Origin of the sequence: Zooshikella harenae (assembly GCF_018837975.1) — a bacterium.
Classification (GTDB): domain Bacteria; phylum Pseudomonadota; class Gammaproteobacteria; order Pseudomonadales; family Zooshikellaceae; genus Zooshikella; species Zooshikella harenae.
Window position 1 is genome coordinate 173,015 of the sequence record NZ_JAGSOY010000001.1, and the last position, 56,673, is coordinate 229,687.

Genomic DNA, 56,673 nt, shown 5'->3' on the forward strand with positions numbered 1-56,673 from the left:
AACATCCTCAGCGGTAGACTGCCATGCCATAGCAACCACTTGATAAGGCTCATCGATTAACAGCTGCTCAATAGCATTTAAAGCCGCCATACGCACACCACCGTCTTTATCGTTCAGTAACCACTGAAGATGAGAGAGAGCATGCTGATCCTTAAGTAAGGACAAGGCATAGCACACATCCAATCTAGTGGGCTGCGCCTCATGATTAACCAACTGTAATAATATAGGCAATGCACAGGGATGCTGCTGATGTGCTAAACACCGAGCGGCTAATAAAACAATGTCGGTATATTGAGAGACCGTAGCAGGCAGTAAGATGTCTATATCATGCTGTGTGAGCAAAGGTGCATTTTTAAACTGTTTTTCAAGAGGCTTATGATTATTTTGACCATGAAGCGAAAAGTCATTTATATCAGTTAATTGCCGTGCAATATATTCATCTGCTTGATGTAAAAAGGCAGCAAGTGCTTTACGGCTGAGCACCATGACCCAAAATGCCGTGTGTCGAACATTATTATCCTGATCATTTAAGCACTGTCTTAAGGCAATATTGACGGCAGCGTTCATTAATTGCTGCTGTTGATAACAACGAATAAGCGCTGCGCGTCGAATATCAGAAAAATGTGTATTTAATGCATGTAAATAAATTTCAACTTTTTCATTGTTCACTTGCTCAAGGCTGTGCAAAGCATAATGCCGTATTCGATTATTATTGTGATTTAATGCTTCCATTAAAACACTTTTTGACTGCCCCTCTTCATTGGCATTAACCCATTCCATTAATAATGTTAATGCTGCAAAACCAATATTTTCATGCTCTGTATGCAATGCCTTTTGAGCTAAACGAATATCACCACGCTGCGTAATAGCCTGCAGTGCAGTAAATGCCTTGAGCCGAACATCATCATCACTATGATTAAGCTGTTTTGTCCATAAACTCAAACAACTAGGGTGTTGAGCTTCGGTGAGATATTTTGCGGCTAAGCGTCTAAGCGTAACATCCCGTTCTCGATCAACGACACCTGCTAACAACGTGAGTGATTGCTGATCAACATGTTTAGCCAATTGTTCAATGCCTTGCTGCCGATGCTTAATATCATTTGCAGAAAGATTAAATTTTGCTTCAGCGATAGCATTTTTAATTACTTTTTGAGACTGCCCAAAACGTTGCTCTGCAGTTAGCGCTAGCAACTGAATGGAATGATCTTCACCTGCAATAGCCAGCCAATCCTGTTGTGAATCTTGCACATACGCAAGCCCTACAGGCACTGGAATTTTGCCTGTATAAGTGACTGGTTGGCCTTTTGTCATTGGCCAACTTTTTAGTGTTTTATCACTAGCTGCTGTAAACAATCGACTTTCAGCAATTAGTAATTGTTTAATCGCTTGCTTATGCATTGCGCTTTGCCCTCGATCAAGTAGCGCAACTTCATCATGCCCCGTATGAATATCAATGCAATAAAAAGTTTTATCTTGACCACAGCTGTATAAACGACCATCTGCATCACTAAAAGCCAATGCAGTAACAGCCTGTTTATGCACTTCCTGCTGAAGGTACAACTGCCAACCATTTTTTTCAGTAAAAGCATAAATGGTGAGTAAGCCTTGTGTACTACCAGCCGCTATGTATTTACCTGTTTTATCAACGGCTAGTTTGGCTCCTGGCTCCATAAGTGTAAGCTGTTGCTGCAACTCACCATTTTGTGTACTAAGCAACCAAATATACTGTTGCTGCAAAATGGCTAACTGTTGCTGTACGACAGCAATCGCATCAATATCTATTGATTCGGCTGGTGAGAACGGTATGAGTGTCAACGCATCTTCTGTTAACCTTTTCTTCCATAATTGATGCTGGCTATCAACTAACCATAAGTTGTCATCCTCAATAACAATATGCTTAGCACCGCATTCTAACGAATTATGTCTAAACTGTTGTGTTTTTAGGTTGTAGCAATATAACCCTGTAGCGTGTCCTTCAGCATGCTCAGTCACCCAATACAATTGATTGCCATGACCTAACAGAGCACGAATAGCACCTCGATAGGGTAAATAAAGCGTCTGGCTCATAACTTCTTCCTGCTCTTTTTTAATTAGGCAAACTGCGTTGGATGTGCGCGACGAATACGTGTCAAAGCAACTAAACACGCTTCTCGTTCCATTTTACTTAAAGAGCGACTAAAGCCTTGTAGTAATGACCAAATTGCCTGAGCAAACTGCAAATCACGCTCTGCAAACTCTTGAATGGTCGCAATTAACGCACATTTACTTTTTATGGAGGAAAACGTTGTAGAAAAGGTCTCTTTATTTTTACTCATACGGGTAGGAGGAATGGTAAATAACTCACTACAGACTAATTGCTGCCAGTTTCTTAGTGAAATATTAACTGAGTTAATATCATTCATTTTTCGGTAGTGAAGCCACAGCTGATGTATTGCAAAATAACGCAGTTGTCGATCTGGGCTATCCAACAGTAATAAAAGTACATCTGCAGACAACTGACCGAGTTGTTGCAAAGCATAAAGGCCTAGTGTTCGTGCTGCTTTATGGTTTGATTCACATAACACTAACCAATCTGCAACTGTATACCGAGTTAGGTCTAAGTGGCAGGCCTTTAGCCTTTCGGGTTGATGTACAATGCTTGCTTGAATAAATACATTTACATCATGATAGTTCTGCTCAAGTAATTGAGCTAAGCGCTTAGTGCTTGGTAACCATGCCTGCCACTCATGCTCTACAAACCGTAAAGCAAAAGCGCGTAATTTGCGGTCATTGTGTTTAAGTAAAGGGAAAAAGCGCTGTAATGATAAAAACTCAGCAGGTATTTCTGCACCAGGGTCAACAGGACGATCTGTTTCAACTAAACAAAGCTGTTGGTGGTGACGAATTAAATAATGGCGGGCAAACTCAGCTAAGTTCTGCTGCTCCACTTTAGCTTCGGTAGCCCATTGCCATAATCTTTCACATCCGTTCATTATGTCTTCAGATGAAGACTCAACTTCCTGTCCCGACGTCTTTTTCAAAAATGCAGTTTCAGAAATAATTGCAATATCCGCACCCTGAGCTTGTAGTTGCTCAGCTTTAACCTGCTTGCTACCTTTCTTTCCATTACCATACAACGGTGAGCCTTCATCACCAATGACTAAGTAATTTAATTTTCCATTGACTGTGCTAGCAACTGCACCTCCTAGCTTTTTAACAAGTGCTTGTGCTTCACTCCTTGTCATCGTTGCCAACTTACCCGTAAATAAAAAACGCTGACCTTCAAAACTCACTAACTCAGCAGTTTGTGTCGACGAAGTTGATTCTGTCTCAGATTCGCTAATGACTTGAGATGATGTATTACTGGCAAAGTCAGCAGGTAAGAAATTAAGTGTAAGAACATCAACAGCAAAAGAATGATACGCAGTGTTAGATGATGCGGCTAAAGTCAGTAACCAATCTAAACCCAGTGTTTTAGCAGAGAACTGTCGTACATCTTTAAGCCAATAGCGGACCTCTTCTGCCAGATCTTCGGCAAAGTGAGTCACTGCAGGCCACTTTTTACCTTGGGTTAATAGCTGTGTTCGCCACTCAGCTTGCTGCCAATCTGGTTCATAAACCAGTGATTGACAAAATACAGCGCCAAACTTTTCTGCCTGTAGTTTACCTTCATTAACCCAGTCAATAACTGTTTCACTGGCTAAAGGATGGAGTAACAGTTGTTGTAAATGGCCTTGCGCCAAACTAGATAGATCAAAGTTTTTAATATTTGACAGGGCAAAGTCAGCAACGTAAGCACCTAATGGCTGCTCTTCATCAGTATTGATGAGTAACAAATCCAGGAAAAAGTCCAGAGTAATTTCAGATAAACTGAAATTATCAACCAAATAGCTAACGGCAAAATTAAAGGCTTCGTAATTATTCGCAAGCAGCAACTGCTTTAACCATGTTAAATTAATTTCTTTACGCGTATATAATTTTTTTATTTGCGCTGCTGCAAACTCGTGAGCATGCTTATCAACCAGCAATACTCCCCATGTTGAGAGTGGTACGCTTTTACGAAGATTAAACTGTTGAACAGAAGTCTCAGCAAACACTCTGGTATTCTTGTACTGTGACTGTAAAAGTTCAAGAAATTGATCACACGTTATTGCTTTGTTGTGAACCTGAAAAATGTCGATTGCAAACTGCCGAGCATCTGCAACTTGAGAGTTTAATAATCCCCACAACAAATCAAATAAGCCTAGTTGTAATAACGATTTTTGCTCATAAACAGGCGCATGATGTATTAACCAAATGACAAACTTATCAATTTCTTTACTTTGACCTGTTGGCAAACTCTTCAACCACTGACAAGGCAGTGATCGTAAGCCTGTTAAAAAGTATTTCTGTAATAGCTCAACTGTAAATCGTCTTACCAATTCAGCATTCGCTAATGACAATATTTTAATGAGGGGCTTTAAGTGTAACTGCCAAGCATCAGGAAATGCACAATGTTTAATGACATTTTGTCGATCGCGAATATAACGAAAATGAGTGCGAGAATACTTTTTACTACCATGATACAAAATATGGTTAGCAACCCACGTTGCAGTCCATGATGTATCATCGCGATAATGAATTAATACTTGCCCAGCGACTACTGGATAAAGTGATGGCCAACGCTTACCTATAATTCGTAAGGTACGCCATGCTCGGCGAGTAAGATACGTCAGCGTTTCAAGTCTCACCTCATGCTGAGATGGATTTGCCAGTGCCATATCAATTCGAGCAGCTAACAATCCATAGACTTCATAATCCTGCTCAGACTCAGCTAACTTAAAAATGAGTTTAATCGCACGCCAACAACCATAAACAAACGGTAGTTCTGTTAAAACCTGTAAAAGTATTTGCCGATCTACTACACACTTACTTTTCCACAGAGGTAATACCAACTTAAATATCAATAAGCGTCCATGAGTCTCAGGTAATTTGGTCGCTTGTTGAAAAAAACTTTCTCGCAAGTGTTGCTGTTGCTCTAGTGTTAGCTGCAAATAAGCTGGAGAACGCAAATACTGAACAAACTGCTCAACAGTCATTAACTCAGTTTGTTGTTCCTCACTTGGAAACTGCTCTATACCCTGCTGTTGATCTATATACTGACTAAGAAATGTAGAAAACTGGGGATCTTTTGAATGGAGGGCTTGTTGAAGTGTGCTTAACGATAATAATGCTGACAAGGTAACACCTTTATAATACTACTGGCTTGTCCATTTTAGTTTTTATCACTTACTTATATCCAACACGACATAACTGATACATACACTTTGTTAACTTATTACTTCAGCATGCTCAACTCGTACATCATTCTTAAATGGGAATATCTGGTTTCATTAAATTTATTATTACCGAACTAACGTCGCAATTTCTTATACCCAAAGCTGAGGGCAGTTATTTAGCAGAACTAAAGCTCTCACAAAAAATATGTGAGAATAGTAAACAGTTAATCATCATGTGGGGATAAAATTAAACCTAACAACTCGACTTATGTATATATCTTCTAAAAACAAGACACTATAAGTTAAGTTGTTAGGTTTTGCTTGCTGTGTGTCTACTTCATGACTTGGGACATGGAAGGCTCACTGGATCGCGCCACTATATACCGTTATGGTAACTAGCGAAACCGCGATTGCGTGGTTGGCTCAGGTCGCTGGTTACCATAACGGTATATAGTGGCAAAGCGAGCCTGAAATAGCCTTCCTTGTGTACAGTGCATAGTAATAAGCAAGAACGGCGCATCACCGCTCCGGTGTTTCCACCAAGCTAGACCATGACCAGCAAGTACATTATTTATATACCAGTTTAAGGTAGGGACTGCAACTGTTGTAAGACAAGTTGTAAATGATTTGGCGTAAATAATAAAAATAAACAGAAATACATCACTTGCTACTGTGTTTAAGGAAATGCTGGCAACCCCAGTAGCAAATCAAGCATGAAAATTAAATCAAGTACATACATATCTACTGTTGGATAACACGACAAATTTCGTTAACAACAGTGCGAGGGATTTTGTTATCTGTGGTAATAATATAGTCGGACACTTCTCTATATAATGGATCACGAATTTTCATTAAATTCGCTAACACAGCTTGAGGGTTCTCATTTTGTAGCAGTGGACGTCGTTTATCTCGAAATGTTCGTGCTAGTTGTTGCTCAACACTCGTATACAAGTAAATAACTGCACCTGTACTCTGTAATAACATACGACGATTTTTTTCCCGTAAAACAGCGCCACCACCAGTCGCTAAAACTATTCCATTCTGTTGAGTAAGTTCTTCTAACATCGCTGATTCTCGATCACGAAAACCTTCTTCCCCTTCTACATCAAAAATCCAGGGAATATCAGCACCTGTCCGTGCTTCTATTTCACGATCAGAGTCTTTGAACTCAACATCCAGGGCTTTAGAAAGCAAACGCCCGATGGTGCTTTTACCAGCACCCATCGGGCCAACCAAAAAGATACTCGTTTTAATCATGGCCTATACATGTCAATTAGCGTTTTGTTAGCGCATTATCAACAATTCTAGGCGTAATGAAAATCAGTAGTTCATTCTTTTTACGTCCATCAGTTGTTCGTTTAAACAATCTTCCAATAGCGGGTAAATCTCCTAAAAAGGGTACTTTACTCTCTATTAATTCATTTTCTTCTTCAAAAACACCACCTAGCACCAAGGTTTCACCATCAGGTACAAGTACTGTGGTATCTACTTCATTAGTATCAATAGCCAGTTCACCATTAAACTCAGTCTCTCCCACATCGTCTTTTTTAACATTAACTTTAAGCGTTATATGGCCATCGGGTGTAATTTGTGGTGTTACCTCTAATGACAACACTGCTTTTTTGAAAGACGTTGATGTTGCACCACTTGAACTTGCTTCTTGATAAGGTACTTCCTGGCCTGTTTCAATCCTAGCCATTTGCTTATCTTGCGTTAATATTTTTGGTTGAGAAATCAGCTCAGACCTATTTTCACTCTCCAGAGCATTTAACTCTAGGTTTAATATTGCACTGTTTGACACAAAACCAATGTTAAACGTGCTTGTTGGAGAACCAAGAGGCAAACTAACTAGACCTGCATTACCTGGTGTTGTTGAACCAGTAGTATTTTGGTCATCGTTACCACCTAATCGCCATTTACCATTTTTCTTTATCTTACCACCAGTCCATTGAACCCCTAAGTCGCTGGACATATCAACTTCAGCACTAACAATACGAGCCTCTATCATCACCTGCTTAACTGGAATGTCAATTTTAGTGAGCAAATCCCTTAGCTCATCAAGTTTGGATCGAGTGTCTTTTATTAACAGGCTATTAGTGCGATTAACAACCTGCACTGTACCTCTCTCAGAAAGTAACTGAACCCCTCCCTCTCCAGAAGAGCCTTGTAAAATACCTGCAATTTCACTTGCATCAGCATAGTTAATTTGCACTAACTCAGTATATGTAGGAGCAAGCTCTTCTATTTGTTGATTATTTTCCAGCTCTTGTTTTTCGCGTGCAGCAATTTCTTCTGCAGGGGCAACCATTAACACATTACCCACTTGCCGTTTGTCCAATCCTTTTGCCTTCAAAACAAGGTCAAGTGCTTGATCCCAAGGAACATTTTGCAGACGAAGTGTAATATCACCTGTAACCGTATCACTCGCGACTAAGTTTAAGTCAGTAAAATCAGCAATTAATTGCAATACTGATCGAACATCAATGTTTTGGAAATTAAGGGATAATTTCTCACCCGTATAAAGCGCCCGATCTCGTTTTAATTGCTCAACTTCTTTAGCCGTTAATGATTTTACACTGATAGTCAGTGTGTTATCTGTTTGATAAGCCAAGTAATCATATTCGCCTTCTGGCTCAATCGTGATAACAGCATTACCACGCTCGACAGTGGCATCAATGTAGTGAACTGGTGTTGCAAAATCAACTACATCTAGACGATTACGTAAATTTGTTGGAATTTGCGTTTCAGGAAACTCTAAACGAATCCGCCCGCCTTGTTCATTCATATCCAAGGGCACATTAGGATTCGATAATTGAATAACGATATTTCCCTCACCTTCTGCACCACGCTCAAAGTCAATACTACTAATAGCCTTGACATTTCTATTATATAATTTTTTTCGAGTTTGTTTATTGTTAACCGCTGGCGGAGTTTGTGTATATCTTGTTGTAGCACGCTGAGAAGTCTGCTGTGCTGCAGCTAGATCCTGCCCATCAGTACCAATTAAAATATATAAATTATTACCATCAATCCTAGTCGCATATTTAGCCGGCTGGTTTAAATTAACAACAAGGCGTGTTTTATCTTTTGTCTCTAAGACAGTAATACTTTTTGTATTACCAAAACCAATTTCATTGAATTTCTTCGCCAGGCCACTTTGTGCGCCTGGTAAATCAATAGAAATTCGCGCAGGGCGTTCAACTGTGTACCCTTTTGGCGTTGGCACTGCACCATCAAATTGCAGTTTTAGTTCAACTTTCTCCCCCGGAAGAGAGGCTACGTCCAGATCTGTAATGACTGATGCCAACGCCTGCCAGGAGTTGAAAGCCAAAACAGTGGCTATTGCCAAACCAGCTTTTCTTAAGCGTATGGTGTTCATACTTACCCACCAATGTTATTGAATACCACGATTATCACTGAGTCTTGAATAACCTTAACCAGAGCAGCTCAACATTAATAAATAAGCGAACTCATTCCGCTATCGCCAACATATTTATAAAAAATACGCATTAATGTTTCCAAGCTAATCCTTAAAGGCGGGCGATTCCCTGCCTTACACATTACTGTGTAAAGTTAGCGCAGCCAGCACTGGAGTAGTGAATTGAATAAAACAGACTTCCCCCGAAGATGTGCTTTAATGGCCTACCCTTCATTTAATGCAATTGTTCTAGGGCGTTCTACCCACTTATCTTTACCACTTGGGACAATTTCCGTCACTTTTATTTCAGTTTCTGTAATTGAAATAATTTTACCGTGATTTCGTCCTAAGTAATCTCCCTCTTTGACTCGATGGACACCTCCCCCTCCTCGAACCAAAGCCCAAAAACCATCATCGTTACTGATGCTACCAACCATCTGGAATGTTTCTATACCATAATTTTCCAAATACTGTTTTGGACGATTAAAATCCGGTTTAACCGACGACTCCTGTTGTTCTTTCTTTTCTGACACCTGAATAGGTGCTATAAAAGGACTTCGTAGCCCCGATGCACTATAAGTGAATGCTTCATACGGTTTAACGATTGGAATAGGTGGTATATTTCCTTTTGGTCGAGCTCTCACTTCATCCATAAATGATTGTAAATCTTCATACTCCCTACTCGTACAACCAGCCAGTAACACAGCACTGCTCAATAACGCTACCAGGGAAACTTTAGTGTAACCGCTCATATCCAGCCCCTAGTTTCCTTCAGTCTTCTCGTTATAACGATAAGTCTTAGCAATAATACTCATCGTCAGTATTTCAGCATTATTTTGCTGTGGCTTAATATCAAAATTATGTAACGTTACAATTCTTGATAAGCTTGCGACAGAACTTACAAAGTTACCTAAATCGTGATAATTACCCTGAACTCTTATTTGAATTGGGAGTTCGATATAAAATTCTTTTGTAATTTCTGGCAGCAGATCAATCGAATTAAAGTATAGACCACTTCTTAAACCTGCACGACTAATGTCTTCTAAAAGCCCAGGCACTTCTGTATCTGTAGGAAGCTGTTTAACCAAATCACCTAATGTACGCTCCATTTCAACCATCTGAGTTTTATAAGCATCAAGGTTTGCAGCCTGGAATGCTTTAATTCTGAATTGTTCTTTTAACTGGTCTTCTTCTTTTTGAACCGTTTCGTATCGATCATTTAATTCTTCTAAATGAAATTTATAGCCTAAAAATAATACAGCGCCAAAAAGAATAATCGCCACAACGATTTTTATAGGCGCCGGCCATGATCCAACATTCTCAAGATCTAACTCATTTATATTTTTAAAGGAATCAGCAACACTCATGGTTACTTCTCCTTATCTTTTTTATCAGCTTCAGGCGTTGTCTTTAACACCGCCATGACGAAGTTGTTCATAGACTTATTCGCAGAATTTCTTTTCACTGATGTTAAATTAGGCTCTTTAAACCATTTAGAGCTATCAAACTGTCGCATCAGCGTTGAAACACGGTTATTAGATTCAGCGACCCCGGTAATCGAGAGTTTATTACTTGCAAGTACTAAGTGATTAAAATACACACCATCGGGAATAACACGTACAAGCTCATCAAATATCCTAACAATAATGGGGCGGTCTCCTTGCAAGCGTTTGATAACATTCATCCGCTCAAGTAATTGCTCTCGCCTCTTTTTTAATTCTTTTATCTCGTCGATCTTTAAATCCAAAGCAGCAATTTCTTTTTTCAGAAACTCATTTCGTCCCTGCTGGTTAGCAATTGCCCCATTGATCTGCCGGTCTCCTAAAAAAACCAGTCCCGCAGCTATGGCAACTGTTACCCCTAAGGCTGTCAAAAAGTGTTTTTTCCGTTCTTCTCTTCGCTTTTCCCGCCATGGAAGAAGGTTTATTTTTGCCATCAGTCAAAACTCCTCATGGCCAAACCACAGGCAATCATCATTGCTGGCGCATCGTTGCTTAAAGCCGTCGCATTGACTCGACTGGCAACAGCCATATCGGCAAATGGATTAGCGATCATTGTTGAGTCACCAATTTTTTCCTGAACCAACTTATCCAGGTCACTCAAACACGATGTGCCTCCAGCAAGAACAATATAATCAACATCGTTAAACTGGCTAGATGAGTAGAAGAATTGCAATGACCGGGAAACCTGTTGAACAACAGCTTCTTTGAAAGGAATCAACACCTCTGACTCATAGTCATCAGGTAAACCACCTTGTTTTTTTGCCAGCCCTGCATCCTCAAAAGAGAGTCCATAACGTCGCTGTATTTCTTCAGTCAGCTGTCGACCACCAAACAACTGCTCTCGAGTATAGATGGTTTTCCCTTCATTAAGCACACTCAACGTCGTCATTGTGGCGCCTATATCCACAATGGCCACAGTTTGACGCTCATCATCCAGATTTAATTGCTTGGCAATTTGCTCAAATGCCCGTTCCATAGCATAAGCTTCAACATCCACGACTCTCGCTGCCAACCCAGCATGTTCAAGCACAGCTTCACGCATCTCCACATTTTCCCGCCGACACGCTGCTAATAGCACGTCGACCATCTCAGAGTTTCGCTGTGATACACCTTGAACTTCAAAGTCAATGGCTACTTCATCAAGTGGATAAGGTATATACTGATCAGCCTCTACCGATATCTGATTTTCCATTTCATCTTCAGAAAGCGAGGCATCCATTTCGATGTGTTTGGTAATGACTGCAGAGCCTGCAACCGCTACCGAAGCGTCCTTACAGCTACTGCGCGACTTTTTGAGTGCTTTGGCGATAGCCTCACCAACAGCATCAACTTCATTGATGTTTTTTTCAACAACCGAGTTCTCGGGTAAAGGCTCAACACCATACGCCTCTACTTTGAAACGGTTACCACTTCGACTTAACTCCAACAACTTGACAGATGTGGAGCTAATGTCTACCCCCAAAACGGGTTTTGATTTCTTATTGAGGAACCCTAACACGGATAATTCCCTATCAAGACGGCCACTTACAGTAAAAAGCTCATTATTTACATTAAATACCAGACTTTACATTCGCGCAATTATGTGAAATGCAAAAAAAGTCCTTATAATCGATACTAAAACAATGCAAAATTGATTAACCACTTCGCTAACTCCTTAATATGTCTAGAAAAAAACGAGGAATACTGTGACACTGATCAGATTTTTTATTTGGACCACTTTTCTCTTAATATGTGGCACATTCCTCATTTTGGCAGGTGTATACCTATACCTTAGCCCAGCATTGCCATCTGTTGAAAGTTTACGTGACATTAATTTGCAAACCCCATTACGGATATACTCAAGCGATAACAAACTCATTGGTGAGTTTGGTGAGCAAAGGCGCGCACCTATTGCCTTCGAAGACACCCCAAAACAAATGATCAATGCGTTTGTCGCTGCAGAGGACAACCGCTTCTTTTCTCACAACGGCGTTGATCCCAAAGGTCTGGGTCGAGCAGTTGCTCAGCTCCTAAAAAGCGGTGCCATACAATCTGGCGGTAGTACCATCACCATGCAGGTTGCCCGTAACTTTTTCCTCAGCAGAGAACGGGTCTTCTCCCGTAAGTTCAATGAAATTCTACTTGCCTTACAAATCGAAAAGGAACTCTCCAAAGGCGACATCATTGAGCTCTACATGAATAAAATCTACCTGGGTAACCGAGCTTACGGTATTGCTGCTGCCGCAAAGGTTTATTATGGCAAACCCATTGATCAACTCAGTTTAGCTCAATTTGCAATGATTGCAGGATTACCTAAGGCACCTTCGGCATATAACCCCATAGTAAACCCTGAACGCGCTTTAGAACGCCGCAACTGGATTTTAGGACGCATGCATTTCCTCAGTTTTATAAGTCAAGATGAGTATGATGCTGCAGTCGCAGAGCCTATCACTGCGAGTTATCATGGCCTTAAAATTGAACTAAAAGCCCCCTACTTGGCAGAAATGGTTCGCCAAGACATGGTCGAGCGCTTTGGTTCTCATGCTTATACTGATGGCTACACGGTTTACACGACTGTATCCAGTAAACTACAAAATTCTGCTCAGGAAGCTATACACCTAGGTTTATTAGAATATGAGCAACGCCATGGCTATAGAGGCCCAGAAAAACAACTGCCACCCACAGAATACGATGAAGAGGCATGGCAAAAAGAGCTGAAACAAACGTCTACTGTCGGTAATCTAGAGCCTGCCATTGTAACGCATGTTGGTTCTGATTCGATTGATGTAATGATGAAACACGGGCCTGCCAGTGTTAGTTGGGAAGGTCTGAAATGGGCTCGTCGTTATCGCAATGTCAATTCTCTAGGCTCTCAGCCAAAATCTCCTGCAGAGGTTGTGAATGTTGGTGATCTAATCAGGTTATTTAAACCAAGTGGGAAAGATATTTACGAGCTTGGTCATATTCCTAAGGTACAAGGTGCTTTAGTCTCTCTAAACCCCACTGATGGAGCAGTTATAGCCGTTGTCGGTGGATTTGATTATAGCCACAGTAAGTTTAACCGTGCAGCACAAGCTGCTCGTCAAGTAGGCTCTAACTTCAAACCCTTTATTTACAGTGCCGGCTTAGAGAATGGCTTCACTGCTGCAACAACCATCAATGATGCACCTATTGTTATGCCTGATGCTAACCTGAAGGTGTGGCGTCCAGAAAATGCGGGAGGTAAGTTTTTTGGTCCAACTCGATTACGCAAAGCACTTTATTTATCTCGCAATCTTGTGTCTATCCGCCTCTTACAAGCTATGGGTGTTGATAAAGCCATTAACTATGTGACACGTTTTGGCTTTGATGAGAAAAAGCTAGTGCCCAACCTATCTCTGGCCTTAGGTGCTGCTGAATTCACGCCTATGGAGCTTGCCACAGGTTATGCCGCTTTAGCGAATGGTGGCTACCAGGTTAAGCCATACTTTATAAGTCGCATTGACCACCTGGACGAAACTGTGTACCAAGCTACGCCTTATAAAGTCTGTAAAACGTGCCCACCATCACCTGACCCATCAAAAGTAGCGGATGAAGCAGAACTACTTTTGACTGATGATGATGGTTCCAGCTTTTATCCTGCTCAGCAAGTTATGGACCCACGAGTTAACTACATTATGTATACCATCCTGCAGGATGTTATAAAACATGGCACAGGACGCCGAGCACTGGCATTAAAACGCAGTGATCTTGGTGGAAAAACAGGCACCACAAATGACCAGAAAGATGCCTGGTTTTCTGGGTTTAATGCCGATATCGCAACCTCTGTTTGGGTTGGTTTTGATCAACCAAAAACCCTTGGGAGAAGAGAGTATGGCGGTACAGCGGCATTACCCGTATGGATTCGTTTTATGACTGAAGCACTCGCTGATAAACCAGAACATCCCCTACCACAGCCTGATGGCTTAGTACGTGTTCGTATTGATCCAGAAACAGGCATGGCTGTTGCCGCAGGAACACCAGGGGCAATGTTTGAAATTTTCTTAAAAGAAAATGCACCCGAATATGATCCATCAGTCGCAATGCCAAGTATCAATGATGATGCCCTTAAAACAGAGGAGATTTTCTAGCAAGGAAAGCCCATAAAGCATTTATCAATAGTGTAACTCAAAAGAAAAAAGGCACCGATCTGGCGCCTTTTTTTAATGACTCACTTTTTGAGTCCATATACACTGGCTACATTAACTGGAACTATTTAATATCCCCAATTGCCAGCAGAGGATAATGTTTCGGGTAAGGAAGTTTGGCCACACCACTATCAACAGCCGCTTTGGCTACAGCAGCTGATACCACATTGAGTAGTCTTATATCCATTGGTTTTGGGATAATATATTCTCGTCCGAAGCTGAGTGGCTTACCACCATAAGCGTTAACAACATCTTCAGGAACAGGCTCTTTAGCAAGATTTTTTAACGCGTGGACTGCAGCCAGCTTCATTTCTTCATTGATGGCAGTAGCTCTAACATCTAGAGCCCCACGGAAAATAAATGGAAAACCTAATACGTTATTGACCTGATTAGGATAGTCAGAACGACCTGTTGCCATAATGACATCATCACGAACAGATAAAGCAAGCTCTGGTTTAATTTCTGGATCAGGGTTTGAGCAAGCAAATACAATTGGGTTAGGTGCCATTTTCTTCAACTGCTCAGGAGATAGCAGATTCGGCCCAGATAGTCCTAAAAAGACATCAGCAGCATCGATAGCCTCATCTAACGTACGTTTTGAGGTTTCATTTGCAAAGGCAGCTTTATACTGGTTTAAGTCAGTTCGACCACTATGGATCACCCCTTTACGGTCAAGCATATAAATATTTTCAGGCTTCATGCCACAAGAAATAAGTAGCTTAGAGCAGGCAATAGCCGCTGCACCAGCCCCTAAACAGACCATGGAAACATCACTGATTGACTTACCTGCTAGCTCCAGCGCATTCAACATGCCTGCAGCAGTAACAATGGCAGTTCCATGCTGGTCATCATGAAATACAGGAATTGAACAAAGTTCGATCAGCTCACGTTCAATATCAAAACACTCTGGCGCTTTAATATCTTCTAAATTAATTCCGCCAAAACTAATAGCAATGCGCTTTACTGTGTCGATAAATGCTTGTGGGCTTTCAGAGTCAACTTCAATATCGATGGAGTTTATACCTGCAAAGCGCTTAAACAATAAGCTTTTTCCTTCCATAACAGGTTTGCTAGGTAAAGCGCCTAAGTTACCTAAACCTAAAATTGCTGAGCCATTACTAATGACTGCAACTAAGTTACCTTTACCTGTGTATTTATAAGCATTTTCGGGATCTTTGGCGATTTCACGAACCGGTTCTGCAACACCAGGACTGTATGCAAGCGCTAAATGTCGTGCAGTTTCAGCAGGTTTAGTCAACTCAATACTGATTTTTCCTGGTATAGGATTGGCGTGATACTCCAGTGCAGCGTTTCTTAAGTCCTCGGACATGGCGTTGTTTTCCAATTATTTGTTGTTAAATTAAAAGGCTTAAAGAAAAGGCATTTCTCCCTTAAGCAGGCAATGTTGCATAAACATTTACAAAATTTAATAGTCAGTTTTACGTAATCATGTGTCAACGTGTTACCCAATTTGAGTATTAATTCTGCTACTTAGAAAGTGCTTGTTTTATTTAATAACCTTTAACCATTGGCCTACTTTCGGTTCCCCTTTAGGATACATATCATTGATTAAACGTAGTTGAAGCTCAGCATGTTCCCTCAAAGAACTTCTCTTTGCTAACTCAGAAAATGTAATACCTGGCTTTACTTTAATAAGCGTAAGCTTGTTCCCTTCTGCTCGTTGATAGTCTTGTAGGGGTAACAGTTGAAAGCTCTTAATGATCTGCAAGAATTCAACATCATAGCTTGCAAATGCCGAACTCTGTTTCACCTGCCCTTGTAAAATAAATACTTTTCCCTGATGAAACAAAATCGCCAAACGTATATAGCTTCCACCCAACTTAGGCTGGATAACTGCCGTGTAACCAATAGTATTACCTATACGAATTGACTCCCCTCCTCGTAATCGATAACGCTGACCAGCCAATGATTTTAAGTAAGCATCAGGTCTGAAGCCATTTTTTATTGGGCCTTGCTCCATAACGAAAACGGCCTCTTTTTCAATAGGGTGAGCAACTAAGCGAGCATGCGTATTAATAATTTTCCAGTGCCGGGGAAAGCGTAACTTAAAGTTCATCGGTTTATGTAAAAATTGATTATTTACTGTTACACCACTGTTGACGCTTTCGCCAAAAGCCAAACCATTTATTTTCTGTAGGTACCGATCAGAAAACACATATCCTTGAGATTGAGTTGATACACTTGTCACTACTTCATGTAGCCGAGTGTCATTCTCAGGGTGTGTTGAAAAAATACCATGATAGGTACTTACCTCCCTGCCCTCAGCTTCAGCCTTTTTCTTAGCCCACATTTCATGGTGTTTTAGTATTTTCACCACATTAATCATGGCTTGTGGGTTATAACCCGCTTTAGCAAGGTAAGAAGCTCCCAAACCATCAGCTTCAAGTTCATGCTCCCGACCATACCCTCTTACCACCGCGGTACCCAAAATATTGGTTAAATCACCTGCAACCCCTATGCCTGTATAGGCTGCAACCACTTGACCAAACACATTACTGGCAGTACTCATACCATGTTGCTGAACACTATGTCTTGCTGTGACATGTGCAACTTCATGAGCTAGCACTGCAGCCAATTCGGCCTCAGAATTTAAATAAGCTAGTAATCCACGATAGACATAGATATAACCACCAGGCAAGGCAAATGCATTGACTTCTGGAGAGTCAATTACCTTAAATTGGTAAGGTAATGAAGGGCGATGGCTAACACGAGCCACCTTAAGTCCAACCTCTTGGACATAGCGTTGTAACTTTTGAGTATCAAGTATGGCAAGCTGCTTACGAATCTGTTGGTTATTTTTGCGTCCAACCTTCTGCTCATCTTGCTCACTCATTAATACAAAATCATAGTCACCCGTTGCAGGGTTAACTGCACAACCTGAAAAACAAAAACAGCTCCCTACCAGAAGAACCAAGATCAAATTCTTACAAGGATAGGATGAAGAAATGATACGTTTCATGAGTATTTACAATTTTATGCATGTTGCCAGACATTAGCACAATAAGACTAGTGTACACTTATTGAGGATTTTTTTAGCTGAATCACTGCGGGATGCCTCACAGCCATCAACCAACGAGCATAGTGCTTTGGCAGTTTACGCCCTTTTTTTCGCCGATCAATTAACCAGCCACGCACTTCTATTGTTGTATTCGCTAACTTTTTGACCCATTCCACACTGAAAAAAGGTTGATCTTTCTGCTGAATTTTTAACGCCACATTATTATCAGCCAGAATTACCCACCAATTATTTCGGGTAATAATGACACGTGTTACAGGGCCGTATATAAGATGAAAGCCAGATTGACGAATACGATCTGCACTTATTGGTGACTGATCCCGCCAAATATTTTGTTTCTTATTTCGAGCTTGTTGCTCAGCCGCCATAAAGCAAGACAACAACTCAATATTTGGTGGAATAGCAATGTAAAAGCCTAGCCCTTTGAACAATAAATGCTCAGAAAGCAGCTCTCCTTGTTGATTAACAACATAAGCCAACCTTCTTCCATAATGATCATGTTGCTGTTTTCCTGTTATCAAAACAAGGTGTTTTGAGTATTCCGCTAACCAGTGTTTGGCTTCTTTTTTTGCCATTAGCGCATAAGGTTCTGGGGGTTGGCCATCATAGCCTATCTCGGGCGTATTAATACCTATCAAACGGATTTTTTGTTTATCCGCATAGAGGGTATCACCATCAATTACCACAGGATTATGGAGTAGCTGTTGTTTTCCTTTGGGTTTATTACAGCTGGGCTGCGTTGTTGATTGATAAGAAACTGTAGTAGAGAGGAAACTTGATGGAGGAAGAGTTGAAGCAAACGTAGAGGATAGATAAAAAACCGTTAAAACAAAAAAGGCGCTAATAATCAGCGCCTTCTCAGAGAATCTCTGCGCGTTGGTATTATGCTTTACGTGTAGTGCGCATACCAAAACGTTGCTTAAAGCGTTCAACACGACCACCAGTATCAAGAATCTTTTGTTTACCAGTGTAGAACGGGTGGCAAGCAGAGCATACTTCAATGCTAAAATCTTTGCAGACAGTGGACTTAGTCTTGATTACATTGCCACAGCTACAAGTGATGTCAACTGTCTCATAATTTGGATGAATTTCTGCTTTCATGACGTTTCCTCTTGTATCATGTGCCGCTACCCGAACCCTTTACATACACACTTTGTCAGGCACCGCACTTACTGTAAATAATATATTTAGCACTTAAAGCATGCTAGGGTAGTAACGCAAGTGTACACTACCACCTAAATAAAACTGACCGGGCATCTTACCAGAAAGTATAGTAATGGCAACCTCCAGCAATCGCTGGTCATTATTTATCCTATAGTGGATTCCTACTGCAAAATCTATGATGCTACGCTTAAGCAGAAATTGCCGGTTATGATGTGCTATTTTGAGCAGCCTTATTAAACCTTTACTAAATCGCATCACTATGGGCAACTACGCCAAGTCAGAACCAACACATTACCTTCAGGTTGCCTTGCCAACCCCATTACGCAGAGTATTTGACTACCTTCCTCCCAAATCAGGTATTGACTTTTTAAGGCCAGGCATTCGACTCAAAGTCCCCTTTGGCCCCCGAAAACTTATTGGCATTCTTATAGCTATTACAGCAAAGACAGATATACCGCTAGCCAACCTAAAGCGCGTAGAGCAAGTTCTTGATGAGCAGCCAATAATTCCTAAAGACATACTGGAGCTTTGTCGGTGGGTCGCCCACTACTATCACTATAGCCTTGGAGAAACTCTCGGTACTGCCACCCCCACGGCGTTACGACAAGGTAGACCTGTTGCTCAGCAGACTCGAAAACTATGGCGTCTTACCTATCCCAACGCAGAAGCTCCAAGCCATATAGCACGTAATGCTAAGCTACAACTGGCTGCCTGGCAGTTGTTAAAACAACACCTAAAAGGTTTACATGAGCCCATGCTAAAAAGCTTGGGAGTCAGTAATCAGACGCTTTCAGCTTTGGAAAAAAAAGGGGAAGCAGAATGCATTTATGAAAATCTGCCTACGCTTCATACCATGCCACAAAGCATACTGCATGAGGCACCCTTAACGCTCAATCCCGAGCAGGCACATGTTGTCCAGCAGATACTGCAAACCGCACAACAGTTTCAGGTCTTCTTACTACAAGGAATTACAGGTAGTGGAAAAACAGAGGTCTATTTACAACTGATCGAGCAAACGCTAAAAGCCGGTAGACAAGCGCTGGTACTCATCCCTGAAATAGGCTTAACCCCACAAACATTACACCGCTTTGAGCAGCGATTTGCTGTTCCCATCGCCGTTATTCATTCAGGGTTAAACGACAATGAGCGTTACCTTGCCTGGCAAAAAGCAGTTGATTATCGAGTCGGGATTATTATTGGTACACGTTCAGCCGTATTCACTCCCCTCGCCAAGCCTGGTTTAATCATCATTGATGAAGAACACGATGCATCCTATAAACAACAAGACAGCTTACGCTACTCGGCCCGAGATATCGCTATTTATCGGGCTAGACAAGCCAACATTCCTATTGTACTGGGCAGTGCCACACCATCCCTAGAGTCTGTGCATAATGCTCAGACCCACCGCTACCGACATTTACATTTAAGTCAACGAGCAGGCCAAGCTAAACCTCCTAGCATCGAGCTGCTTAATATTCGAGGGGAAACCTTACAGGCTGGCTTATCTCCAGCCCTCCAACAGAAAATAACGCAACACCTGGAAAAAGGTCAGCAAGTACTCATTTTTATTAACCGTCGAGGCTATGCACCGACTCTTCTTTGTCATGAGTGTGGCTGGGTTGCAGATTGCCCTGACTGCGATGCCCACCTAACCATTCACCGTCAACCACCCCATTTACACTGTCACCACTGTGACTATCAGCAGTCTATTCCTGTACGCTGTGGGCACTGTAATACAGCAAGCCTATTTCCAGTTGGGGCAGGTACAGAGCGTATTGAAGACTTTCTGCTTAGTCAGTTTGACCCTATCCCCATTATTCGCATCGACCGTGATAGCACACGTGGTAAAACGCGCTTACAAGAACTTTTTAGCGATATACACCAAGGCAAACCGGCCATTCTTGTCGGCACTCAAATGTTGGCAAAAGGCCACCATTTTCCTAAAGTGACGCTAGTTGCCATTCTGGATGCTGACTCAGGACTGTTCAGTACCGACTTTCGTGGCTTAGAAAGATTGGGACAACTCGTTACTCAAGTGGCAGGTAGAGCGGGTAGAGGAAAGTTAGCTGGAGAGGTAATCATACAAACCCATCACCCTGAAAGCCCAGTATTGAACAGATTGGTAACAGAAGGGTATGAGGTATTTGCCAAAACACTGTTAGCCGAACGAGAAAAACTTAGCTTGCCTCCCTATAGCTATTTAGGGCTATTTAGAGTGGAATGTAAAAACCAAGAAGAGGGTGAGCGGCTATTACTTCAACTGCGAGAATTGATAAGCCAGTTTCTGCAATACAATAACCTGAATGGCCCCCTTGGTGTTACATTACTTGGACCTCTTCCAGCGCCGATGGAAAAACGACAAAGTTGGTATCGATGGCAGCTGCTCATCAGTAGTCCTTCTCGACAACCACTCCACACAGCGATTACATTTGCCATCCATCAACTAGAAGGTGGAACTCAAGCAATGATTAAACTTGCACGTAAAGTACGCTGGTCTGTGGATATTGACCCTCAAGACATGATGTAAACAACACACTTAAGAAACACAATAAAAAAGGGCTTAAAAAAGCCCTTTTTTACACACAGAATAAAACAATAAAATCTTACATCTGCTCCACAGTATCAATACCCAATACATCAAGCCCTGCTTTAAGAGTATTAGCCACCAGTGCACAAAACAATAAACGGCTCTGTTTAGTTGCTTCTTCCACACCGGCCTTATTAACTGGACAAGCTTCATAAAAGGTCATAAATGTACCCGCCACATCATATAAATAACCACACAACAGGTGTGGCTGGCCTTCAGCGACCATGACATCAAGGGTTTCATGAAACTGCATCAGTTTCATAGCCAAAGTACGCTCTTCAGGAGCTGTTACCATCAACTCACCCGATAACTCTTCTGGTTGCACGCCAGCTTTCCGAAAGATACTTTTCACACGAGTATAAGCATACAAGATATAAGGCGCTGTATTTCCATCAAACGCCAGCATATTGTCCCAGTTGAAAATGTAATCGCTGGTACGGTTCTTAGAAAGGTCAGCATACTTAATCGCACCCATGGCAACAGCACGAATAACGTCTACTTTTTGCTCCTCATCTAAATTAGGGCTTTTCTGTGCTATCAATGTAGCCGCACGGTCTTCGGCTTCATCTAATAACTCGGCAAGTTTCACAACCCCACCTGCTCTGGTTTTGAAGGGCTTACCATCATCCCCCAACATCATGCCAAATGCATGGTGCTCTAGTGAGCAGCGAGGCGTAGAAAATCCAGCTTTTTTACAAATTGAAAAGACCTGTTCAAAATGCTGCGCTTGTCGTGCATCAACATAATACAGCACACGATCAGCATGTAGTGTATGACAACGATAACGAATAGCGGCTAAATCTGTTGTTGAATATAAAAAGCCACCATCTTTCTTCTGAATAATGACCCCCATTGGCTCGCCGTCTTTGGTTTTAAACTCATCCAAAAAAACAACCTTAGCGCCCTGGTCATCAGTCAGTAAGCCCTTTTCATCAAGTAACTTAATAACATTAGGCAAGTCATCGTTATAGGCACTTTCAGCCATAACATTATCACGTGTCAGCGATACATTGAGTCGATGGTAAATTTCTTCACTGTGATTCAATGAAATATCAATGAACTTTTCCCATAATTTTTTGCAGTGCTCATCACCACTTTGTAGCTTAACCACGTACTCACGAGCCACTTCAGCAAATTCTGAGTCTTCATCAAAAGACTTTTTAGCGTCTCGATAAAAGGTTTCCAGATCAGACAGTTCCATAGAAACAGCGTCTGGGTTTTCTGCCGCTAACCGCTCCATATAGGCTATTAACATCCCAAACTGGGTACCCCAGTCACCCACGTGGTTTTGACGAACAACTTTATGGCCCAAGAATTCAAAGGCTCTAGTTACAGAATCGCCAATGATTGTGCTACGCAAATGACCTACATGCATTTCTTTTGCTAAGTTAGGCGATGAGTAGTCAATCACAATTGTCTTTGATTTATCCGCTTTAGGCACCCCAACTCTAGGATCTGTTATCCACTGTTGAAGTTGCTGTTGCATCCATTCAGGCTTTAAAAAGATATTAATAAAGCCAGGGCCTGCGATTTCTATCTTTTCAGCTACATCAGCCAAACTGAGTTGTCGAATTACATTTTCAGCCAGCTCACGAGGATTCTTGCCAAGCTTTTTCGCAGCACCCATTACTCCATTAGCCTGATAGTCACCGAAGTTAGCTCGCGCGCTGGTTCGTACCATTGCTTGAGTTCCTTCTGGCGCCCCAGCGGCAACTAACGCCCGGCTAACTTCGGATTCTAAAAACTGGCGAATGTTCATCAGATTTCCTTTGTTTGCTGTTACCAGATGCATAAGCAAAAAGCCCGATTAGCAATGCTAATCGGGCTTGTGTTACATTCTACGAGCACAGACCGACAGGCTTGCTATCATAACTGCAGTAATGAAAAGCCTCGTCGGAATGGTAATAATGCAGATGTCCCCCAATAAAGCGTTATGGGCGTAACACCTCCATAAAAATTCTGTACAGTCTTACCTAAAATATATTTCATAGCGCGTGCATACTAGCCGAATCTTGACATCAAAACAACTTTAGTGTTCGGCTACTGATAATTCAAATAAGCTTTGGCATAATGCACGTCAATTATTGTCTTCAAAATACATCTCAAGTGCCTTATCTGAACGATAAACCTCAAATTTTTAATGATGAAACTGAATACACTTGCAACATATATAGTCTACTAAATTAACAAACTATATATACTTCAAGTTGATGGTAAATTCAGCGTGAGGCACCTGATTCAAAAACGAAGGAAGACATTTTTCAATTTTTTGATAATCTTTTCACATAGGTAAGTAAAGAAACGTAAGATTATGACAAAACGCGGTGCAAGTCGTAAAACCAAGCAAACCCAGCAAGCACGCCCCTCTGGACTCCCCTGGCTAGTCACAGGTGTTGTGGTTGGACTCTTTTTAGCTTTTCTGATCAAGCTTGTCCCTAATGCAAGTGATATACGCAAAACTGTCACTCAAAATAACAAGCCTGCTTCAGAACAACAATCAGGTAGTCCATCTAAGGCTGTCTTTGACTTTTATACGCTACTGACAGAATCTGAAACAGTTGTACAAAATGTGGAAGAAAATGAAGTATTACCAGCAAAATTAACGCAATCCAAGAAGCAAACTCCAGCACCGTCTCCTCCAGAGAAAGCTGCACAGACTAAATATGCGCTTCAAGCTGGCTCGTTTAGAAGCCGACTGGATGCAGACCGCCGACGAGCAGAACTCATTCTACTGGGTCTGACCGCACAAACCCAGCCTGTTAACATCCGCAATGGTGAAACCTGGTATCGTGTACAAGTAGGTCCATTTGCTAATAAACAGCAAATGGTGAGTGTTAAGGGCAATTTAGCGCAACATAATATTGACTCGATTGCGCTTCAGATTAAGTAACCCCCCCCTCATCCATTGTCCTTGAATTATTCATTAGATACCCCATATTGAAAACATACCCGAGCCTGATATCAGGCTCCACTATGACGCACTGAACCAACCGAACTCACCAGCTCAATTTGGGTGCAGAAAAGCGTAGCCAGTATTGTCTTTTTATATACACAGCGGGTTAGACAATGTTTCGGCAAACTGAATATGTTCAGACAGCGTTATTTCCAAGCAAGATCAGAGGAGTTCACATTGGAACAGTATCGAGGCACAACCATCCTGTCTGTACGTCGTAACGGTAAAGTCGTTATTGGTGGTGACGGCCAAGTGACACTGGGTAACACCGTCTTAAAGGGAAATGCTCGCAAAGTAAGACGGTTATACAATGGCAACGTGATTGCCGGTTTCGCAGGTGGAACTGCTGACGCATTCACCTTGTTTGAACGTTTTGAAGCACAACTGGAAAAACACCAGGGTCACTTAGTGCGAGCGGCAGTCGAACTAGCAAAAGACTGGCGTACAGACCGTGCCCTTAGACGCTTGGAAGCCTTATTGGCAGTTGCAGACTCAAAAGCCTCGCTCATTATCACAGGTAACGGTGATGTTGTTGAGCCTGAAAACGGGTTAATTGCCATTGGCTCAGGAGGTCCATTTGCACAATCTGCTGCTCGAGCCCTGCTAGAAAGCACTGAATTACCCGCTCGCGATATTGTTGAAAAAGGCCTGGAGATTGCTGGAGATATTTGTATCTACACCAACCACAATCGCACCATTGAAGAGCTTGATTGTGAGTAAGCGCTGAGCCAGGACACAAGAGCACGACACGTCGTATTGTGAGTAAGATTTACCTTTTAGATATCACAGGTTTACCATGTCAAATATGACTCCACGGGAAATTGTTCACGAGCTGGACAAACATATCATTGGCCAGGCTGAAGCAAAAAGAGCTGTCGCGATCGCTTTACGTAACCGCTGGCGTAGAATGCAGGTCAATGCTGATCTGCGTAATGAAATAACCCCTAAAAATATCTTAATGATTGGCCCAACAGGCGTGGGTAAAACTGAAATTGCCCGTCGCCTAGCTAAACTGGCGAATGCCCCCTTTATCAAAGTTGAAGCAACAAAGTTCACTGAAGTGGGTTATGTAGGACGCGATGTTGAGTCAATCATTCGCGATCTGGTAGACGCAGCTATTAAGATGAAGCGTGAGCAGGCCATGGAGCGTGTAAAACATCTTGCAATAGATGCTGCCGAAGAACGTATTTTGGATGCATTACTACCTCCAGCTCGTAGCTTTGAAGACAGCGCTCAAGAGCGTGAAAGTTCAAGCACTCGACAAGTCTTCCGTAAAAAATTACGAGAAGGCGAGCTTGATGACAAAGAAATTGAGATTGAAGTCAAAGACTCTCCTGTAGGCGTGGAAATTATGGCTCCTCCAGGCATGGAAGAAATGACAAGCCAGCTGCAAAATATTTTTTCCAATATGTCCTCAAACAAGAAAAAAGCACGCAAGCTAAAAATAAAAGATGCATTCAAGCTAGTTCAGGATGAGGAAGCAGCCAAGCTGGTTAATGAAGATGAGCTCAAAGCAAGCGCCATTGAGTCGGTCGAACAAAACGGCATTGTCTTTCTTGATGAAATTGACAAGGTTGCCAAACGCTCGGCAGGCAGCAATGCCGATGTGTCTCGTGAAGGTGTACAGCGCGACTTGTTACCTTTAATCGAAGGCTGCACTATCAACACTAAATTTGGCATGATCAAAACAGATCACATACTTTTTATTGCCTCAGGTGCATTCCACTTGTCCAAGCCTTCAGACTTAATTCCTGAGTTACAAGGACGCCTACCCATTCGTGTTGAGCTTAATGCGCTGACAGTTCAAGATTTTGAGCGTATTTTGACAGAGCCTGATGCGTCTCTCACAGAGCAATATCAAGCACTGATTGCAACTGAAAATTTGAATGTTGAATTCAAGACAGATGCAATCACACGTATTGCGGAAGTGGCATGGCAAGTCAACGAAAGTACTGAAAACATTGGTGCTCGTCGCCTACATACCGTGATGGAACGGCTATTAGAAGAAATTTCTTTCAGCGCCGCTGACTTAAGCACAGAGTACAATGATAAACCACTTACAATTGATGCTACCTATGTTGATGAGCATTTAGGCAAGCTGGCTCAAGATGAAGACTTGAGTCGCTACATTTTATAGTGACTTAACGAAATCACACTTAATGTTGTGTCTGAATGAGCTTTATCACCTTAAGCTCATTCAGCTGCTTTATGATTTATTTTTATTCTCAAAAAACTCCCTTCCACTACAACTATTATAGGCTTTCCAGCTAAAACCTCTCTCCCAATCTGCCTAAGAGTAGTCTACAATCAACGCGAGCTATCATCTGAAATAATCACGATCACCAGCAACACTATGAATATACCTTTGCTGACCGATATCAAACTCCACAAGAAATCGCGTAAAGTAAGCCTCACATACAACAATGGTGAACGGTTTGAATTACCCTGTGAATTATTAAGAGTATTATCTCCCTCAGCGGAAGTTCGTGGTCATGGTCAAGGCCAAGCTGTGTTGCAAACAGGAAAGCGTTTAGTAAACATACAACAGATTGAGCCTATTGGTCATTATGCGTTAAAAATCACCTTTGATGATGGACATGATAGCGGACTATTTACCTGGGACTATTTGTACGACTTATGTTGTCATCAGCAGCAGTACTGGGATGAATATCTGCAACAGCTTCACCAAGATGGAGCAAGCAGAGACCCTGACATTAGTGTTGTTAAATTAATTGAGTAAAGGCTGATTTTCCATGCTCTATGCCCAATACAAATGTTTTTTCGGTGTAGCCATCGAGCGATGATAACAAAGGCAAAAAGTCATTTGTGAAGGGTGTATTTGTGACCATCGTTACATGGATAAGCATCTTTCTCATAGGAAATATCCTACCTTCACTCAAAAATTATTTTACTTTTTCCATAGCTAGAGGCGCGTATGTCTGGAAATAATAAGCCATCAGATGGTCAGCAGAACACGACCCATTTTGGATACCAACAAGTTAAAGATAGTGAAAAAGCCAAGTTAGTTGCTGATGTTTTCCACTCTGTAGCGCCAAAGTATGATCTGATGAATGATCTTATGTCGATGGGCATTCATCGAATTTGGAAACGCTTTACCATTGAGCTTAGCGGTGTTCGCACAGGCAATAAAGTATTAGATATTGCTGGGGGTACTGGTGATCTTACTCTTAAATTTGCCAACCTCGTGGGAGTGGATGGTCAGGTCGTCCTTGCAGACATTAACGACTCAATGCTGAAAGTGGGTCGTGACCGATTAATTGATCGAGGTGTTTGCGGTAATGTTGAGTATGTACAAGCTGATGCCGAAAAACTGCCCTTTGCGGATAACACCTTTGATTGTATTACCATTGCTTTTGGTTTACGTAATGTGACTCATAAAGAAGAAGCGCTAAAATCCATGCATAGGGTATTAAAGCCTGGCGGGCGCTTACTGATCCTTGAGTTCTCCAAAACCAATAACCCTATAATGAGTAAGATGTATGATACCTACTCATTTACGGTACTGCCTTTGCTGGGTAAGTTAATCACCAGAGACAGTGACAGCTATCGCTACCTTGCAGAATCTATCCGCATGCACCCTGATCAGGAAACATTAGAACAAATGATGAAGGATGCTGGGTTTGTTCGCACTAGCTATCACAATATGACAGGAGGCATAGTCGCACTGCATAAAGGAACAAAACCATAGTGTTATGCTTTTTTTAAATTTATAAAATCAACTTGAGCTACTGCTCCGTGTTTAATTAGTACGCATTTATCACGCGAGCACTTTTACCCTGACTAGTACATTTACAATAAATAGGTTGCGAAGTAGAAGGGAGTCAGAAGTATGAGCATTACTGTTAATACAGCCTTGTATGCTGCCATGGAAAAGGTGGTAAACGAGTTACTGGCGCTTGATCCACTAACTCAGCAGCGCCTTGCACACTTTAGTGGTGAAACACTGTGCATCCAAAGTACACAACCCAAATTAACCTTTTATATATCATTTACACTGCAGGGCATTAGCCTACATAGTCATCACGAAATTAACCTTACTGCCTGCATCACTGGTGAAGGTATTCATTTACTACGCCTCCTACTCCACAAATCAACGGCAGATAACACGCTACATGAGCGCTTACAGTTAGCTGGCAACACTGACTTTATCATGGCTGTTCACCATGTGATTCAAGAAAGTGAGCTTGACTGGGAAGCCCTGATTGCCAAGCTAACAGGTCCGCTTTTAGCACATAAAGTTACTAATGGTTTGAAAAGTGGCCTGCATTGGTTGCAATATACTCGGCTAACATTACAGCAAAATATCACTGAATATTTACAAGAAGAGCTGAAAGAACTCCCACCTCGTAATGCTGTAGAGATATTTCAAGAAGACCTGGCTCAACTGCAATCAGATACAGAGCAACTTGAATGCCGGCTTGCTCGCCTCCAGAAACCATTTAAAAACGCGCCGCAACAGGACTAGCCGTGGTTCAAATTCCCCGCCTGCTAAAAATCATTTATGTTACTGCTAAGTATCGTTTAGATAATCTGATAGACGATGCCCCACTGCCCTTTTACCTGCGATTGGCGTTTTGGTGCTTACCATGGCGATGGTTCGTCCGAAATCAACACCCACGAGCAGAGCGTTTACGCTTGGCCTTGGAAGAGCTAGGTCCTATTTTCGTCAAATTTGGTCAGCTATTATCCACTCGCCGAGACTTACTCCCAGATGACGTTGCTCAAGAGCTGCAAAAGCTTCAGGACCAAGTCCCCCCCTTTCCTAGCGAAAATGCTATTAAAATTATTGAAGCAAGCCTACAGCGACCTGTTTCAGAGGTGTTTACCTCGTTCTCTGCAGCACCTATGGCTTCAGCTTCTGTGGCTCAGGTACATGCTGCAGAATTACCTGATGGCCAGCAGGTTGTTGTAAAAGTCATTCGCCCTGGAATCAACAAGGTTATACGACAAGATATTGCCTTACTTTATCTGTTAGCACGTATTATTGTTTTAGTCTCTCGTGAAGGCCGACGACTTCGCCCTTTGGAAGTTGTGCAAGACTATGAAAACACAATTTTTGATGAGTTAGACCTACAACGTGAAGCAGCTAACGCCTCCCAACTCCGCCGCAACTTTACCGACTCAGACAAGCTCTATGTACCACAAGTGTACTGGGATTTTACGTCTACCCAGGTCATGGTAATGGAGCGAATTCATGGCATCCCTGTTGCGAATGTCGAAGCCTTATTAGCGCAAGGCACTAATATGCGCAAACTGGCTGAGCGTGGTGTAGAAATTTTCTTTACCCAGGTCTTTCGGGATAGCTTCTTTCATGCTGACATGCATCCTGGCAATATCTTTGTTGCAACGGAAGACCCTAGCAACCCTTGTTATATTGCTATCGACTGTGGGATATGTGGATCACTTACACCAGAGGATCAAAGCTATCTGGCACGCAACCTGATTGCCTTTTTTAAACAGGACTATCGTATGGTTGCCCAGCTGCATATTGACTCTGGCTGGGTGCCTAAAAACACCCGAGTGAATGAGCTGGAAGCTGCAATTCGTACTGTGTGTGAGCCTGTTTTTCAAAAACCGCTGAAAGATATTTCATTTGGGCAAGTGCTATTACGGCTATTTCAAACAGCACGCCGCTTCAATATGGAAGTCCAGCCTCAGCTGGTACTGTTACAAAAAACACTGCTAAATATAGAAGGTCTAGGTCGACAGCTCTACCCTGAGCTTGATCTCTGGTCAACCGCTAAACCTTTTCTAGAACAATGGATGAAAAAGCGTATTGGTCCTATGGGTCTATTAAAATCACTGCACACAAAAGCACCTGACTTACTTGAACAAGCTCCACTACTCTCACAGACAGTAGTTAAAGCCGTTGAGGGCTATGTAGCACATCAACATCACTATCAGCAACAACTTGAAGAAGCACGGCATAAGCAACAACGTCGCAGAATTCAACAGTGGGTTGGTAGTGCGACGCTAGCGGTTGGTCTAATTGGTTTGTGGATTCCTGACTGGTATAACGTCATACTAAATGCAAGTGAAGCCCACTTAATACTTGTAGCACTGGGTGTTGTATTACTGGTTAAGCAGGACTAAAAGCAGTATGGCAAATAGAGAACACGATAGCTGGCTAAATGATATTAAATGGGATGCAAATGGGCTAATACCCGCGATTGCACAGGATGCTACGACGGATCAAATCCTCATGATGGCCTGGATGAATAAAACCTCTCTGCAACAAACTGTTGAAACGGGTGAAGCAGTCTATTGGTCCCGGTCACGCCAGAAGTTATGGCATAAAGGCGAACAATCTGGTCACACCCAACAAATTCATAGCATCTTTTTGGACTGTGATAGTGACGTCCTCATTCTGAAAGTGACCCAGCAAGGGGGCATTGCCTGCCATACAGGCCGACTAAGCTGCTTCTATCGCCAGTTGGATACGAGCCAGGAAGCACCTCAATGGCAAACCGTTGCTCCTGTTCTACAAGACCCAGAGACCATATACTCAAATAAATAGATGCTGTTCTTGAGTATTTAATTACTACTAAAAAAGCTTGCTGCGCTTACGATGAAATATTTTTTGACTAAAACCTGTTTACTAGAGTCAAACCTATGAGTGATGTATTAATAGCACTAGGCAAAGTATTAGAAGAAAGAAAAAACGCTAGTGCCGATAGCTCTTACGTTGCAAGCCTTTATGACAAAGGGCTTAATAAAATTCTGGAAAAAGTGGGCGAAGAGGCCACAGAAGTTATCATTGCCGCCAAAGACGCAGAGCAAGCACAACTAAAGGCGGATGTTGTCTATGAAACGGCTGACTTATGGTTTCACACCCTTGTCATGTTGGCTCACTTGAATATTAAACCAGAAGAAATACTACAAGAGTTAGCCAGACGTTTTTCAATATCTGGCTTAGAAGAAAAAGCTTCACGTACTGGTAATAAATCATGACTGACTGTTTATTCTGTAAAATTGTTGCGGGCGATATCAAAGCAGACATTGTCCATGAAGATGAACACTGTATTGCCTTTAAAGACATAAACCCCAAGGCTACCACTCACTTATTAGTGATCCCTCGTCAACATATTTGTAACCTTTATGATATAAAACCTGAACATGATCACCTGCTAACCCACCTTATAAAAACCATTCCACTTATTGCCAAAGCGCAAAACCTGGATAACGGCTTTAGAACGGTAACCAATACAGGTGAAGGCAGTGGCCAGGAAGTTTTCCATCTTCACTTTCATATACTAGGTGGTGGGCCACTAAATCCCTTATAATGCAGCGTCATTTTGGCTGTGGAATTTCGTTAAAAGGAGTAACACATGGGTAATATTGGTTGGGTTCAGCTGTTAATTGTTCTTGTTATTGTCTTGCTATTATTTGGCGGTAAACGCTTACGCAACTTAGGTGGTGACCTAGGATCTGCGATCAAGGGCTTTAAAAAGGCAATGGACTCTGACTCAGATGCTAATAAAGATGCTCCTCCTAACAAGCTAGAGCAACAAAACCAGCAGCAGGACAAATCCTCTGAAACAAAACAAGATACAACAAAAGAACACGATACTGTAAACAAACAGTAGTTTTGAAGTTCCACATTGAGGAAATAACGTGTTTGACATAGGCTTTGCAGAGCTTCTGCTTATTGCCATTATTGGCCTGATCGTATTAGGTCCTGAGCGACTCCCCCATGCTATTCGTACTGTCACTCTATGGGTTGGCAGGATTCGTCGTGGTTTTACAGCAATGAAATCTGAAATTGAGCGAGAAGTTGGCGCGGATGAAATTAAGCGCCAACTTCATAATGAGCGAATCATGGATGAGTTAAAGCAGGCTCAAAAAAGCTTGCAAGAAAATGTTGAGGATGTAAAACACGACTTGGATAACTCAATTCACCCGGCTCTCTCCCAGTCTTCATCTTCACAGCAACCTGTAGCTGACTCAAAGGCACCACCAACAATCAAACCTTACTCTGTTTCACAACCTGCATCTGACACAGGTAATAAAAGTGAAGTGCCAGCAGAAAAGTCAGTTCATCAGTCTGATTCCTAACCGTTCGATATAAGTTGTGACTATCCATGAGCTCGCAAAACTCAAGTACTGAAGAGACCCATAACAACGATAAAGAACAACCCTTTATTGAGCATTTAACAGAACTTCGAAGTCGCTTACTAAGAGTTTTTATTACTATTGGGGTAGCATTTGTACTCTTAATTCCCTTTGCCAACATTATTTATGAATTTATTTCATTGCCTTTAAGGGAGCTACTTCCTGAAGGTAGCACCATGATTGCGACCGAAGTAGCCTCTCCTTTATTAGCGCCTTTTAAACTCACTATCATTGCCTCAATTTTTTTAACCATCCCTTATATACTTCATCAGGCGTGGAGTTTTATCGCACCGGGCTTATATCATCATGAACGCCGGCTAGCAATTCCATTACTTGCTTCTAGTGTACTTTTATTTTACTTGGGTGTAGCTTTTGCCTATTTTGTCGTATTTCCCTTACTATTCGACTTTTTCACTAAAATAGGCCCCACTGATGTGGCAATAATGACAGATATAAACAAATATCTGGATTTTGTGCTAAAACTATTCTTGGCATTTGGCTCAGCTTTTGAAATACCTATAGCCACGGTATTACTTATTTGGTCAGGGGTTGCATCTGTTGAAAGTTTAAAAGCTAAGCGTCCTTATATTATTGTTATCTGCTTTGTTGTCGGCATGTTACTAACACCGCCAGATATAATTTCACAAAGTTTACTGGCAATTCCAATGTGGCTGTTATTTGAAAGCGGTCTTTTTTTTGGAAAAATGATTACACAACGATCATCTGAAACAACCAATCACTAAGTGATAATTATAAAAATATGAATTTAATACTACTGTTTAAAGAAGACTTTATCAGTGTAAGTCATGTGAGGATTTCTGACCAAAGACACTGGCATATCCAACATATCCTGACTAAACAGATTGGTGATAAAGTTACCGTTGGTCTGCTTGGCGGTGATATCGGACAAGCTATTATTACAGAAATCAATGAACACGGTATTGAATTAGAAGTAGAACTAACATCCCCTCCTCCAGCACCTCTACCTTTAACCTTATTATTGGGCTTACCCCGCCCCAAAATGCTCAAGCGTATTTTATACTCAGTCACCACGCTGGGAATAAAAAAGATAATACTTATCAATAGTTATCGTGTTGAAAAAAGCTACTGGCAAAGCCCATGGCTTCAACCTGAAAAAATGGCACCCTTTTTACATGCCGGCTTAGAGCAAGCGAGAGATACCCATCAACCCGAAGTTATTCTTGCACGACGTTTCAAACCTTTTATTGAGGATGAGCTGCCTGCACTTTGTGCGGGTAATCAGTGCTATGTAGCACACCCTATGGCTATTTCTACTCCTCCAACTAACCTGACAACACCAAGCATTGTTGCTGTAGGTCCAGAAGGCGGATTTATTGAATACGAAGTGGAAATGCTAGCTGAAAGAGGATTTGAACCTGTTCGGTTAGGTGAACGAATATTGAGAGTAGAAACGGCCATTCCTACACTTGTTGGCCGCATGTTTAATCTAACTTAACACTTATTAGCAATTATTTTCTAATAATTTACTTTTTATTAAAGCTGTATCCTCAAAAACACGTATTGCCGTATTTTTAAAATTCCAACATGAATGTAACAGGCCCATCATTTGTTAATGATACTTGCATATCCGCAGCATATATACCTGTTGCAATTTGGGGATAACGTTGTCGCAAATAGTTAACAAAATAATCATACATTGCTTCGCCATGTTCAGGAGAAGCACCAGAGCTAAAACTAGGGCGTAAACCTTTTTTAGTATCTGCTACTAACGTAAATTGAGAAACAACTAATATTCCCCCATTAACTTGCTGCACATTTAAATTCATTTTTCCCACATCATCACTAAATAAGCGATAATGTAATACCTTTTCGGCTAGCTTTTCTGCTATGGTAGTCGTGTCCTGTTGTTCAACGCCCAATAGCACCAGAAGCCCATGATCAATGGCTCCAACTACTTGAGCATTAACATCTACCTGCGCTTGAGAAACACGCTGTAACAATGCTTTCATAACTCATCTTACTTCGTTGACTGTTTTACCCTAACTCACACTACTAGAAGAAATACAACATTTAGTGCATCTTGAGTATTACTCATTCCCCCATTCATGCTTTAACCGTTTACCAATTTCATCTGTTGCACGAATTAACGCATCAGCAATACTCGGTTCTGCAGCAGAATGTCCTGCATCACGTACAATATGTAACTCGGCAGCAGGCCAAGCTTCCTGCAGTAGTAATGCATTATCCAAGGGACAAATCATATCATAACGACCATGTACAATAATGCCGGGAATATTTGCAATTTTATCAATATCCCGCATGATTTGATCATGTTCTAAAAAACCTTTATTGGTAAAATAGTGGCACTCAATTGTTGCTAGCGACGTTGCACGATGAGGCTCAGAAAACGAATCGAGGACTTCCTGATTTGGTCTTAGCGTTGCGCAATGGCCTTCCCATACTGACCAGGCTTTTGCTGCAAACATACGAGCTAATTCATCATTACCTGTCAACTTGCGATAGTAAGCACTCAATAAGTCTTTTCGTTCTTCCAGGGGGATAGGCGCAATAAAATGTTGCCAATAGTCTGGAAAAATACGATTTGCACCTTCTTGATAAAGCCAGCGAATATCTATTTCTCGGCACAAGAATACTCCACGCAGAACCATCGCCATCACATTAGACGGATACTGTTGTGCATAAAGTAATGCAAGTGTTGACCCCCAAGACCCCCCAAAAAGCACCCACCGGTCAATATTTAAAAACTTACGTATCGCTTCAATATCTTCAATTAAAGCTTGAGTATTATTAGCCGTCAGTTCTGCATGAGGTATTGACCGTCCACATCCCCGTTGATCAAATAAGACAACACGATAAGTTTGAGGATCAAAAAAACGTCGGCTATGTTTATCACATGCGGCCCCAGGACCTCCGTGTAAATACAAAACCGGGATACCATCAGCATTACCACTTTCTTCAAGATAGAGTTGGTGTGGTTCATCTACTTGCAATGTATGACGAGCATAAGGCTTAATTGCAGGATAGAGTGTATACATAGTTTTTCCTTTACCCAGGCCTGACCTCTATATGATATACCCTTCACGAAATGTCTTTAGAAAAAGGTGTGACCAATACAGTCGATGGCTAAGCTTTCACTTATATAGACTTATGCACCAACTCGTTTAACCTATTCTCACACGCTAACTAAACGTTTACCTCAGGTTGCTTGCTGACACTTCTACTAAAATTCGCTTTGAGTATAACGAAACCGCTATGAATAGAAAAAGTACCCTTTTTTCACAACTAATAAAAGCATTACTCGCATTAAGTATCAGTATTCTTTTAAGTGCATGCAGCTCCTCCCCAGATGAAGAACTTATTGCTGATGCTATTAGCGATATTCAAGAAGGACTGGAAACCAAGAATAGCAAAATAGTCCTCAATACGCTTAGTGATGACTTTATAACAAATAAGAACCAGGATAAAACATGGGTAAAACGCATAATGGCGCTTTATTTTCTTCGTCATAAAAGTATCACTATTCTAATCACTCAATCAGATACACAAATTAATAAACAGCACCCAAACGAAGCTAACACTGAAGCTACCGTAGTACTTACTGGTCAAGCAGGATGGATACCTGAATCAGGAAAAATTTACCATGTGATAGGTCGCTGGAAAAAAAATGACGATCAATGGCTATTAACCTATCTGGATATCAAGGACTAGACAAAACATTCTTTGTATCCACTCGCAGGCACCTTGATTTAGCAAGTATTTGAGCTATAGAGTTAGTGTAGAAAACTCAAATAGTATATCTGTCTAATGCACATTCCACTGCCAATCAACCAACAAATAAATGAGAAATACTGCTTATTACCTAAATTATCCACTGAACAGCAAGAGAGAATACACAGCAAAGATCACATTGTTTTATTAGATACAGGCATCCATGCAACCCACCCAGCCTTTAAAAGCAGCCAACTGACTTTAATAGACTTCACTTATCCACAAGGTCATTGTCAAGATGATATAGGACACGGTACACATAGTGCGGGCATTTTAGTAGGTCATGATAAGGCTGGCTTTCATGGGTTAATTCCTGATAAACCACTGATCATGGCAAAAGTCATGGGTAGGCACTTATCCAAACAACAAAAAATTAAAGCTATTTTGCAAGCATTAACATGGTGTCTTCAGCATGCCAGTCTCATTATTATGCCTTTAGGCTCAATGGCTAATCACTCCAAAATAGCTCATGTTGTGAAACAATTAAGTCTACGCAGTATTCCCATTTTTGCAGCGGCAGGCAATTATGGTCGTGACAAGCTTTTGTTTCCCGCAATACTTCCAGATGTTTTTGCAATATCAGCGTGTGATAATCAAGGAAAAGTACTACCTGAATGTTATCAAGCAGAAAGTGACCATTACGTAGTTCCTGGACATAATATTGAATCCACAAGCTTATCTCACTGGCATATTCATTCTGGTAGTTCCCAGGCTTGTGTTATTGCTGCAGGATTGACAATTCACAATTATTTAAAATAAATAATTTTTTTGCACTTTTCATCTTTAGTGCTAAAAATAATGCAAACACTGCTATTGCATATATTTTTAAAATTAAAAAATTTTGTGACTTTGCCGTTCTGAAGTTACAACTAACAGTAAACAAACACTCTTAATTAACTCGTTTATTAAACAAAAAACCCTTTAAGTATGTTGCTAGGGTATCAATTAACATAAGGACAGTGAGGATAATATGAAGCTGGAGCCAATCATTAATGACAATATTACACTTGCTAATAGCGAAATTAAGAAGATTGTTGAGCGTGTAATAAATAGCGCAAAAATTGCCGCCGAAAAAGTTGCGGTAGAAGAAAACTTTCATCCACTGGAACGTAGCTTTGAAGATATTTTTAAATCGCGCTTTGGCGAGTATTCAAAAGACAAGCAGGAAACAATTAGGCGCAGTCTAAAACCTATTTACACTGCAGATAAAGCTATTAGAACACGTTTATATGGTGATCTAGGTGCAATTGATGTAAAAGCGATGGAAAGTGTTGAGCATGAAGTTACAAAACTACCTAAGCTAAAAATCGATCCTCGCTTACTTGGAATTTGGACGCCTTCACCTGCTTCTGACATTAGTCAACCTGAAGTAGAACGTATGCGTTCAACACAACCTCAAATTCTCAATAGTCATAATATTTTAACTTCAGATGCCTTGTTAGGTGGTGGTCGTGTATTCACTGATTTACAAGGTGAGTTTGATCATGATGATTTTGAGCCTCAGGCTGTTACAGACAAACTTGCACTTTATGTACGTCGTGTTAAGTGTGTTGATGAAACAAATCCCGAATGGTGGGGTTCAGATGAAGTTTCTGTTGCGGGAACATCTGTTGATGAAACAGGTGATACCAAAAAAATAAATGAGCACTTTGTCGGTGGTGGCTTTGATGATGGTGATAGCCGCTGGTATAACCCTAACTGGCGTTTCCACTGGTTCAGTATGCGTGAAGGTGACAGCTGGCCAAAATCCTATTACATCACTATGATTCTTGCTGAAAAAGATAATGGTGGTTTGGCTGCTTTCTTACAAAAACTGTGGGAAAAAGTTGAGTCTCAAGTGAAAGATGCTGTTGCTGCTTATGTTGGCGGTTTGATTGGTTCCAGTTTTGGTCCATTAGGAACACTCATTGGTGCAGCCGTTGGTTATGCCGTGGCTAAAATCGTTGACTGGTTTATTGAGGCTTGGAATGATGACATATTCCCACCCAGAACCGTCAGCTGTACTGTTCCTTCTTTTGGTGCTCGCTGGACAATCAGTGGTGTTTGGGGTTCGACCACATCAGGTATTCGTCGTAGCCATTTCTATGGACACGGTGGTCACTATTATATTGAATATTACTGGAAACTTTACGCATAATACTAAGTAGATATATACTAAAAATAAAGGGTGATATCACAGAAAGCCTACCTTAATGGTAGGCTTTTATTTTTTAATCTACCTTATTATTACCCTCAACTCCGCCATTCTTTTAATTATATAAAACTGGAATTTACACGGAGTGGCTTAACGCTAACGCATCAAGTATTGTGATATTCAATAAGATGGAAAACTCAACTATTATAAATACAAAGAAGGGTTATTGTATCAAGGAAGGTACTACAATGAATAAGTTAAGGTTTCCCTTAGTAAAATGTCTCAATTTTTTTTCAACTATACTACCGTTATCTTTATTGGCTTTTAATATTCAAGCTGCGTGTACAAATATTGACTGTGCCAATATCAGTGATACAACCTGGACATTTATACAAAGCACTTATTGTAATAATCCATGTGTTGCCAATGTTAACAGCACATTCGATAGCACTCACTGTGCATCAAAACAAACCATGATAGATCTTTGTAATGCAATTATCGCCGACTCTAGCTGCTCTGAGACTTCTTTACGTGGAGGAAGAATACTCGGCTCAGCTACAATCACTAATGACTTAGGAAGCCTTGCCAATAATAATTGTGCAGCAACTAAAAAAGGAAGTATCTTATACAACTCTGTAGTCAACCAAGTAATTACGATGTTTCCTGGACCTTAATATTGATCATACCTTATGGTGTGCTATTTACGAACGGACCTACTAGAGAGATAGTAGGTCAACTTTGAACATGCTAAAACATTTAATCTCCTCCTCTACATCAACCACTTGTGAAGGCATGGCAACCATTTGACTATTAGCTTTATGGCACATCCAAAAGTAATCCCTTAATCCTTCAAAAACGAGCCTTAATTGCTCTCTATCAAGTTGAGGATACTTTTTACTCATTTTTATTTTAAGTACCTGTTGAAATCGGTAGCGCTCAATAAAATTTAGCTGTTGAACTTTCTTCAACTTATGATTAATAACAAAAAAAATAACAACGACTGCAATTACACCTATAGCAAAAATTTCCATAAGCTAACCACTTGCCCAAGCTTCACCAGCACAACCAATAACATTATCGATAACCTTTTATGATTAACCATAACTCGTCAAGTTTATAACAGCTTAATTTTTATCCTCTAAAACAAACGGCATAAGTTTAACCATATTCCGAGCATCATCAATGCCACGGTGGTGTGTACCTTCCAGCGGAGCACCAATCAATTTTAAAGCTTTACTCATTCCATACTTACGCTTAAATCCCTGCGTCGTTGAAAAAGCTTTTTTAATGTTAATATGTCCTGATGCTAAAGGATAAGCTACTTGATGAAACTGACAATCTTGTTCAAACTGCTTTTTATCGTAGTCTCCCCAGGAACAAAAAACATAGTTATGATAAGATTGCAGCCATTGTCTAAATTTTTTTATTGCTTCAGAAAAACCTGGTGCATTATCCACATCCTTTTGTGTAATACTTGTCAGCTCCGTACAGAATGCAGTTAATACTGGATTTCTAACAGGACAAATAAAAGTTTGAAATTCATCTATTATCGTAAGTGTCTTTGCATCAACCAAGACTGCACCAATTTCAATAATCTCCATTTGATTCCGCGCAATCGTTTTTTGATTACAGCATGTTGCTTCTAAATCAATAATTAAATAATACTTATAGCTATTCATCGAATCCGTAACAATACCGTTTAAAAATGCTAACCATTATTCAACCTTCATAAAAAAGCCTGTATAACAACAGGCTTTTTTGTTTAACAAAATACTCAAATATTAGTGAGTATTTATTTTTTTGCACGTGCCGCTTTTCGCCGATCATTCTCTTTTAAGTATTTTTTACGAATCCGAATGGAAGTGGGTGTTACTTCAACCAGTTCATCATCTTCAATAAACTCAAGCGCTTGCTCTAAAGAATGCTTAATAGGCGGTGTTAAAATAATATTCTCATCAGTACCTGATGCACGAACGTTGGTTAATTGTTTTGCTTTTGTTGGGTTAACCACCAAATCATTTTCACGACTATGGATACCTATAACCATTCCCTCATACACTTCAACATTGGGACCGATAAATAAACGACCACGATCCTGAAGATTATAAAGGGCATAACCTAACGCCTTTCCAGATACCATTGAAACTAAAGCACCATTTGTTCTACTCGCTACTTCTCCCACTTTAACTGGACCATAGTGGTCAAAGACGTGAGTCAAAATACCACTACCTGAAGTCATTGTTAAAAATTGAGAGCGGAAACCAATTAAACCTCGGGCAGGCATAACGTATTCCAATCGAATACGCCCACGGCCGTCAGGTATCATATTTTTCAGCTCGGCTTTGCGATTACCCAGCTCTTCCATGACACTGCCTTGATGATTTTCTTCAATGTCAATCATGACATGCTCATAAGGCTCCTGATGCTCACCATCAACCTCTCTGGTAATAACCTCTGGCCGAGAGACACCAATTTCATAACCTTCACGCCGCATCGTTTCAATCAACACAGAGAGGTGTAATTCTCCCCGCCCAGAAACGATAAATCTATCTGCACTATCACCTTGCTCAACACGTAGTGCTACGTTATGAATTAATTCTCGCTCCAAACGCTCTTTAATATTCCGACTGGTGACGTACTTACCATCACGACCTGCAAATGGTGAGTCATTGACTTGGAAGGTCATGCTGACAGTGGGCTCATCTACAGTTAGTGGCGGTAGCGCTTCAGGGTGATCAGGATGGCAGAGTGTATCGGAAATATTCAAGCCATCAATACCTGTAATGCAGACAATATCACCTGCTGATGCTTCAGTCGTATCAACACGTTCCAGGCCAAGATACCCCATTACATTCAAGACTTTAGCATTACGCTGCTGACCTTCACTCGAAACCAGCTTAACAGGCATATTAGGCGTTAATTTACCACGGGTAATTCGACCAATCCCGATAACACCCACATAGCTGTTATAGTCTAAAGCAGAAATCTGCATTTGGAGGGGACCATCCACATTTACATCAGGTGCGGGCACATTTTTTACAACCATCTCAAAAAGAGGGGTCATATCCTCGGCTAACTGATCAGGCTCCAAGCCTGCTTTTCCTTGAATGGCAGATGTATAAATAACTGGAAAATCTAACTGTTCTTCTGTCGCCCCCAAACGATCAAACAGATCAAGCACTTCGCCCACAACCCAGTCAGGACGAGCGCCTTGACGATCGACTTTGTTTATGACAACGATGGGATGAAGTCCTTGCTCAAAAGCTTTTTGTGTAACAAAACGTGTTTGAGGCATAGGACCATCAACTGCGTCAACCAGTAAGAGCACGGAGTCAACCATGGACAATACACGTTCTACCTCACCACCAAAATCAGCATGTCCTGGTGTATCCACAATATTAATATGGTGATCTTGCCACTCTATCGCTGTATTTTTGGCTAAGATAGTGATTCCACGCTCTTTTTCCTGATCGTTGGAATCCATAATCCGTTCTGTACCCATATCTTTCCGTTGCAACGTTCCAGACTGTTGCAACAACCTATCCACCAGCGTAGTTTTACCATGGTCAACATGCGCAATAATGGCTATATTCCGTAACTTCTCAATCACAAGACAGTGCCTCAATAAGGATTACCCGGTCTTACTGGACTGCAATGAACAAACCAACGGACAAACACTTAGCTTTTACCCAAGAGTTCTGCGTAAAGTATAAGCTCATTACTAACATAACGACTAAGTAGCGATACGTTTTTACCCTTCACATATCCTTCTGATGAATGAATATGTGACTTTTCAACCGGCAAACAAAATGTGCCATATCTTAACCGCAGATATGGCACCTTCAACTAAAAAGCATTAAAAATTTATAGTAATACCCATCATAGTGGGCATATTTGACGAACAGCGTTAATTATCAAGCAGGACGATACACTTTAACATTTTTGTACCCCTCATCGAGCAAGTGCAGTGCATGTAATTGGCTCATGACACCCTTTTCACAATAGAGATAATAGCGCCGATTACGATCCAACTCAGCAAATACACGGCTCAGCTGATAGAAAGGTACCGTCATCACTTCACTATCCAGCTCAAGCGGTTTATGTTCCTCTTCGTCTGGATGGCGAATATCAATAACAATGGCATGCTCAGGCAACTCTTCATCGATTTCCACTTCATGGATCTGTCGGTCATCCTGCATTACTTCATGAATACTGACCACACTCGCGTTATCAAGCGCTTGCTCAAGCACAGCAACATCAAATGCCTGTTCTTCCCTGGAAACCTTTTCTGGTTTGGCACGCGTAGTAGGGTTAACCGAAATTACCCCACAATATTCAGGCATATGTTTAGCAAACTCTGCAGTGCCTATTCTGGCAGCCGTATCGATGATGTCCTGCTTATCCATCGTAATCAAAGGCCTTATCACTAATCTGTTAGTAGCCTCATTAATCACACCCAAGTTTGGCAAGGTTTGACTGGAAACTTGAGAAATTGCTTCACCAGTAACCAGTGCATGAACATCCAAATTCTCAGCGACTTTATCAGCGGCTCGAAGCATCATTCGCTTGAGCACAACGCCCATGTAAGAGTTATCTACTTTGGTGAGTATTTCTTCCACAACACCTTCAAAAGGCACTGTAATAAACTTTACACGATGAGATGCACCATATTTGCTCCAAAGGTAGTAAGCAACCTCTTTAACGCCTATTTCGTGGGCATGACCACCTAAATTAAAGAAACAGAAATGAGTTAGCACACCACGCTTCATGGTTAAAAAGCTGGAAACGGTTGAATCAAATCCACCAGAAATGAGAGACAAAACGGCATCCTGAGTACCTAAAGGATATCCTCCGATACCAAGATGTCTTTCACGAACGATATACAGCTGTTTATGGTGAATCTCTATACGCACCGTAACATCAGGACCTTTTAGTTTAACTGAGCAATCTTGAACGCGCTGTAATAGCCCCCCACCCACATAACGTTCAACCTCAATTGATGAAAAATCATGATGCCCATTACGCTGGCAACGAACACAGAATGTTTTGCCTCGAATGGTCTCTCCCATGACTTGGTAGGCTTTTTCAGTAATGTCATCCAAGTCGAGCAGTGGAAAATCAACAACTTCCAAAATATGGCAGATGCCTGGTGTATGCTCGAGCTGCTCTCTAATTTGCCAACAGACCTGCTCATCTTGCTGTTCAGTAGACACAATGATTTTGTCCCATGTACCTGTCACATCGATACCTGGATCAATAGGCCGTAATAAGGTTCGGATATTACGTCGAAGCTGCTTAACAAAGCGCTGCCGAACCGGCTTACTTTTAATAGTTATCTCAGGAAAGATCTTTACAACAAAATTCATGGGCAAATTTCATGGATGGTCAATAAAAATGTAGCAAAACATTATACAAAATCTGGCTATTATCAGCACCGTTAATCTATCTTGGATTTTTTAATTAACGTCCAAATACTTGTTATCCATTATGCGATCGAGCATAGAGTGCTCTGATAACGCCACTCTACGCCAAGGAACAGTTCATCCATGAGTAATAAATAGCCAATTGATTTTAAAAAGCACTTTTTAAGTGCATAAACCAATATATTGCACTAGATTTGTGCGTATAGTGAATAAACTCACCCCCTATTCTGGTGCATTTGCTCACCAAATAAGGGTGTTTATCTATATGGCATACTAATTGCTATCTAGGTAAATATCTTTTATGGGGGCTATTCGCGTTTTACTTAAACTGAGTAGCCAAAATCATTACGGGCAACTCTGCAAAATAACAATAGCAGTGTCCCGCTGGGTATATCCCTCTGGAGGAATTGCAATGTCAGAGCATACGCTGAATCTTATCAAAGAACATGAAGTTAAATGGATCGATCTTCGATTTACTGATACTCATGGTAAAGAGCAGCATTTATCTATGCCCGTTAGCGAAATTGATGATGAGTTCTTTGAATCAGGCAAAATGTTTGATGGATCATCAATTTCTGGTTGGAAGGGAATCAATGAGTCAGACATGATTTTGTTGCCTGATGATAACAGCTCGGTGCTTGACCCTTTCACCGATGAAACAACTTTAATCGTTCGCTGCGACATTATCGAACCAGCGACCATGCAAGGTTACAATCGTGACCCTCGCTCTGTAGCCAAGCGAGCTGAAGAGTATTTGAAGTCCACAGGAATCGGCGATACAGCATTCTTTGGTCCAGAGCCTGAGTTTTTTGTTTTTGATGATGTGAAATGGAAAGTCGATATCTCTGGATGTAACTATCATATCAACTCAGAGGAAGCACACTGGTCATCCTCTGAAGTCTTTGAAGGCGGCAACATCGGCCACCGCCCAAAAGTAAAAGGCGGTTATTTCCCAGTGCCACCTGTAGACTCTTGTCATGACCTTCGTACAGCAATGTGCTCTGCCATGGAAGCAATGGGACTAGCTGTTGAAGTTCATCACCACGAAGTAGGCACTGCGGGCCAAAACGAAATTGGTGTTAAATTTAATACACTCGTGCGCAAAGCAGACGAAGTACAAATTCTTAAGTACTGTGTACACAACGTTGCGCATGCCTATGGCAAAACAGCCACCTTCATGCCTAAACCTTTAGTGGGCGACAATGGTAGTGGCATGCACTGTCACCAATCAATCTCCAAACAAGGTGAAAATATTTTCGCAGGTGATGGGTATGCCGGCCTTTCTGAAACGGCGCTGTACTACATTGGCGGTATTATCAAACACGCTAAAGCACTGAATGCGTTTACTAACCCGGCTACTAACTCCTACAAGCGTTTGGTACCAGGCTTTGAAGCACCTGTTATGCTTGCATACTCTGCACGTAACCGTTCAGCTTCCATCCGTATTCCTTACGTTAACAGCCCTAAAGCTCGCCGTATTGAGGTTCGTTTCCCCGATCCAACTGCTAACCCCTACCTTTCTTTTTCAGCAATGCTGATGGCAGGTCTTGATGGTATTCGCAACAAGATTCACCCTGGCGATGCGGCTGATAAAGACTTGTATGATTTGCCACCAGAAGAAGCCGCAGAATACCCAACCGTTGCCACAAGTCTTGAAGAAGCATTGATTGCCCTGGATAAAGACCGTGAGTTCCTAAAAGAAGGTGGTGTGTTCAGTGATGATTTGATTGATGGCTACATTGATCTCAAGAAGTCTGAATGTGAGCGTTTAGCGCAAACCACGCATCCGCTTGAGTTCGATATGTATTACAGCGTGTAACCCAACTTCTCAGCATTGTGCTATAAAGGGCTACTTGATATACCCATAGCGAAGGGTATCAGTAGCCCTTTTTGTATGATACGGCTTATCTCCTGTTCAGGTCGCCTCTTCTTTCTTGACACGTCCTTGATATGGTTCATCGTTATAATTATCTGTACAACCCCATCTAGGATAGAATGCTTATGTACATCGCAAATAAAATGATGAGCAAAGGGCTAATAACACTCGCTTTCCTAAGCTGCTGTTTAGTACTGCTAACAGGTGCAGATAAGATTTATAAAGAAGTTGATGAGCACGGTAATATTAATTTTACGGATGAACCTACCACTAAAAACCCTGAAAAAATTGAAGTAAAACCCGTAACGACTATCTCACTGCCCAAGCCAGCCACAAACTCGAATGACACATCATCAGATAGCGATAAACGCTTTACGTATGACTCATTTAGTATTACTGCTCCCGCAAATAACTCCACTGTCCGTGACCCAGGAAACTTCACAGTAACAGCAAAAACCTCCCCTAGGCTCAAAAGAAGTCATAAAGCTCAGGTTTTTCTAGATGGAACCCCAATAGGTGACAAAAATTCCAAGCTGAATTTCCAGTTAAGTAATGTGGAAAGAGGAACGCATACTGTTGAAATTAAGCTATTTGATAGTAAAAACAATGAGATTCAATCAACCAGTACAACCATTCACGTTAAACGTACTAGCATAAAAAACCCTAACCACCCCCAAAATAAGCCAAAGCCAAAGCCAAAGCCAAAGCCAAAGCCAAAACCTACCCCTGCACCAAGTAATAATAGTGGTAGCTAGAACGAGTTTGGAAACTCATTAAGAAAGTTCGCAAAAAAGCTTCCTTGCACTAAAATAGTGCAAGGAAAACTTCAGCACTGACAAGCAGCCTCTTCCTTATCAGCCAATCATCATTACTTCATCCAAACCCTATTAAGCCCTCTTGGATGAGGTAGAGCATGCCGTTGACTTGCTAAAGTTTTCTAAAAAGGAAAAAGTTATAAGTATTTTCTCCTTAATAACTTTTCTGGCCTTAATTTTGCCTTACTAAAGAACAAATTATGGTTGATATTGAACCTTTAACGTAAACAGCCCAATAACCTATCGGCAATGCAGCAAATCACCTTGGATAACCTGACAATTCTCAATAACTTAACAACCGCAGTGGTGGTGATTGACCAGCAGTTGCAACTCAGTTATATCAATCATGCTGCAGAAATATTGTTGGCTGTGAGCGGACAACGCATTCAACATAAAGCTCTGGAAGATCTTTTTCGCAATCCAGATGAATTCCAAGCAAATCTTCTACATACTGCCAACAGTGGACACCCTCTTACCAAACGAGAAGCAAGCCTGACTCTCTTTAATGGTCAACAACTTATCCTGGACTACACCATTACCCCATTAAATGAGCATGATGCTTTCGCTAATAGCTGTACACTGCTCGTTGAGTTATTCCCTAAAGACCGTCTATTACGCATATCCAAAGAGGAATCCATTCTTGCCAAACAAGAAAGCTCAAAGCTTTTAATTCGAGGCTTGGCACATGAGATAAAAAATCCGCTTGGAGGTATTAGAGGTGCTGCCCAGTTACTCTCAAGAGAGCTGCCTAGCTCAGATTTACAAGAATATATTCACGTCATTATTGAAGAAGCTGACCGCTTACGAAACCTTGTAGACCGCATGCTGGGTCCCATGCGTCCACCACAAATGAACCCCATCAATATCCACATCGTACTGGAACATGTTTGCAACTTGATCACTGCTGAAGCTTCAGGTTGTATTGATGTTATCCGTGACTATGATCCCAGCATTCCTGAACTTCCTGGCGATGCTCAACAACTTATCCAAGCTGTTCTCAATATCATGCATAATGCGTTACAAGCGCTTGCAGCCTCTCAACAAACATTGCCTCGCACTATTACAGTTCGCAGTCGTATTGTTCGCCAGTTCACTATTGCCAGCACCTGTCATCGCTTGGTTTGTCAGATCGACATCAATGACAATGGTCCAGGTATACCTACTCACCTAATAGATACCATTTTTTATCCCATGGTCAGTGGTAAGGCAGAAGGCACAGGACTAGGCCTAAGTATTGCCCAAGCCATTATTAGTCAACACAAAGGACTAATACGCTGTAGTAGCGAGCCAGGAAACACAACGTTTACGATTTACCTGCCCTTTGAGCATCATCAAGGATCTGCCCATGAACACAAATGATCACGTCTGGATAATTGATGACGATCGCTCTATCCGTTGGGTTTTAGAAAAAGCCTTACAACGGGAAACTTATATTGTTAGCAGTTTTTCATCAGCTGATGCCGCACTGGCTCAACTCCGTCGCCATCAACCTCAGGTCATCATCAGTGATATTCGCATGCCTGGTACTGATGGCCTTGAATTTCTAAACAATGTCAGTCATCAATTCCCACATATTCCTATTATCATCATGACAGCGCACTCCGACCTGGAAAGTGCTGTTGCATCGTATCAAGGGGGGGCATTTGAATATTTACCCAAACCCTTTGATGTTGATGAAGCCGTTAGTCTGGTGAAACGCGCGGTAGCTCATGCCCACGAACAACAACCTAATTTCACGCCTGAGCAGGCACCTGTCACTCCTGAGATTATTGGTGAAGCACCAGCAATGCAGGAGGTATTTCGGGCTATTGGACGTTTATCAAAATCGAATATCACCGTATTAATCAATGGTGAATCTGGTACAGGGAAAGAGCTGGTTGCTCAGGCCCTCCATCGTCATAGCCCTAGAACACAGCAACCTTTTATCGCGTTAAATATGGCAGCAATACCTAAAGACCTGATGGATTCAGAATTATTTGGTCATGAAAAAGGTGCCTTCACAGGTGCAACGCAGCAGCGACAAGGCCGCTTTGAACAAGCCAATGGTGGTACGCTGTTTTTAGATGAAATTGGTGATATGCCATCAGAAACACAAACCCGTTTATTGCGAGTATTAGCGGATAGCGAATTTTACCGAGTTGGTGGACACACCCCCATTAAAGTAGATGTACGCATTATCGCCGCAACTCACCAAAATTTGGAAAAACTGGTCACTACGGGATTATTTCGAGAAGACTTATTTCATCGCTTAAATGTCATTCGGATTCACATCCCTAAGCTCAGTGATCGTCGAGAAGACATCCCTTTGTTAGCAAACCACTTTCTGACTCGTGCTGCGCATGAGCTTGATGTTGAGCCTAAAATCCTTCTCCAAGAAACAGCCAATTTCCTGAGTCAGTTTGATTGGCCAGGTAATGTTCGCCAGCTTGAAAATATTTGTCGTTGGTTAACAGTCATGGCCTCAGGCCGAGAAGTACATATTTCTGACCTTCCCCAAGAACTTTTGCAACACAATGAGCAAACCACCCCCTCACTGGATTGGGAACAAGCCCTACAACAGTGGGCCAATAAGGAACTACGTAAAGGCCACAAAAATATTTTGGAAACAGCAGTACCGACTTTTGAGCGCATCATGATTGAAGTGGCGTTAAAACACACGGGTGGACGCAAGCGTGATGCTGCAAATTTACTTGGCTGGGGACGAAATACACTAACCCGAAAAATAAAAGAGTTAGGCATGTACAGCAATGATGAGGAAGATGAAGGTATGGCCTGCTAACCGCCACTACTATACCCACATCAAAGGGGATAACAACAGATAGTGCATTTTTAAAGGCCTTCTATATACTTATTCGGGCCTATTCAGCTTAGCTTGTAAGTGAGTTTAACGAAGTATGCTTCACATTGTACTGTTTGAACCTGAAATTCCCCCTAATACAGGAAATGTCATTAGGCTTTGTGCCAATACAGGGTTTCACTTGCATTTAATCAAGCCCTTGGGCTTTGATTTTGATGACAAACGCATGCGACGTGCAGGACTGGATTATCATGAGTTTGCGCGTGTTCAACTACATGATGATTTTTCTGCCTTTCTCTCCCAGGTTAAACCTAAAAATGTGTATGCCATCAGCACAAAAGGCAAGCGTTATCATACCGAACCCTGTTATCAAGCAGGTGATGCTTTAGTTTTTGGACCAGAAACCCGAGGTTTACCTACAGCAGTGTTAGAGTCACTGCCTGAAGATCAAATAATTCGTATTCCAATGCGAGCAAATAGCCGTAGTTTGAACCTCTCAAATACCGTTGCCATTATGGTGTACGAGAGCTGGCGGCAACTCGATTTTCAGGAAGGTCATTAAGTAATTACTAAGTGCATTTTAAGCTGTTGAATCATCACTCTAAATAAGTAAGGTAATTGTTTTTCATAAGCGTGCACGGCATAAATATCTCTTTTTTCTCCCGTTAAGTTTGGAGAAATAATCTCTAACAAGCCATCTTCTATTGCACGCTTTACAAACAGCTTTGGCAGCAACGCTATGCCTGTACCCTGAATAGCTAACGCTAATGCACCAGGTAAGTTATTAACGAGTACGGAATGATTTGACGTAAAAAAGCGATGATAGCACCCTGTGTTTTCATCAAATATTTGCGTCTTACGCTGCCAGCTTGTGATAATTTTCCTATACCCTTCAAGATTATCAGCATCCCATTTTTCATTACTCAAATCCAACTTTGGGGAAGCTACTAATACTGAAGTTAACGAACCTATTTTGACCGCCCGATAATTACTGTCCTTTAACTCCCCAACAGATATAGCTAGATCAAGTTTGTGCTTCATTAAATCCAAGCGCTCATCTGAAAAAATCAGTTCAGGCTGTAACTCAGGATATTGCTGACATAACAGGTTTATTACAGGGACCAGCACTTCCTCAGCAAATACTTCTGGTGCTGTAATTCGAATAGTTCCTTGGGGTATATCTGCTTGTTGACTGACCTCATTAATTGCAGTCTCTATTAATGTGTCCATAGACTGACAACGCGTAGCAAACTGTTGCCCTACTGTTGTGAGATTAAGTGACCGTGTACTTCGGTTTAACAACCTAACCCCAACTAGTTGTTCTAATTCTGTAATATAGGTGCTTACCGCTGATTTGGAATGACCTAACACTTCTGCTGCAGCAGTGAAAGACCCCTGCCTAATCACCTCAGCAAAAACCAGCATTCTGTAGGCTAGCTGTTTTTTATGCTTACGTTGATGACTCATACGCTCTTTCATATTGTTCAACTATTCAGAACATTAAGTTCAATATAACACCAATTATTACTCTTAAGTAAAACAATATAATACTAACCATGCTTAATGACTCAAGCCAGAAGCAGCTCAATCAATCATCAAGTAAACAACAAGGAACACAATCTATGTCTCAAACAATCTACAACGAAGTAATGGACGCTAGCCAAGCATGGATTGAAGCATTTAATAAAGGCAATATTGAACAGTGTATTAACACTTATACTGAAACAGCAACAATGCGAGTCAATCCTGTTGGTGAGTTTAATAATAAAGCTAAAATTGCAGAATTCTGGCAGACATTTTCCTTAAAACATCCCGCAGAATTAACGTACAGAAATATTCAGTTAAGAATATTAAGTCCTACACACGTTATTTTATCTGCTGATTGGCAAATGAATATTGCAAGCGGTTTTATCACTAAAGAACTTTGGGTTAAAGATCATTCTGGAAAGTGGTTATTAGCAGAAGACGATTTTAGTGTATTAGCACAACATGATGCTATACCTACGAATCACTCTTCACGAACAGCACTACTTATTATCGATATGCAGCAAGATTATTTTCCAAATGGAAAAATGCCGCTATCGGATATAGAGGTCGCAGCAGAAAATACACGCACACTACTTACACATTTTCGAAGCGCTCAACAGCCTATCATACATGTTCAACATATCTTTAAACATATGGACGCACCTTTTTTTCAACCCAATAGCGAAGGCAAAGAGATACACCCTAGTTTGGCTCCCCAATCCAATGAAATCGTTATTACTAAACACAAAGCAAATAGCACATTAGCAACAACGCTTGAACAATACTTGATTGAAAAAGGTATTTCACAGCTCATAATCGTAGGAGCCATGGCTCATATGTGTATCGATGCAATCACAAGGAGTTTATCGGACAAAGGCTACCAATGCACCATTATCAATGATGCCTGTGCAGCTCCCTCTTTAGACTTAAAGCAAACTAAAATTAATGCAGAAGACAATAAAGCACTTATTATGTATGCCTTACAGTTTGCTTATGGTGATGTCTACACTACCACTGAATGGTTAGCTCAGCACCAAAGATAAACTATAACCAAAAATCCCCCTTGTTTGGGGGATTTAATAACATTTTTGTGAAAAAAAATTTATACTACAGTCGATAAAATTATTCCCATTATTCCAATCACACTTACAATTAACACTGACATACCGAGACCAAACTTAAGCAGCGAAGCAACTGGCACTTCCTGAGGACCTGATAAATCTTTCGCTATTGTAGTCATTAATAAAATCATGGGAATTGAGGCAAAGACTAAATGCCCAGCCGCACTATTTTGAATAGCCGCCAGTATTGTCAGGTGTGTATCAGCACCAGAAGACAAGGTTTGCTGTAATGGCATCATTAATGCGTTCCCTCCAACATTAGAACCAGTAACAAAACCACTTACACCACCAAGAAAAGAGGAAAGCACAACATTAAGTGTTTGATTTGCGCCTACCAATGCACTACCTACATAGCTCAACATATTACTTTCACGCATAATTTGCGCCATGGCAACAAAGGCTATAATGGACACTATTGGTCTTGCAACGGTAGGTAATATTGATTTAATAGATACTCGAGTACGCTGAGAAAGTGCGATTATCACTGCAGTAATACACAAAGCAAAACCAGGGCTGGTAAAAGGCGTAAACCTGATATGTTCAGTTTCTAATATCAGTAGATGACTTAGCCAGTCCCAAGCACCAGGGATTAAACGTGGTAAAGCAACGAGCATTAATAAAAGGCCATAAGGTATTAGTGCTCTCATAAGGGGCACACCGACAAACTCTCTTTTTTCAAATCGAGCTTGCGTTAAAATAACACCGACCAATAATGTACCTAAACCAGAAAAAATTCCTGCGGTTTCAACCCATAACCAACGATTATTAATATACAATAAGCTTGAGAATACAAGGCCAAGCAAGATCGCCAACCAGCTATATTGACGAAATGCGTGCCAGCCACCCAAGGCAAATAAACAAGCAATACCTAACGTTGGAAATACTGCCATACTGGTCATACTAGAATAAATCCCTAGCTGCTGAATTGATAAACCCGCAATTCCTGCGCCAACCACAGTCGCAAGCCCCAGCGTTCCCCATGGCATAATATTCATTGTTAACATTGCAGTTCTATACGCAGCCTTTCCTTGATAAAGCTGAAAAATGATAGGCACTGATAAAAAAAGCGAAACCCCAAACCCAGTAAGAGATTCAACGGCTGGAGCTACCCCTAGTAATAACAATAAAGCTTTATGTAATTTAGGTAATTTTACACAGTCAATATAATGAGCCAACGCTTTAATAATATTTTGCTGCTGCAGAACACGATTAAGGATTTGGCCTGGAATAATCACCAATGCAACACTTAATCCTAAAATTAATACAGTCCCAATACCTGCATTATACTGTGATGAGTCAATAGCAAATTCAGGAATAAATAGGGAAACTAAAACTGCTGTAACTAAACCAACAAGAGCCCCATTTAGGGCTCCTTTTCCACAAAGAATCACAGTGATTGACGACAGTACCGGTAATGCCGCCAATAGGAAGTAGATACTATTCAATGTTCATTCCCTCGAAAGTATTCTAATAATTTGTCATACATTACTTCACCAGCCATCGCAGCTTGGTGAGCTCCTTTGATAATATCATACAACACTACCTGTGCTAATTCTGGCGTATTTTTTAATAGCCCTTCAATCATTTCATCGGCATGATGTGGATCAATTCTCATATGAGCGTCAAAATAAACGCGTACGTTTTGATCATTAATACCAACACGATCCATTCCTTGTAGAATTTTTTTAAAATGAGGCGCAACCCAGGCCTCTGTTGTCATAAAGTGGCCATATGCCCGGTAACATTTAAACCGTGTTGTTAACACCGCATTAAAAGAGTTTGATGATATTGATGCAATCCAAGGCTTTTGTCCTGCCCTATACTCCAATATATTGGACCAGTCATCATGAGCCGTTAGTAAACGCCTTAGCCAGTTAGTATGAAAGTTATCAATAGCCCCATTACCACATTCATCCCACAAATTAGACACAACCACTTGCTTCATCGAATGTTGTAATCCTGGTACCATTAACGCAACTTCATCATCAACTACTTCATTTCGAATGACTTCTAGTAGTAAAAACTCCTTAATCTGTTGCTCTGGCATTTCATCGGCAACGAAGTCAAAGAAGGCATGATTGACGCCATAATTATGTTCAACAAAAAACCTTAGGTAATCACCGACTTGAGCTACACAACTAATCTCAGGGAGTTCATATCTAGATTTTAAGAAAGAATTAATCAAGTAATCTTCTAGCGTTAACTTAACAAACTCTATACGCGAAAAAACCTCAGGTTTTTCCCAAAAATCTAACCTGGGAGCATCTTTATAGCCATAGTACAATGAGTAAATCTCTGCCAAATATTTATTAACAAGTTCTTCATTATTTTTAGCCACGATGATATCGTTTAGCTGATTGGTTATTTCTCCCATATTACAAGCTAACAACTCATTTAGTGTAAAACTAAATTCATTGACAGCATTAACAGGTGGCCAATACTGATCATGAGGAAACCGACTATGTCCAATATTTTCTTGTTTTAACATAACATCTCCCTATAGTTAGTTTCTGCTCAGGTCATAAAAAAAGTTATCTATTTCAACACTTGAATCTTGTTCAATAGCCTGTTGATATATGTAATAGCCCATTGCCAAGTCCAAGACACCTAGACCAAAGGGTGAAAAAACGATAGGCTTTTTATTGTCTGGTAATTTTTTAGTGCCATTTAATATTTCAGGTAAGGTAGCATCTACAAACTCCCTATTACCTACTTTCATTTCAGCAAGATGTGGTGATGTATTTGCCTTCAAGCAATGATCTACATCATCCAGCACATTATATGAGCTAAGAATAACCTCTTCTCCCAGGTCTCTCAGTGATATATTGAGAATAAGTGGATTATGTCGGAATAAACTTAAATTATGAATATAAGGTTGGGCTGCTGTCGTTGTCAGTAATATAACCTCAGAGTTTTGTAAACAATCATCTAAACTAGGACTGATATGAAAAGAGTAACCTGTTTTATTGCCCACAGACTCTGAAAACTTGCGGCTATAGTCTGTATTTTGATCATAAACATTAATTTGATTAATATCCCACTGCAAGCTTTGCAAAACGGATACAACATATTTTGCAATAAGGCCATTACCCACAATTCCAAGTGTACCGACCTTTTTATTTTTATTTCTCAAATGGTATGCACCAATAACAGCAGATACGGCTGTACGCATCGCACTAATTATACTCGCTTCAATACACGCTAATGGATAACCCGTGTTTCCATCATTGAGAATCAAAACTGCTGATGCCCGAGGAATCCCCTCTTGTATATTATCAGGAAAACTGGAAATCCATTTTATGCCACCCACATTTATCGGATCAATATAACTTGGCAATGCAATTATTCTTGCATTAGGTTTATGCTTAAATCGTAAGAAATAACTATCTGGGTTAATAGTCAGTCCTTGACCGTGGTCTAAATAGGTTTTTTCAATAATATTCGCTAACGACTCATAATTTTGAGAGAGCAAGCCATTAACTACTTTTCCTGATATTACCCGAAACTTTGGAACTATATTCATTTTTAACTCTTTAAACTGAAATCACTATACTTAGTGCGGAAAGTGTATTTCTATTCCCTTGGTGGAGGGTTTAGCTAGTGAGTACTTTCTTTTTATACAACCACAAAATTTATGGAGACTATCTCAATGCTGATCTTTAATACCTTCACACCACTCATCGTTGTAGATAGTATCTATATATTTTTCTCCGCTATCGGGAGCAATCATTACTACGGTCTCATGAGGCTCTATAACATCTTTCCAGCGTTTAATTGCCGCTAAAATGGTGCCTGTAGATCCACCAACCAGATAACCTCGTTTAACCATCTCCCTACACATAGCGATCGTTTCCTGATCACTGACAATTTCCAAATTACTCACTTTATCCGTCTGGAGGATCTCTGGAACACGACTGGTCCCCAGACCAGGAATATTACGCTTACCTGGAGGCAAACCAAAAGTAACGGACCCTTTATTATCCACCGCTACAATTGTTGTTTTTGGAGAAAATTCTTCAAAATATTTAACACAGCCCATTAATGTACCCGTTGTTCCTGCACCCACAAATAGATAATCAATATGGTAAAAGCTGTCTAACAACTCTTTTGCTGTTGAGTAATAGTGTGCTAAATAATTGTTGGGATTAGCGTATTGATTGAGCCAAACACAATTATGATTATTTTGTAAGTAACTATTAATGTACTCAATGCGCTTCTTTAAAAAACCGCCATTTTCATCTCGCTCAGTGATAACTACCACTTCGGCGCCATAACTTTTCATAAGGTTGATACTTTGCCTAGAGGCCATAGCATCTGTTACACACAAGAACTTATAGCCTTTTGATGCTGCGATCAGACTCAGCGCAATACCTAAATTACCTGATGAAGATTCAACAATAACAGTATCTCTATTAATTTTATTTTCTTTTTCTAATGCTTCTATCATCCTGAGTGCAGGCTTTAGTTTTATCGATCCGGAAAAATTGCCTGCCTCATACTTCATATAAACATTACTACGAATAATATTATCTAAACAAAAGAAAATATTATTCGGTCGATAATCTATTGGAGAGTGGTATATTTCAGTTATTTTATTATCAAAAAGCGTAACTACAGGTTGATTCATTTTGCGTTAACTCATTTATTGTAATTTTTATTTTTTCTGGCTTTGGATTTAGCGTATGTCTCGTTGTTTTATAAGGTAAAAGTGCTTTTTTTCGTACATATTGATTAATAAGCGACTCTGTAACCTCAACCTCTGCCCGCCAACTTGAAACAGTTAAGCGAGGGTCACTATACTCAAGCAAAATGCACGGTACATAAGAAAAACCCAGTAACTGTGCAGCCGCCAAACGATGGTGTCCATCCATAACAAAATATTTATTTTTTTCAATAATCAGAGGATCGGTCCAGATACTTTCTATTTTAATTATTTGAGACAACTTATACGCATGTTCATTACAGTGATATTCTGTAGCTATGATCTTACTTACATTTATCAATTTTATCTCATAGCTATAATCATTGTTCAT

52 protein-coding genes (1 of these 52 running past the window's edge) are annotated in these 56,673 nt (G+C 40.9%); 26 read left to right on the forward strand and 26 right to left on the reverse strand.

The window, feature by feature from the left end; genetic code table 11:
• The 8 genes from KCG35_RS00700 to KCG35_RS00735 form a co-directional block, all read right to left on the reverse strand.
• Positions 1–2,067 carry the beginning of a HEAT repeat domain-containing protein gene (locus KCG35_RS00700; protein ID WP_215817735.1) on the reverse strand. The gene continues 4,455 nt to the left of window position 1, outside the view, so 2,067 of the gene's 6,522 nt are visible here — the first part of the coding sequence; its start codon is at positions 2,065–2,067; its stop codon lies beyond the left edge, outside the window.
• Positions 2,068–2,090: 23 nt separating this feature from the next.
• Positions 2,091–5,198 carry a BRCT domain-containing protein gene (locus KCG35_RS00705; protein ID WP_215817736.1) on the reverse strand — a complete coding sequence of 1,036 codons (3,108 nt, stop codon included), beginning with the start codon at positions 5,196–5,198 and terminating at the stop codon, positions 2,091–2,093.
• A gap of 780 nt (positions 5,199–5,978) precedes the next feature.
• Positions 5,979–6,494: a shikimate kinase AroK gene (aroK, locus tag KCG35_RS00710; RefSeq protein WP_215817737.1), complete on the reverse strand. Its 516-nt coding sequence runs from the start codon at positions 6,492–6,494 to the stop codon at positions 5,979–5,981.
• Positions 6,495–6,510: 16 nt separating this feature from the next.
• The gene (locus KCG35_RS00715; protein ID WP_215817738.1) at positions 6,511–8,616 is read right to left on the reverse strand and encodes a type IV pilus secretin PilQ; all 2,106 of its coding nucleotides are present in this window, start codon (positions 8,614–8,616) and stop codon (positions 6,511–6,513) included.
• 263 nt (positions 8,617–8,879) lie between these two features.
• Positions 8,880–9,407, reverse strand: coding sequence for a pilus assembly protein PilP (locus KCG35_RS00720; RefSeq protein ID WP_215817739.1), 528 nt, complete (start codon positions 9,405–9,407; stop codon positions 8,880–8,882).
• A gap of 9 nt (positions 9,408–9,416) precedes the next feature.
• A complete protein-coding gene (locus KCG35_RS00725; protein WP_215817740.1) occupies positions 9,417–10,022 on the reverse strand; it encodes a type IV pilus inner membrane component PilO in 606 nt (201 codons plus the stop codon).
• Positions 10,023–10,024: 2 nt separating this feature from the next.
• Entirely contained in the window at positions 10,025–10,591 is a 567-nt protein-coding gene (locus KCG35_RS00730) for a PilN domain-containing protein (RefSeq protein ID WP_215817741.1), read from the reverse strand.
• A complete protein-coding gene (locus KCG35_RS00735) occupies positions 10,591–11,655 on the reverse strand; it encodes a pilus assembly protein PilM (RefSeq protein WP_215817742.1) in 1,065 nt (354 codons plus the stop codon). The genes KCG35_RS00730 and KCG35_RS00735 overlap by 1 nt, the downstream gene beginning before the upstream one ends.
• Positions 11,656–11,842: 187 nt before the next feature.
• On the opposite strand from KCG35_RS00735, the gene KCG35_RS00740 reads away from it, so the two are divergent.
• Positions 11,843–14,245: a penicillin-binding protein 1A gene (locus KCG35_RS00740; protein ID WP_215817743.1), complete on the forward strand. Its 2,403-nt coding sequence runs from the start codon at positions 11,843–11,845 to the stop codon at positions 14,243–14,245.
• 121 nt (positions 14,246–14,366) lie between these two features.
• On the opposite strand, the gene KCG35_RS00745 is transcribed toward KCG35_RS00740, so the two are convergent.
• From KCG35_RS00745 to rpmE, 4 genes are all read right to left on the reverse strand, one after another.
• Entirely contained in the window at positions 14,367–15,632 is a 1,266-nt protein-coding gene (locus KCG35_RS00745; protein ID WP_215817744.1) for a malic enzyme-like NAD(P)-binding protein, read from the reverse strand.
• A gap of 177 nt (positions 15,633–15,809) precedes the next feature.
• Positions 15,810–17,282 carry a M48 family metalloprotease gene (locus KCG35_RS00750; protein ID WP_215817745.1) on the reverse strand — a complete coding sequence of 491 codons (1,473 nt, stop codon included), beginning with the start codon at positions 17,280–17,282 and terminating at the stop codon, positions 15,810–15,812.
• A 47-nt stretch (positions 17,283–17,329) separates the two neighbouring features.
• Entirely contained in the window at positions 17,330–18,250 is a 921-nt protein-coding gene (locus KCG35_RS00755) for a thermonuclease family protein (RefSeq protein WP_215817746.1), read from the reverse strand.
• On the reverse strand, positions 18,222–18,440 hold the full coding sequence (gene rpmE / locus KCG35_RS00760) for a 50S ribosomal protein L31 (RefSeq protein WP_215817747.1): 219 nt from the start codon (positions 18,438–18,440) through the stop codon (positions 18,222–18,224). Before rpmE ends, KCG35_RS00755 begins: the two co-directional genes overlap by 29 nt.
• 283 nt (positions 18,441–18,723) lie before the next feature.
• On the opposite strand from rpmE, the gene KCG35_RS00765 reads away from it, so the two are divergent.
• Positions 18,724–21,030, forward strand: a complete 2,307-nt coding sequence (locus KCG35_RS00765; protein WP_230408919.1) for a primosomal protein N' — start codon at positions 18,724–18,726, stop codon at positions 21,028–21,030.
• Positions 21,031–21,106: 76 nt separating this feature from the next.
• On the opposite strand, the gene argS is transcribed toward KCG35_RS00765, so the two are convergent.
• The gene (gene argS / locus KCG35_RS00770; RefSeq protein WP_215817748.1) at positions 21,107–22,849 is read right to left on the reverse strand and encodes an arginine--tRNA ligase; all 1,743 of its coding nucleotides are present in this window, start codon (positions 22,847–22,849) and stop codon (positions 21,107–21,109) included.
• 552 nt (positions 22,850–23,401) lie between these two features.
• On the opposite strand from argS, the gene KCG35_RS00775 reads away from it, so the two are divergent.
• The 4 genes from KCG35_RS00775 (at position 23,402) to KCG35_RS00790 (ending at position 26,783) form a co-directional block, all read left to right on the forward strand.
• Positions 23,402–23,980: an SPOR domain-containing protein gene (locus tag KCG35_RS00775; RefSeq protein ID WP_215817749.1), complete on the forward strand. Its 579-nt coding sequence runs from the start codon at positions 23,402–23,404 to the stop codon at positions 23,978–23,980.
• 240 nt (positions 23,981–24,220) lie between these two features.
• A complete protein-coding gene (gene hslV, locus KCG35_RS00780) occupies positions 24,221–24,763 on the forward strand; it encodes an ATP-dependent protease subunit HslV (RefSeq protein WP_230408929.1) in 543 nt (180 codons plus the stop codon).
• A gap of 76 nt (positions 24,764–24,839) precedes the next feature.
• Positions 24,840–26,180 (forward strand): ATP-dependent protease ATPase subunit HslU, encoded by a 1,341-nt coding sequence (gene hslU, locus KCG35_RS00785; protein WP_215817751.1) that lies wholly within the window; start codon positions 24,840–24,842, stop codon positions 26,178–26,180.
• A gap of 216 nt (positions 26,181–26,396) precedes the next feature.
• Positions 26,397–26,783 carry a gamma-butyrobetaine hydroxylase family protein gene (locus KCG35_RS00790; protein ID WP_215817752.1) on the forward strand — a complete coding sequence of 129 codons (387 nt, stop codon included), beginning with the start codon at positions 26,397–26,399 and terminating at the stop codon, positions 26,781–26,783.
• On the opposite strand, the gene KCG35_RS00795 is transcribed toward KCG35_RS00790, so the two are convergent.
• Complete coding sequence (locus KCG35_RS00795) at positions 26,767–26,919, reverse strand: hypothetical protein (RefSeq protein ID WP_215817753.1); 153 nt, start codon at positions 26,917–26,919, stop codon at positions 26,767–26,769. The genes KCG35_RS00790 and KCG35_RS00795 overlap by 17 nt on opposite strands.
• Before the next feature lie 59 nt (positions 26,920–26,978).
• Between KCG35_RS00795 and ubiE the strand changes: the two genes are divergently transcribed.
• From ubiE to KCG35_RS00845, 10 genes are all read left to right on the forward strand, one after another.
• Positions 26,979–27,752, forward strand: coding sequence for a bifunctional demethylmenaquinone methyltransferase/2-methoxy-6-polyprenyl-1,4-benzoquinol methylase UbiE (ubiE, locus tag KCG35_RS00800; RefSeq protein WP_215817754.1), 774 nt, complete (start codon positions 26,979–26,981; stop codon positions 27,750–27,752).
• A gap of 141 nt (positions 27,753–27,893) precedes the next feature.
• Positions 27,894–28,529 carry a ubiquinone biosynthesis accessory factor UbiJ gene (locus KCG35_RS00805; protein ID WP_215817755.1) on the forward strand — a complete coding sequence of 212 codons (636 nt, stop codon included), beginning with the start codon at positions 27,894–27,896 and terminating at the stop codon, positions 28,527–28,529.
• A gap of 2 nt (positions 28,530–28,531) precedes the next feature.
• Entirely contained in the window at positions 28,532–30,157 is a 1,626-nt protein-coding gene (gene ubiB / locus KCG35_RS00810) for a ubiquinone biosynthesis regulatory protein kinase UbiB (RefSeq protein WP_215817756.1), read from the forward strand.
• A 7-nt stretch (positions 30,158–30,164) separates the two neighbouring features.
• Positions 30,165–30,581: a phosphoribosyl-AMP cyclohydrolase gene (gene hisI / locus KCG35_RS00815; RefSeq protein WP_215817757.1), complete on the forward strand. Its 417-nt coding sequence runs from the start codon at positions 30,165–30,167 to the stop codon at positions 30,579–30,581.
• A 95-nt stretch (positions 30,582–30,676) separates the two neighbouring features.
• Positions 30,677–31,015, forward strand: a complete 339-nt coding sequence (locus KCG35_RS00820; protein ID WP_215817758.1) for a phosphoribosyl-ATP diphosphatase — start codon at positions 30,677–30,679, stop codon at positions 31,013–31,015.
• On the forward strand, positions 31,012–31,347 hold the full coding sequence (locus KCG35_RS00825) for a histidine triad nucleotide-binding protein (protein WP_215817759.1): 336 nt from the start codon (positions 31,012–31,014) through the stop codon (positions 31,345–31,347). Before KCG35_RS00820 ends, KCG35_RS00825 begins: the two co-directional genes overlap by 4 nt.
• Positions 31,348–31,392: 45 nt before the next feature.
• Positions 31,393–31,650 (forward strand): twin-arginine translocase TatA/TatE family subunit, encoded by a 258-nt coding sequence (gene tatA, locus KCG35_RS00830; protein WP_215817760.1) that lies wholly within the window; start codon positions 31,393–31,395, stop codon positions 31,648–31,650.
• A 28-nt stretch (positions 31,651–31,678) separates the two neighbouring features.
• Positions 31,679–32,119, forward strand: a complete 441-nt coding sequence (tatB, locus tag KCG35_RS00835) for a Sec-independent protein translocase protein TatB (RefSeq protein WP_215817761.1) — start codon at positions 31,679–31,681, stop codon at positions 32,117–32,119.
• Positions 32,120–32,145: 26 nt separating this feature from the next.
• Positions 32,146–32,919, forward strand: a complete 774-nt coding sequence (gene tatC / locus KCG35_RS00840) for a twin-arginine translocase subunit TatC (protein WP_215817762.1) — start codon at positions 32,146–32,148, stop codon at positions 32,917–32,919.
• A 17-nt stretch (positions 32,920–32,936) separates the two neighbouring features.
• A complete protein-coding gene (locus tag KCG35_RS00845) occupies positions 32,937–33,653 on the forward strand; it encodes a 16S rRNA (uracil(1498)-N(3))-methyltransferase (RefSeq protein ID WP_215817763.1) in 717 nt (238 codons plus the stop codon).
• A 76-nt stretch (positions 33,654–33,729) separates the two neighbouring features.
• Here the strand turns inward: KCG35_RS00845 and dtd are convergent, their stop codons facing one another.
• Positions 33,730–34,167 (reverse strand): D-aminoacyl-tRNA deacylase, encoded by a 438-nt coding sequence (dtd, locus tag KCG35_RS00850; protein WP_215817764.1) that lies wholly within the window; start codon positions 34,165–34,167, stop codon positions 33,730–33,732.
• Between the two features lie 78 nt (positions 34,168–34,245).
• Entirely contained in the window at positions 34,246–35,214 is a 969-nt protein-coding gene (gene pip / locus KCG35_RS00855; protein WP_215817765.1) for a prolyl aminopeptidase, read from the reverse strand.
• Between the two features lie 217 nt (positions 35,215–35,431).
• Here pip and KCG35_RS00860 point away from each other — a divergent pair, with 217 nt between their 5' ends.
• The 4 genes from KCG35_RS00860 (at position 35,432) to KCG35_RS00875 (ending at position 38,755) form a co-directional block, all read left to right on the forward strand.
• Positions 35,432–35,887 carry a hypothetical protein gene (locus tag KCG35_RS00860; protein WP_215817766.1) on the forward strand — a complete coding sequence of 152 codons (456 nt, stop codon included), beginning with the start codon at positions 35,432–35,434 and terminating at the stop codon, positions 35,885–35,887.
• A 96-nt stretch (positions 35,888–35,983) separates the two neighbouring features.
• On the forward strand, positions 35,984–36,706 hold the full coding sequence (locus KCG35_RS00865; protein WP_215817767.1) for a S8 family peptidase: 723 nt from the start codon (positions 35,984–35,986) through the stop codon (positions 36,704–36,706).
• A 211-nt stretch (positions 36,707–36,917) separates the two neighbouring features.
• Positions 36,918–38,084 (forward strand): hypothetical protein, encoded by a 1,167-nt coding sequence (locus KCG35_RS00870; RefSeq protein WP_215817768.1) that lies wholly within the window; start codon positions 36,918–36,920, stop codon positions 38,082–38,084.
• Between the two features lie 245 nt (positions 38,085–38,329).
• A complete protein-coding gene (locus tag KCG35_RS00875) occupies positions 38,330–38,755 on the forward strand; it encodes a hypothetical protein (RefSeq protein ID WP_215817769.1) in 426 nt (141 codons plus the stop codon).
• A 42-nt stretch (positions 38,756–38,797) separates the two neighbouring features.
• Here the strand turns inward: KCG35_RS00875 and KCG35_RS00880 are convergent, their stop codons facing one another.
• The 4 genes from KCG35_RS00880 to thiI form a co-directional block, all read right to left on the reverse strand.
• On the reverse strand, positions 38,798–39,112 hold the full coding sequence (locus KCG35_RS00880; protein WP_215817770.1) for a UCP032817 domain-containing protein: 315 nt from the start codon (positions 39,110–39,112) through the stop codon (positions 38,798–38,800).
• Positions 39,113–39,205: 93 nt separating this feature from the next.
• Complete coding sequence (locus KCG35_RS00885) at positions 39,206–39,760, reverse strand: 3'-5' exonuclease (protein ID WP_215817771.1); 555 nt, start codon at positions 39,758–39,760, stop codon at positions 39,206–39,208.
• A 113-nt stretch (positions 39,761–39,873) separates the two neighbouring features.
• Entirely contained in the window at positions 39,874–41,691 is a 1,818-nt protein-coding gene (typA, locus tag KCG35_RS00890) for a translational GTPase TypA (protein ID WP_215817772.1), read from the reverse strand.
• A 304-nt stretch (positions 41,692–41,995) separates the two neighbouring features.
• Positions 41,996–43,447 carry a tRNA uracil 4-sulfurtransferase ThiI gene (thiI, locus tag KCG35_RS00895; protein WP_215817773.1) on the reverse strand — a complete coding sequence of 484 codons (1,452 nt, stop codon included), beginning with the start codon at positions 43,445–43,447 and terminating at the stop codon, positions 41,996–41,998.
• A gap of 469 nt (positions 43,448–43,916) precedes the next feature.
• Between thiI and glnA the strand changes: the two genes are divergently transcribed.
• The 5 genes from glnA (at position 43,917) to trmL (ending at position 49,554) form a co-directional block, all read left to right on the forward strand.
• A complete protein-coding gene (gene glnA / locus KCG35_RS00900; protein WP_215817790.1) occupies positions 43,917–45,323 on the forward strand; it encodes a glutamate--ammonia ligase in 1,407 nt (468 codons plus the stop codon).
• 182 nt (positions 45,324–45,505) lie between these two features.
• Complete coding sequence (locus KCG35_RS00905) at positions 45,506–46,135, forward strand: DUF4124 domain-containing protein (RefSeq protein WP_215817774.1); 630 nt, start codon at positions 45,506–45,508, stop codon at positions 46,133–46,135.
• Positions 46,136–46,444: 309 nt separating this feature from the next.
• Positions 46,445–47,554 (forward strand): nitrogen regulation protein NR(II), encoded by a 1,110-nt coding sequence (glnL, locus tag KCG35_RS00910; protein WP_215817775.1) that lies wholly within the window; start codon positions 46,445–46,447, stop codon positions 47,552–47,554.
• Positions 47,541–48,974: a nitrogen regulation protein NR(I) gene (gene ntrC / locus KCG35_RS00915; protein ID WP_215817776.1), complete on the forward strand. Its 1,434-nt coding sequence runs from the start codon at positions 47,541–47,543 to the stop codon at positions 48,972–48,974. The genes glnL and ntrC overlap by 14 nt, the downstream gene beginning before the upstream one ends.
• Before the next feature lie 115 nt (positions 48,975–49,089).
• Positions 49,090–49,554 (forward strand): tRNA (uridine(34)/cytosine(34)/5-carboxymethylaminomethyluridine(34)-2'-O)-methyltransferase TrmL, encoded by a 465-nt coding sequence (gene trmL / locus KCG35_RS00920; protein WP_215817777.1) that lies wholly within the window; start codon positions 49,090–49,092, stop codon positions 49,552–49,554.
• On the opposite strand, the gene KCG35_RS00925 is transcribed toward trmL, so the two are convergent.
• Positions 49,551–50,471 (reverse strand): LysR family transcriptional regulator, encoded by a 921-nt coding sequence (locus KCG35_RS00925; RefSeq protein ID WP_215817778.1) that lies wholly within the window; start codon positions 50,469–50,471, stop codon positions 49,551–49,553. The two genes, trmL and KCG35_RS00925, sit on opposite strands and share 4 nt — an antisense overlap.
• Positions 50,472–50,614: 143 nt before the next feature.
• On the opposite strand from KCG35_RS00925, the gene KCG35_RS00930 reads away from it, so the two are divergent.
• Positions 50,615–51,562, forward strand: a complete 948-nt coding sequence (locus tag KCG35_RS00930; RefSeq protein WP_215817779.1) for an isochorismatase family protein — start codon at positions 50,615–50,617, stop codon at positions 51,560–51,562.
• A 59-nt stretch (positions 51,563–51,621) separates the two neighbouring features.
• Here the strand turns inward: KCG35_RS00930 and KCG35_RS00935 are convergent, their stop codons facing one another.
• From KCG35_RS00935 to KCG35_RS00955, 5 genes are all read right to left on the reverse strand, one after another.
• The gene (locus KCG35_RS00935) at positions 51,622–53,085 is read right to left on the reverse strand and encodes an L-lactate permease (protein WP_215817780.1); all 1,464 of its coding nucleotides are present in this window, start codon (positions 53,083–53,085) and stop codon (positions 51,622–51,624) included.
• Positions 53,082–54,128 (reverse strand): iron-containing redox enzyme family protein, encoded by a 1,047-nt coding sequence (locus tag KCG35_RS00940; RefSeq protein ID WP_215817781.1) that lies wholly within the window; start codon positions 54,126–54,128, stop codon positions 53,082–53,084. The genes KCG35_RS00935 and KCG35_RS00940 overlap by 4 nt, the downstream gene beginning before the upstream one ends.
• A gap of 15 nt (positions 54,129–54,143) precedes the next feature.
• Positions 54,144–55,163, reverse strand: a complete 1,020-nt coding sequence (sbnB, locus tag KCG35_RS00945; protein ID WP_215817782.1) for a 2,3-diaminopropionate biosynthesis protein SbnB — start codon at positions 55,161–55,163, stop codon at positions 54,144–54,146.
• A 123-nt stretch (positions 55,164–55,286) separates the two neighbouring features.
• Entirely contained in the window at positions 55,287–56,267 is a 981-nt protein-coding gene (gene sbnA, locus KCG35_RS00950; RefSeq protein WP_215817783.1) for a 2,3-diaminopropionate biosynthesis protein SbnA, read from the reverse strand.
• Positions 56,239–56,673: ParB N-terminal domain-containing protein (locus KCG35_RS00955; protein ID WP_215817784.1), on the reverse strand; the 435-nt coding region annotated here is incomplete at its 5' end. The genes sbnA and KCG35_RS00955, both read right to left, overlap by 29 nt.

Coding starts and splice junctions, on each gene's coding strand:
- aroK (WP_215817737.1), bottom strand. CDS start 6,494: ATGATTAAAACGAGTATCTTTTTGGTTGGCCCGATGGGTGCTGGTAAA.
- KCG35_RS00715 (WP_215817738.1), bottom strand. CDS start 8,616: ATGAACACCATACGCTTAAGAAAAGCTGGTTTGGCAATAGCCACTGTT.
- KCG35_RS00720 (WP_215817739.1), bottom strand. CDS start 9,407: ATGAGCGGTTACACTAAAGTTTCCCTGGTAGCGTTATTGAGCAGTGCT.
- KCG35_RS00725 (WP_215817740.1), bottom strand. CDS start 10,022: ATGAGTGTTGCTGATTCCTTTAAAAATATAAATGAGTTAGATCTTGAG.
- KCG35_RS00730 (WP_215817741.1), bottom strand. CDS start 10,591: ATGGCAAAAATAAACCTTCTTCCATGGCGGGAAAAGCGAAGAGAAGAA.
- KCG35_RS00745 (WP_215817744.1), bottom strand. CDS start 15,632: ATGTCCGAGGACTTAAGAAACGCTGCACTGGAGTATCACGCCAATCCT.
- KCG35_RS00750 (WP_215817745.1), bottom strand. CDS start 17,282: ATGAAACGTATCATTTCTTCATCCTATCCTTGTAAGAATTTGATCTTG.
- rpmE (WP_215817747.1), bottom strand. CDS start 18,440: ATGAAAGCAGAAATTCATCCAAATTATGAGACAGTTGACATCACTTGT.
- argS (WP_215817748.1), bottom strand. CDS start 22,849: ATGAACATTCGCCAGTTTTTAGAATCCGAAGTTAGCCGGGCGTTAGTT.
- KCG35_RS00775 (WP_215817749.1), top strand. CDS start 23,402: ATGACAAAACGCGGTGCAAGTCGTAAAACCAAGCAAACCCAGCAAGCA.
- hslU (WP_215817751.1), top strand. CDS start 24,840: ATGTCAAATATGACTCCACGGGAAATTGTTCACGAGCTGGACAAACAT.
- KCG35_RS00790 (WP_215817752.1), top strand. CDS start 26,397: ATGAATATACCTTTGCTGACCGATATCAAACTCCACAAGAAATCGCGT.
- KCG35_RS00795 (WP_215817753.1), bottom strand. CDS start 26,919: ATGAGAAAGATGCTTATCCATGTAACGATGGTCACAAATACACCCTTC.
- ubiE (WP_215817754.1), top strand. CDS start 26,979: ATGTCTGGAAATAATAAGCCATCAGATGGTCAGCAGAACACGACCCAT.
- KCG35_RS00805 (WP_215817755.1), top strand. CDS start 27,894: ATGAGCATTACTGTTAATACAGCCTTGTATGCTGCCATGGAAAAGGTG.
- hisI (WP_215817757.1), top strand. CDS start 30,165: ATGGCAAATAGAGAACACGATAGCTGGCTAAATGATATTAAATGGGAT.
- KCG35_RS00820 (WP_215817758.1), top strand. CDS start 30,677: ATGAGTGATGTATTAATAGCACTAGGCAAAGTATTAGAAGAAAGAAAA.
- KCG35_RS00825 (WP_215817759.1), top strand. CDS start 31,012: ATGACTGACTGTTTATTCTGTAAAATTGTTGCGGGCGATATCAAAGCA.
- tatA (WP_215817760.1), top strand. CDS start 31,393: ATGGGTAATATTGGTTGGGTTCAGCTGTTAATTGTTCTTGTTATTGTC.
- tatC (WP_215817762.1), top strand. CDS start 32,146: ATGAGCTCGCAAAACTCAAGTACTGAAGAGACCCATAACAACGATAAA.
- KCG35_RS00845 (WP_215817763.1), top strand. CDS start 32,937: ATGAATTTAATACTACTGTTTAAAGAAGACTTTATCAGTGTAAGTCAT.
- dtd (WP_215817764.1), bottom strand. CDS start 34,167: ATGAAAGCATTGTTACAGCGTGTTTCTCAAGCGCAGGTAGATGTTAAT.
- pip (WP_215817765.1), bottom strand. CDS start 35,214: ATGTATACACTCTATCCTGCAATTAAGCCTTATGCTCGTCATACATTG.
- KCG35_RS00860 (WP_215817766.1), top strand. CDS start 35,432: ATGAATAGAAAAAGTACCCTTTTTTCACAACTAATAAAAGCATTACTC.
- KCG35_RS00865 (WP_215817767.1), top strand. CDS start 35,984: ATGCACATTCCACTGCCAATCAACCAACAAATAAATGAGAAATACTGC.
- KCG35_RS00870 (WP_215817768.1), top strand. CDS start 36,918: ATGAAGCTGGAGCCAATCATTAATGACAATATTACACTTGCTAATAGC.
- KCG35_RS00875 (WP_215817769.1), top strand. CDS start 38,330: ATGAATAAGTTAAGGTTTCCCTTAGTAAAATGTCTCAATTTTTTTTCA.
- KCG35_RS00880 (WP_215817770.1), bottom strand. CDS start 39,112: ATGGAAATTTTTGCTATAGGTGTAATTGCAGTCGTTGTTATTTTTTTT.
- KCG35_RS00885 (WP_215817771.1), bottom strand. CDS start 39,760: ATGAATAGCTATAAGTATTATTTAATTATTGATTTAGAAGCAACATGC.
- thiI (WP_215817773.1), bottom strand. CDS start 43,447: ATGAATTTTGTTGTAAAGATCTTTCCTGAGATAACTATTAAAAGTAAG.
- glnA (WP_215817790.1), top strand. CDS start 43,917: ATGTCAGAGCATACGCTGAATCTTATCAAAGAACATGAAGTTAAATGG.
- KCG35_RS00905 (WP_215817774.1), top strand. CDS start 45,506: ATGTACATCGCAAATAAAATGATGAGCAAAGGGCTAATAACACTCGCT.
- glnL (WP_215817775.1), top strand. CDS start 46,445: ATGCAGCAAATCACCTTGGATAACCTGACAATTCTCAATAACTTAACA.
- ntrC (WP_215817776.1), top strand. CDS start 47,541: ATGAACACAAATGATCACGTCTGGATAATTGATGACGATCGCTCTATC.
- trmL (WP_215817777.1), top strand. CDS start 49,090: ATGCTTCACATTGTACTGTTTGAACCTGAAATTCCCCCTAATACAGGA.
- KCG35_RS00925 (WP_215817778.1), bottom strand. CDS start 50,471: ATGAAAGAGCGTATGAGTCATCAACGTAAGCATAAAAAACAGCTAGCC.
- KCG35_RS00930 (WP_215817779.1), top strand. CDS start 50,615: ATGTCTCAAACAATCTACAACGAAGTAATGGACGCTAGCCAAGCATGG.
- KCG35_RS00940 (WP_215817781.1), bottom strand. CDS start 54,128: ATGTTAAAACAAGAAAATATTGGACATAGTCGGTTTCCTCATGATCAG.
- sbnB (WP_215817782.1), bottom strand. CDS start 55,163: ATGAATATAGTTCCAAAGTTTCGGGTAATATCAGGAAAAGTAGTTAAT.
- sbnA (WP_215817783.1), bottom strand. CDS start 56,267: ATGAATCAACCTGTAGTTACGCTTTTTGATAATAAAATAACTGAAATA.